Here is a 57671-nt window from a genome sequence, read left to right on the forward strand (position 1 = left end):
TCGCGCGCGACCTCGACCCCGCGAAACCCCGCCTCGGCCTCTTCGGCCAGCCGGATTGCGTGGCTTGCATCCGCGATCCGCGGATCGCCGCCGAGCCCGATCTTCCCGACCAGCCAGGCGACGAAAACCACCGCGATCAGCGATGCGCCAAGCTGGATCAACGCCGCCTGATTCATTTTTCCCCCGCGAGCGCGTCCAGCATCGGCCGCAACCCACTGAGATCATAACCCGCATTCGCCGCCGCTTCGACGATGCCATCGACATCGTCACCCGCGCGCGCGCGCGTCAGCGCCCACAGATGCGTCGAGCGCGTGCCCGACCGGCAATAGGCGAGGATCGGCCCCGTCGCATCGCCGAGCAGTTTGTCGAGCGCGTCGATCTGGGCATGGCTGAAACCCGCGTGGCCGATCGGAATCGCGGCATAGGCCAGCCCCTCGGCCGCCGCGGCATGCGCGATATCGTCGCCCTGCGGCGCCGAAGGCTCCTCACCATCGGGACGATTGTTGATCAGCATCGCAAAGCCCGCGGCTTTCGCCTCGGCGACATCGTCGATGCTGATTTGCGGGGCGACGCTATAGTCGGCGGATAGGGTTCGAAAATCGCTCATGCCGTCGATCTACTCCTGCCGCGCGCTTGCTGACAAGCATGAAGGTGGGGCACGAAGGCGCGTTGTCACTTTCCTTGCCGCGCGCATCACCTATGGTCGCGACCATGAACGAACATTTCGATTGGGCCTTCGGTTACTGCGCGGCCCGTGAATACGCCCAACCTGTTGCCGCCACGCTTCCCTCGGCGCTGTGGTTCGATGTCGGCAAGCCCGACCAGGCCGGCCGCTTCATCCTCGGGAATGCCTCGGGCGACGCCGCAGCCGCCGCCTTCGCTGCGGTTGATGCGCCCCACATCTATGTCGACTTCGCGGCCCCGCGCGATACGATTCTCCAGCATATTCCGCCAAATTGGCAGCCGCGCGATCCGATGTGGCTGATGGCGACCGGAACCGACATGCCCGCGGCGCGGCCTATCCCCGATTTCATATTCGAGGTCGATGAAAGCGCTTACCGTTTCGAGGCGATCGCTAGGCACGTCGACGGCTCGCTCGCGGCGCGCGGCGTCCTCGGCATCCACGGCACCACCGCCGTCTATGACCAGATCGTGACCGAGCCGCAGTTCGGCCGCCGCGGGCTCGGCTCGGCGATCATGGCCGAACTCGGCCGCTGCGCCCTTCGCCGCGGCGCCACCGAATGCCTGCTGGTCGCCACAGCCGACGGCAAGGCGCTCTACGAACGGCTCGGCTGGACGCTGCGCAGCGACATCGTTTCGATCATTTCGCCGGGCTAGCCGACGATCGGCTCAAAATTGCCGGATCACGCCCAGGAACGCGTCGCCCCACGCCTCGAGCTTCTTGCCCCCGACGCCGGGGATGTCCGCCAGCGCGCTCCGCGTCGCGGGCCGCCCGCTCGCCATCGCGCGCAGCACCGCGTCGTGGAAGATGACATAGGGCGGCACCCCGGCTTCGGCCGCCAGTTCGCGCCGCATCGTGCGCAGCGCATCGAACAGCGGATCGCCAACGGGGTTCGCCGCCGCGCGGTCGGCGCGGCTCGTCCGCCCACCCTCGCGCTGCGTCCGCTTCACCGGCGGTTCGGCCATCAGCACCGCGGTCTCGCCCTTCATCATCGCGCGCGCCGCGGGGCCGAGCATCAGCCCGCCATGCTCGGTGGTGTCGAGCGCCTCGCGCGCCATCAGGCTGCGCACCAGCGGCTTGATCAGCCGCGCTTCCTCGCCCGCGACAATCCCGAACACCGACAATTTGTCGTGCCCGCGGCTCGCGATCCGCTCGTCGCTCCGCCCGGTCAGCACCGCCTCGATATGCCCCGCGCCAAAGCTCTGCCCGGTGCGATACACCGCGCTGAGCAGCTTCTGCGCGAGCACGGTCGCATCGACCTGCGCCGAGGGCTCGAGGCAATTGTCGCAATTGCCGCAGCGCTCGGGCGGGTTCTCGCCAAAGTGCCGCAACAGCAGCGCGCGACGGCATTCAACCGTCTCGACCAGCGCCGCGAGCGCGTTCAGTCGTACCCGCTCGCCCGCGACGCGCCCCTCGGGCAATTCGGACAGCCGCATTCTTGCGCGCGCAAAATCGTCGGCGCCCCACAGCATCATCGCCTCGGCGGGGTCGCCGTCGCGCCCCGCGCGCCCCGTTTCCTGATAATAGCTCTCGATCGATTTCGGCAGGCCGGCGTGCGCGACGAAGCGCACGTCGGGCTTGTCGATCCCCATGCCGAAGGCAACCGTCGCGGTGACGATGCCGTCCTCCGACGCAACGAAATCATGCTGCACCCGCGCGCGCCGTTCAGGGTCGAGCCCCGCGTGATAGGCGGCGACGCTGCGCCCCGTCGCCGCCGCGATCTGCTCGGCGAGCCGCTCGGTGCCGTTTCGCGTCGGGGCATAGACAATCCCCGGCCCCGGATTGGCGGCGATGAAATCGACCAGCTGCTTAGCGGGGCTCACGCGCGGACGCACCGCATAACGGATGTTCGGCCGGTCGAAGCCCGCGAGGATCAGCCCGTCGGCCGGGATGCCGAGCTGGACGAGAATATCCTCGCGCGTGTGCTTGTCGGCGGTTGCGGTCAGTGCGAGCCGCGGCACCGCCGGAAAGGTGTCGAGCAGCGGGCGCAGCAGGCGGTAATCGGGGCGGAAATCATGCCCCCATTCGGAAACGCAATGCGCCTCGTCGATCGCGAACAGCGCCGGCGTCTGCGCCTCGAGCAAGGTACGAAACCCCTCGCCCGTCGCGCGCTCGGGCGCGACGTACAAGAGGTCGAGCTGGCCGTCGCGATACGCCTGCCGCGTCTCGGCCCAGTCGGCATCGACGCTGGTGAGGCTCGCGGCGCGAATCCCCGCCGCGCGCGCACCGCGCAGCTGGTCGTGCATCAGCGCGATCAGCGGCGACACGACGACGACGCAGCCGTTCAGTGCAACCGCGGGCAGCTGATAGGTCAGCGACTTGCCCGCCCCCGTCGGCATCACCGCGAGCGTCCGCGCGCCCGCCATCACGCGATCGACGACCTCGCCCTGGCGGCCACGGAAATGGTCGAAGCCGAAGGTGGATTTCAGGAGCGGAAGGAGAGCGTCGGCGGACATTGTCGAAGGCGATAGGGCGGATGATGGGGAGAGGGAAGCCCCGACCGCCTCCAAATAGGCCACAAAACCAACCTCGTCATTCCCGCGAAAGCGGGAACCCAGTTGCAACCTCAGCTCGCTGGGTTCCCGCTTTCGCGGGAATGACGAGAATTGGGATAGGGGAAGCTAAGCCAAAGTCAGCATCGCCCGCTCGGCCATCCGCGACGCGGTCTCGCGTTCGGCCATCACGACATGGTCGGCGCCGCGGCGCACCAGATCGTCGACCTCCTCGTCCGAATGCGCGCGCGCGACGATCACCAGCTTGGGATTGATCGCGCGCGCGCGTCGCACGATCGCGCCGGCCTCGACCCCCTCGGGGATCGCGATCAGCAGGGTCGACGCGATGTCGAGCCCCGCCTGCCGCAAAATGCTTTCCTTCGTCGCGTCGCCGACGATCACCGTCGCCCCCGCTTCGCGCGCCGCCGCGGCCATATCCTTCTGGTCCTCGATCACCGTCAGCCCCTCGCCGCGCCCGCAGATCAGGCTGCCGATATGGCTGCCGACGCGGCCATAGCCGATCAGCACGACGCCGGCGTTGCACGGCGCGGGCGCAACCTCGCCCTCCGCCTCCGCTTCTTCCTCCTCGGCCTCCGCGTCGCGCATATATTTTACCGCGAGCGAGAAGAGGATCGGGTTGAACAGGATCGACAGCAAGGACCCCGCGAGGATCAGGTCGCGCCCCGTTTCGGGCAGCACTTTCAGGCCTACCCCCAGCCCCGCGAGAATGAACGAAAATTCGCCAATTTGCGCAAGGCTGACCGACACCGTCAGCGCGGTCCCCGAATGATGCCCGAAGGCACGGACGAGCGCGTAGGCGGCGACCGACTTGCCGAGCATGATGATCGCCACCGTCGCCAGCACCGGCCCCGGTTGCTCGACGAGCACCTTGGGATCGAAGAGCATGCCGACCGACACGAAGAACAGCACCGCGAACGCATCGCGCAGCGGCAGCGTCTCTTCGGCGGCGCGCCGCGACAGCTGCGTTTCGCCGAGGATCATGCCCGCGAAGAAGGCGCCCAATGCAAACGACACATCGAAAATCACCGCCGCGCCGAACGCGACCCCGAGCGCGATCGCGAGCACCGCGAGGCGGAACAGCTCGCGCGACCCCGAATGCGCGACCCAGTGGAGCACCCACGGCAGCACCCGCCGCGCGATCACGAACATGAAGGCGCCGAAGCCGACGACCTTGAGCAGCACGATCGCCGCCGATTGCAGCAGCCCCGCAGAGCCCCCCTCATCGCCGCGGTCGCCGAACATCGCGGGCAACAGCACGAGCGCGAGCACCATCACGAGATCCTCGACGATCAGCCAGCCGACCGCGATCCGCCCCTTTTCGGTCTCGACCATGTCGCGCGCCTGCAGCGCGCGGAGCAGCACGACGGTCGACGCGACCGACAGTGCCAGGCCAAAGACAATGCTGCCCTCGACCGGCCAGCCGAGCCACAGCCCGAGCATCATGCCGAGCGCGGTCGCGACCGCGATTTGCGCGATCGCTCCCGGCACCGCGATCTTGCGCACCGACAGCAGGTCTTTCAGCGAAAAATGCAGCCCGACCCCGAACATCAGCAGGATCACGCCGATCTCGGCAAGCTGGAGCGCGAGCCCGGTGTCGGCAACGATCCCCGGCGTAAACGGCCCGACGAGCACCCCCGCGAGCAGATAGCCCGCGATCGGCGATATCCTGAGCCGGTGCGCCAGCGCCCCCATCAGGAAGGCAACGCCCAGACCGGCGACGATGGTTCCGATCAGGCTGGTGTCATGCGGCATGGCCCCCTGCGTAAAGTGCGCGGGCGCGCGGGGTCAACCCAAGGCAAGTAATTTAGTTGCGATTGGCTCGCCGCGGCTCAGGCTGCACACACCTGACCGGACGTATCGCCCTCGCCGCCGGCCGGAACCGAACGGCCGGGCCGCCCGATCAGGAAGCCCTGCGCCTCGTCGCAGCCTTCGCGGCGGAGCACGTCGAGCTGTTCGGCCGTCTCGATCCCCTCGGCGAGGATCGGGATCGACAGGCTTTTGCCGAGCGCGAGCACCGCGCGGAGGATCGCGGTCGACTGGATATTGCCCTCGAGCTCGGCGGCGAAGAAGCGGTCGAGCTTGATCTTGTCGAACGGAAAGGCGCGCAGGGTTTCCAGCGACGAATAGCCCGTGCCGAAATCGTCGAGCGCGACGCCGATGCCGAGCGCCTTGATCTGGCGCAGCACGTGCAACGCGCGTTCGCGGTCGGCGATGATCGCGGTTTCGGTCAGCTCGATTTCCAGACGCCTTGGCGGCAAGCCGGTATCGAGCAATATCTGATGGAACAGGCGCGGCAGGTCCACATGCGCCAGCTGGAGCGGCGACACATTGACCGCGACCTTCGACGCGTGCGGCCACGCCGCCGCATCGGTGCAAGCGCGCCGCATCACCCATTCGCCCAGCGCCAGGATAAAGCCGTTCGCCTCGGCCAGCGGGATGAACACCGCCGGCGGAATCGCCCCGCGAACCGGGTGCGCCCAGCGCAGCAGCGCCTCATATCCGGTGACCTCGCCCGTCGTGACCGAGGTCTGGACCTGATAATGGACGTCGAGTTCGTCGCGGTCGATCGCTCCCCGAAGGTCGGCGGCGAGTTCGCGCTGGTCGCGGATCGCCTCGTCGAGCTGCCAGTCATAATAGCAGGGCGCGGTCGCGGCATCGGCCTTGGCGCGATACATGGCAAGGTCGGCGTTGTTCGACAGCATCTCGGCGGTCGCCGCATCGTCAGGGAACACCGCGACGCCGATGCTCGCACCGAGACGCGCCTCGAAATCGGGGAAGGCGAGCGGCGCCTTCAGCTCGGCATCGAGCCGCGCCGCGAACGCAGCCAGCTGCGTGCGATCGGTAAAGCGCGTCAGCGCGACGAACTCGTCGCCGCCGAGCCGCGCTACGAATTCATTATGCCCGAGCGTCTCGCGCATCCGCCCTGCGAGCCGCGCGAGCACCTCGTCGCCCGCCTTGTGGCCGTGGACGTCGTTGATTTCCTTGAAGCGGTCGAGATCGATCGCGCACAGCCCGACGCGCTCGCCCTTCACGATCGCGCCGCCGATCTGCCGCGCCAGTTCGGTGCGAAAGGCGGTGCGATTGGGGAGGCCGGTCAGCGCATCGTTCATCGCCATATGCGTCAGCTCGCGCATCGCCTCCGAGCGTGTCTGGCGATCGAGCATCGCCGCGAAGACCCCCGCCGCGATCACGATCCCGCCGACGAGCACCGTCGCGAGCGCCAGCGCGTTGAATTCGGCCGGACGCAGCGGAGTTTCGTCGAGCGCCATCGGCGTGATTCGCATCGCGGTCATCGCCAGGAAATGGAGCGAGGCAATCGCAAGCACGATCAGCCCCGTCGCCAGCGGCACACGGCCGCGCACCGCCCGGCTCGTGCGGAGCACCGTCAGCGCGGCTGCGGCAAAAACCATGCCGCAAATCACCGCCGCGGCGACATAGGCGTCATCCCAGGCGACGATTCCGTCGACGCGATAGGCGGTCATGCCGGTGAAATGCATCGCCGCAATGGCGCCGCCGAACAGCGCCCCGCCGATCGCACCAAAAACTTCATCCTTGCCCCACGCGGCGACCGCGAAGCCGATGAACGAGCCGACCATCGCAACCATCAGCGAGGCGATGGTCAGCACGGGATCGAGCGTGACCGGCGCCTTCGCCTCAAAGGCGAGCATGGCGACGAAATGGGTGCACCAGATCGTCGCGCTGGCGGCGACCGCGACCAGGAACGCCCAGGCGATCCCCTGCTTTCGCTGCGCATCGCGCGCGCGTTCGAACATCTGCACGATCGCAAAGGCGCCGACGCCGCAGATCGCAACCGCCAGCGCGACGAGCCACGGATCGTGGTCGATCGCGATACACATCGCCAGCCTGATCAAGATCCCCGCCTTTCGCCTCGACATCCGTCCACGCGACGGATTGGTCCCCGAAGGTCCAATGGACGGAAATCACTTACAAAATTGTAAATACGGCGGTCGGCGCGCCGACGGCCCCTAAGCCTCGACGGTTCCCTCGTCGCGCTCGGCCTGCTGCCGCGCCCACATGTCGGCGTAAAGCCCGCGCATCCGCAGCAGCTGGTCGTGCGTGCCGGTTTCGGCGACACGCCCCTTGTCGAGCACCACGATCCGGTCGGCGCCCGTCACCGTCGACAGCCGGTGCGCGATCACCAGCGTCGTGCGCCGCGCCGCAATGCGTTCGAGCGTGTCCTGGATCGCCGCCTCGGTGCGGCTGTCGAGCGCGCTCGTCGCTTCGTCGAGGATCAGCACCGGCGGGTTCTTGAGCAAGGTGCGCGCGATCGCGACGCGCTGCTTCTCGCCGCCCGACAGCTTCAGCCCGCGTTCGCCGACTTCGGTATCATAGCCCTGCGGCAGGATCGCGATAAAGCCGTCGATCGCCGCGCCCTCGGCCGCCGCAGCGATTTCGTCCGCACTGGCGCCTTCGCGGCCATAGGCGATATTATAACCGATGCTGTCGTTGAACAGCACCGTGTCCTGCGGGACGATGCCGATCTCGGCGCGCAGGCTTTTCTGCGTGACCTTGGCGATATCCTGCTCGTCGATCATGATCCGTCCGCCCTGCGGATCGTAGAAACGGAAGAGCAATCGCGCGATCGTCGACTTGCCCGCGCCCGAAGGCCCGACGATCGCCAGCGTCTCGCCCGCGCCGACCGCGAAGCTCACGCCGTTCAAAATCGTGCGGTCGGGCTCGTAACCGAAAACGACATTCTCGAATGCCACCGCGCCGCCGTTCACGACGAGGGGCCAGGCATCCGGCGCATCGCTGATCTCGGACGGGGTGTCGATCAGGCGGAACATCGCCTCCATGTCGATCAGCCCCTGGCGGATCACGCGATAGACCATGCCGAGCATGTCGAGCGGGCGGAAGAGCTGTGCGAGCAAAGTGTTCACCAGCACCACATCGCCGACCTGGAACTGCCCCTGCGACCAGCCCCATACGGTGTAGGCCATCGCGCCCGCGAGCGCGATATTGGTGATCAGGCTCTGCCCCATATTGAGCCATGCCAGGCTGTTCTCGCTCTTGACCGCGGCGCGCGCATATTGGTCGGCGACGTCGCGGTAGCGCGCTTCCTCGCGCGCCTCGGCGCCGAAATATTTGACCGTTTCGTAATTGAGCAGGCTGTCGACGCTGCGCCCGATGGTCAGCGTGTCGAGGTCGTTCATCCGCGTGCGCAGCGCGTTGCGCCAGTCGGTCACCTTGCGCGTGAAGATGATATAGACGACGACCATCAGCGCGGTCGCGCTGGCCAGTCCGAAACTGAACTTGGTCCAGAAAATGATGAGCACCGCGAGCAGCTCGACGATCGTCGGCGCGATGTTGAACAGCAGGAAATAGAGCATCGTGTCGATGCTCTTCGTGCCCCTTTCGATCACCTTGGTGACCTCGCCCGTCCGCCGCGCGAGGTGGAAGCGCAGGCTCAGCGCATGCAGGTGGCTGAAGGTCGTGATCGCGAGTTCGCGCGTCGCATCCTGCCCGACGCGTTCGAACACGACATTGCGCAAATTGTCGAACAGCACTCCGGCAAAGCGTGCGCCGGCGTAAGCGAGGACGAGCCCGATCGCGAGCGCGACGCCTTGCTCCATGCCCGGCGCCATCCGGTCGATCGCGGCGCCATAGAGGAAGCCCATCGACAGCTGCACGCCCTTCGACGCGAGCACGATGAGGCCCGCGAGGACAATGCGGACCTTCGCCTCGGTCTGCCCCGCCGGCCACAGATAGGGCAGGAAACGCCGCAGCGTCGCAAGGACGGGCGGCTCACGCGAGGCGTCGGCGGAAGTGGAGGTGTCAGGCGGCATGCGCGCCCCATGTAGGGGCGATATGCTGCGCTAACAACGCTTACCGCGACTCGCGATAGCCCGCGTGACGAATGATGCGGTCGATCAGCCGCCGCTCTTCGGATGTCGGGGTGGGCACGATCACCACAGGGGGTTCCTGGCGGCGGCCGAACAGCGGACGCCGGGGCGGGACGATCGGGGAAAAGCGCATGGGGGCTGCTTTCGACTATGCGGCGTCGCCCCCCGGCTCCGCGGATGATCTGGTCCCGCACCCTTGGTGAAGGCGCGTGGTTGCAGCCCGGTTAAAGGCGTTGGTTACTGCTTTCTTTCCGGTACTGTGAAGGTGCCGGTGACGCGCCCGCCCGTGCCGCCCTGCACCGGGTTGCCGTCGGGACCGCGCGCCGCGCCGCGCCCGTCGACCGTCGCGCGCCCGCTGTTGAGATCGATCACCAGCCGCCCGCCGCGCAGATTGTTTCCGCGCTGGCGCAGTTCGACATTGCCGACCATCGTGATTAGCCGCCGGTCGAGGTCGTAAATGGCGACATTGCCCTTCGCCGTCTCATCGCCTTTCACCACCGTCACGCCGCCAGTAGCGTCGAGCCGGTTGACGTCGGTGCCACCGCTCCGCGTGTAGGCGACGGTCATCCGCGGTGCGGTGACGGTCAGTCCCGCCTGCGTGACGCGGACATTGCCCTCCAGAACGACGCGGTCGGCGCGGTCCTGCACCTCGATGCTGCCCGCGGCGAAATCGACCGGCGCCCCGCTGTTGTGATTGGCGAGCGCCTGCGCTTGCGCGGCGTCGCCGCCGCTACCCGATGACAGCAAGGCAAGGCTGGCGAGTGCAAAGCCGGTGCCCGCAAGCGCCACGCTCTTCATCGGCGATACGCGGTTCATTTGAGCACTCCCTGATTGATCCGCAGCCGCGCATTGCCCTGCAGGCGAACGACCCGCTTGTCGAGGTCGGCGAACAGCTGGTTGGCCGAAAAATGGCCGATGTTCAAACTTCCGTTGACGCCGCCCTGCCCGGCGAGACTACGCGTCTTCAAATCGACCGCGACATTGCTCGCATCGATGCGATAGCCATTGGCGCTCTTGACCTGCACCAGCCCGGGCACCGCGACCTTTTCGGTCTCCATATTATAGGCGCTGTCCTTCGCGACGATCGTCGCCGGGCCATCGGTGAGCTTGATCGCCCCCGACAGGTCGGTCATCCGCACGATCGGCTCGGCCGAGCTCTTCTGGACCGCGCTGCCCGCGAGCAGCGCGAACGGCTGCCCCTTCGCGTCCTGGCCGCGATATTCGGCGCGCGTCACCTTCATCCGCTCCTTGGCCATCTCGACCTTGTCCTTGGACAAGAGGAAACTGATCTCGGCGCGCTGAGTGAAGGGCGAGAAGACGAGCACCGCCGCGACGACGCCGATGACGAGCGGCAGGCCGTAACGCAGGATGCGCACGACGCGGTCGTGGCTCGACCCGCTCGCCGCCCACATGCGGCGCATCGTGCGGTCAAGATCGGCGCGTTCGGACATGCTCTTGCGAATCGCCTCTTCAGGTGTGCGCGAAAATATCGACCTCGGGCCAACCCGCGAGATCGAGCGCCGCGCGCGTCGGCAGGAAATCGAAGCAGGACTGCGCGAGGCCGGTGCGCCCTTCGCGCGCCAGCCGCATGTCGAGGATCTCCTTCATCGCGTGCAGGAACCGCACATCGCTCGCGGCATAGTCGCGCTGCGCGTCGCTGAGTTCGGCAGCACCCCAGTCGCTCGACTGCTGCTGCTTCGACACTTCCTGTCCCAAGAGTTCGCGCACCAGTTCCTTCAGGCCATGGCGGTCGGTGTAGGTGCGGATCAGCTTCGAGGCGATCTTGGTGCAATAGACGGGCGCCGTGACGACGCCGAGCGCCTGCTGTAGCGCCGCGATGTCGAAGCGCGCAAAATGGAATAATTTCAACCTGTTGGGGTCGGTCAATATAGCCTTCAGTACCGGCGCGTCATAGGTGCTGCCGGGCTTGAAGCGGACGAGATGCTCGTCGCCCGACCCGTCGCTGATCTGGACAAGGCACAGCCGGTCACGCAGCGGGTTCAGCCCCATGGTCTCGGTATCGATCGCAACCGCGCCCGGACCCAGCACGCCCTCGGGCAAATCTTCTTCGTGGAAATAGACAGTCATAGAGGTCGCCTTAGGCCAAGCGGCCTCGCCGCTCAATGACTGGTTTTCGCGGGCGTAGGCCGCCCGCCGCGGGGCTGCGGCAAAGCGCGCTTTCTGCCAGGGCCGGGACCTGAATTTTCCGTTCGCAGATGGCGTTCATTTAGGCTATATATTGCGCCGTTAGAGGCACGGGGCGAGTCTGTGCCCATGGTGAACTGCGTCCCCGTCCGACGCAAGGCGCTGATCGAATGGGGTATGGACGAACCGAAAGCGACTATTAGACAATGAGTTTCAACAAGGATCGCCGCGGCCAGCGGGGGCGCGGCAAGCGCGATGATTTCGGCAATTTCGACAGCTTCGAACCTGCACCCTATGGCGGCGACAGCTATGGCGGTGGCAACCGCGGTGGCGGCTTCGGCGACCGTGGCGGCTTCGGCGGCGGTGATCGTGGCGGCGGCTTCGGCGGTGGTGACCGCGGTGGCTTCGGCGGCGGCGATCGTGGCGGCGGCGGTGGCTTCGGCGGCGGACGTGGCGGCGGCATGCCCGCGCAGGTCGTCGGCGAAGGCAATGGCACGGTGAAATTCTTCAACGCATCGAAGGGCTTCGGCTTCGTCGCCCGCGACGACGGCGGTGAAGATGTGTTTGTCCACATCAGCGCGGTCGAACAGGCAGGGCTTCAGGGCCTCGCTTCGGGCCAGCCGCTCGGCTTCACGCTCGTCGAACGCAACGGCAAGGTCTCGGCCATCGATCTCAAGATCGAAGGCGAACCGATGCCGGTCGAGGAATTCGCTCCGCGTGCACGCGACGATCGCGGCGCACCCGGCGGCGCCCCGGGCGGTGCCCGCGGCCGTCGTCAGCTGACCGGTGAGCGCACGTCGGGCACCGTCAAATTCTTCAACACGACGAAGGGCTTCGGCTTTATCGCGCGCGACGACGGACAGGCCGATGCCTTTGTCCACATCAGCGCGGTGCAGCGCGCCGGCATGGCGGGCCTCGACGAAGGCGACCGCGTCGCGTTCGACATCGAAGTCGACGACCGCGGCAAGTTCGCCGCGGTGAACATCCAGCCGCATCAGGACTGATCGGCGGGATAAACGGATAACGAAAAGGGCGGCTCGCGGGCCGCCCTTTTTTGTTTGCCATGAGGGACCCGCCGCTTTCGAGCGACAAGCGGCCTTCTCATTCATCGTCACCCCGGACTTGATCCGGGGCCCCGCTTGCGACCGAAGCCAGTCGATACTCAAAAAGCGGGATCCCGGGTCAAGCCCGGGATGACGAATGGGGCACGTCTAATCTGGCTTGCGCCATCAATAGCCCAGCGTTGCTTCCAGAAACCAGATCCGCTGCTGCGCCTCGTCGGCCCAGCCGTCGACCAGCCCGCTCGTCGCGATATCGCCGTCGGCCTCAGCCGCGGCCTTCACCGCCTTGAGCTGACCGAGCAGGAACTTGTTGTCGCCGGCCAGCGTGCGGATCATCACCTCGGCATCCGAACCCGCGCTGTCATCATCGCGGATCGACGCGCGGCGGCTGACGTCGCCGATCGAGCGCAAGGTCGGCGCGCCATTTTTGCGCACGCGCTCGGCGATCAGGTCGGTCGTCGCGAAAATCTGCGCCGCCTGCTCGTCGAACAGCAGGTGCAGTTCGCGAAAGCGCGGGCCCTGGACGTGCCAGTGATAGTTTTTGGTCTTCAGATAGAGCGCGAAACTGTCGGCGAGCAGCGCGTTGAGCGCATCCGCGACGGCGGGGGCATTGTCATTTTTGTCGGACATGGGAGCATCCTTCTGTTGTCCCGCCGATATAGCGAAGCGGGGCACAGGTTTCCCATTGAAGCTTTGGGTGAGCTTGATCGACAAAAACGATGAAACCGAGCAAACCGGACGTATCAGCCGATCAATCCGAACGCCTCCAGCGCGCTGCGCAGCCCCCAGAGGATCAGGATCGCGGCCGCGGCCCAACGCAGGTTCCGCGCCGCGCGCCGCTCGGCGAGCGCCGGACCGAAGGCGAGGAAGGGCAGCATCGCAAGCGTCCAGCCGACCAGCCCGCCGGCCGCCGCCCATTGCCCCGCGCCGCTCGTCGCAGCGAGCGCGCCGATCAGGAAATGACTGCGGTCGCCGAACTGGCTTGCGAGCATCCGGCCGGCAAGCATGACCGGCGACGCATCGTCGGCGCCCGCATCGAACGCAGGTTTCATCCGCCACAGCAATGCGGCGGCCGCCGAGAGCATTGCGAGCGCGACGAGCAGAGCGGCAACCCCCTGCCCGATCATCCCGTTGGCGATCGCGCCGGCGACCGCGGCGATGACCGCGTTGACGATGAAAGCGGCAAAAGCGATGACGACCGTGACGCGCCGGTCGCTGCGCGCGCTCACCAGCCGCGACAGCGCGATCCCGCTGCGCCCGTCGGCATTGGCGAGCAGCACCGCCACCAGCGCAAGCATGATTGCATCCATCGATTAAGTCTGAATCGTCAGGCGTTTGGCGTCAATGGCCCAGCCGAACCGCGACCGACGCCAGCCACGCTTCCTGCACGGCGGACGGCAGCGGCCCCTGCGGCACCGCCGCCGCATCGCTCATCGCGTCGAGATAGGTCAGGATCGCGGCGCGATAACCGCCGCCCGCGACCGCCGATTCGAGCCGGCTCGCAAGCGTCTCGACCGCGGCAAAGCCGTGGTCGCGCGCGAGGCAGCGGATGTCGTCGATCCCCTGCACGATCTGCGCGAGCGCACAGTGCGGCAGCGCTTCAGCGAGCGCGCCGATCTGTCCGGTAATCCGGTTCTGAATGTCGAGATATGGGTCGGTCTGGTTTCGCATCTCACCCCCCTGTCGTCATGGGATATGATGCGCTTTTTTGGTTAACGCGCGGTTAGCGGTGGCCGGGCAGCCCGCCCAGCCCCTGCTTGCTGCGATACATATCGCGGTCCGCAGCGGCCAAAATGTCCGATTCGGTCATCCCCGTCTGCAGCATCGCGACCCCGAAGCACGCCGACAGCGCAATCTCGTGCCCGTCATATTCGGCGGGCGCCGCGGTGAGCACGTCGCAGAGCCGGTTGACCTGCACGCGCGCGCCATCCTCGCTCGACTGGTCGAGGATCAGTCCGAATTCGTCGCCGCCGATGCGCGCCGCGACATCGGTCGCGCGGATCGAGCCCGCGAGCCGCTTGGCGATCTCCAGCAGCGCGAAATCGCCCGCGGCGTGGCCGAAATTGTCGTTGATATATTTGAGCTGGTTGACGTCGATAAAGACGACCGCGGCGCGTTCGGCGTGCCGCTCGAACCGCGCCATGCGGTGGTGTATCGCGGTCAGGAAATAGCGGCGATTGAACAAGGGCGTCAGCGTATCGCGCTCGGACACGCGTTCGAGCTCGGCGACTGCGATCTTCAACACGCGGTTCTCGCGGCGCAATGCATCGCGTTCCCGGCGTATTTCACGCAGCTGGTCCTCGATGGAGTCTACGGCGACGGTGCCGAACTGGTCGACCGCGATCCGTGCCCCCCCTACGCTATCCATTCAACGTCCCCGAACCCAACCCACGATCCCCGGCCGAATGCCGCGAGATATTGAGCGGCAACCCTAGTCCCGACTTGATACCAATCGGTAAACGCGATGGCATCAATCGCGCGGCGTTGCCCGCGCGCAAAGCAGTCGCTAGGGGGGATCGGCGGCGATTCACACGCGATGAAGCCGGGGCAGGAGGGATTGAAATGGGCGAAACCGCCCCGCAAGTCGGCGTCATCATGGGCAGCCAGTCGGACTGGCCGACGATGGCGCACGCGGTCCAGATCCTCGAAGAGTTCGGCATCGCGCACGAGGTGCAGATCGTTTCCGCGCACCGCACCCCCGACCGCCTTGTAAACTATGCCAAAAGCGCGGCGGACCGCGGCCTTGCGGCGATCATTGCGGGCGCCGGCGGCGCCGCGCATCTGCCCGGCATGGTCGCGTCGATGACGCGCGTGCCGGTGCTCGGCGTCCCCGTCCAATCGGCGGCATTGAGCGGCGTCGACAGCCTCTATTCGATCGTCCAGATGCCCGGCGGCATTCCCGTCGCGACCTTTGCGATCGGCAAGGCAGGCGCGACCAACGCCGGCCTCTTCGCCGCCGCGCTGCTCGCGAATAATGATGCCAATCTGGCACAAAAACTCGACGCCTGGCGCGAGGCGCAGACGAACAGCGTCGCCCCCACCCCCGTGCGCGAGGGCTGATCGCTTGCTGCCACCCGGTTCGACGATCGGCATTCTCGGCGGCGGCCAGCTCGGCCGCATGCTCGCCGTTGCGGCGGCGCAGCTCGGCTACAAGGTCCATATCTATGCCCCCGACGCGACAAGCGTCGCCGCCGAAGTCACCGCGCATCACAGCCAGGCCGCGTGGGACGACGAGCCGCGCCTCGCCGCTTTCGCCGCGGCGTGCGACGTCGTCACCTATGAATTCGAAAATGTACCCGTCGACACGGTGCGCTTTCTCTCGGGCCATGTCGCGGTGCACCCCGGCGCCGCCGGGCTTGAAATCGCACAGGACCGGCTGACCGAAAAGAATTTCGTCGCCGGGCTCGGCGGCCGCCCCGCGCCTTTCGCCGCGGTGCCCGACCGCCCATCGCTCGATGCCGCACTCGAACAGATCGGCGCACCCGCGATCCTGAAGACCGTGCGCATGGGCTATGACGGCAAGGGGCAGGCGCGCATCATGACCGCGGCCGACGCCGGCGCCGCCTGGGACGGCATCGGCCGCCACGCCGCCGTGCTCGAAGGCTTCGTCGACTTCGACCATGAATTTTCGGTGCTGCTCGTGCGCGGCATCGACGGCGAGGTCCGCTTCTGGGACTCGCCCGTCAATGTCCATAAAGGCGGCATCCTCGCGACCTCAACGCTGCCGCCGCCGCAAGCCGTGCTCGACCAGCAGGACGAAGCGCGCGCGCTGATGGCAAAGATCGCCGAAACCCTCGACTATGTCGGCGTCCTCACCGGCGAGTTTTTCGCTACCGCCGACGGCCCCGTCTTCAACGAAATGGCGCCGCGCGTCCACAACAGCGGCCATTGGACGATCGAGGGCGCGGTGGTCAGCCAGTTCGAAAATCACATCCGTGCCGTCGCCGGCCTGCCGCTCGGCAGCACCGCCACCGCGGCGCTGCCGGTCGTCATGCACAATCTGATCGGCGGCGGGATCGAGACGGTGCCCGACCTGCTCACCGACCCCGCCTGCCATGTCCATCATTATGGCAAGGCCGAGGTCCGCGACGGCCGCAAGCTCGGCCATGCAACCTGGGTTGGAACTTCTCCCACATGAATCATCCCGAAATCACGCTGATCCTCGCGCGCGCATCGAACGGCGTGATCGGCGCGAATGGCAAGATGCCCTGGCACCTGCCCGCCGACCTTCGCCGCTTCAAGCAGGTCACGATGGGCCGCCCGATGATCATGGGGCGCAAGACCTTCGACAGCCTGCCCGCCATCCTCGAGGGCCGCCGCCACATCGTCCTCACCCGCGACCCCGAATGGCAGGACGAGGGCGCCGAGCCCGTGGCAACGATCGAGGAAGCGCTAAAGCTCGCCAACGCGCCGCATGTGATGGTGATCGGCGGCGCCGAAATCTATCGCCTCTTCCTCCCGCTCGCCGACCGCATCGAGCTGACCGAAGTCGCGCTCGAGCCCAAGGGCGACGCCGTGATCGACTATCCCGCCGCCGCCGACTGGAAAGAATCTGCTCGCGAGGATCACCCGGCCGACGACGCCGGCCGCCCGGCGTACAGCTTCGTCACGCTGACAAGGAAATAGGCCCATGCGTCGCTGGCTGATCGGCATATTGCTCGTTGTCGCGGTCGCCGCGGTCGCCTTCTTCGCCCTCGCCCCCGGCATGCTCGAGCGCGGGATGAACCAGATCGACGGCAAGCCGCTGCCGACGGTCAGCGAACGCGCGAAGGCACTGCACCGGACGCTGACGATCGTCGACCTCCACAGCGATACCTTGCTGTGGAAGCGCGATTTCCTCGACCGCGCCGACCGCGGCCATATGGACCTGCCGCGGCTCGAGGACGGCAACGTCGCGCTGCAAATCCTCGCGAGCACGACCAAGTCGCCGAAGGGCCAGAATTACGACGCGAACAGCGGCGACACCGACAATATCACCGGCCTCGTGATCGCGCAGCTCCAGCCGGTGCGGACTTGGAACTCGCTGCTCGAACGCTCGCTCTGGCACGCCGAAAAGCTCCACCGCGCGGTCGCGGCATCGAGCGGCAAGCTGCGCGCGGTCACCACGCCGGAAAATCTCGACGCCCTGCTCGCCGAACGCCGCGGTAGGGTGCCGCCGGTCGGCGCGATGCTCAGCATCGAGGGGCTGCACGGCCTCGAAGGCAAGCTCGCGAACCTCGACAAGCTCTACGCCGCCGGCTTTCGCATGGCGGGGCTGACGCACTTCTTCGACAATGATCTCGCGGGTTCGATGCACGGCATCAAAAAGGGCGGGCTCACGCCGATCGGGCGGCAGGTCGTCGAGGCGATGGAAGCGAAGGGCATGATCGTCGACATCGCGCATTGCTCGAACGCCTGCGTCGCCGACATCCTCAAAATCGCGCGCCGCCCCGTCGTCTCGAGCCACGGCGGCGTACAGGCGACGTGCAAGGTCAACCGCAACCTCAGCGACGAGCAGATCAAGGGCGTTGCCGCGACCGGCGGGCTGATCGGCATCGGCTATTGGGACGCCGCGGTGTGCGACACCTCGCCCGCGAGCATCGCGAAGGCGATGAAGCATGTCCGCGACCTCGTCGGCATTAGCCACGTCGCGCTTGGCAGCGACTATGATGGCGCGACGACGGTGCGGTTCGACACGTCGAAGCTCGTGCAGGTGACGCAGGCGCTGATCGACGCGGGTTTCAGCGACGACGAAATCCGCGCCGCGATGGGCGGCAATGCGATCCGCGTGCTCAAGGCGGGGCTCGTGCCCCTGACGCCGCCCCTTTCCATTACAGCGGCCCCATGATCCGCCTCGACGGCCACCACCGCATCGACGCCCCCCTGCGCGACGGGGTGATCGCGCTCGGCAATTTCGACGGCTTCCACGCCGGGCATCAGGCGGTCGTCGGCCGCGCGGTGCGCCATGCGCAGGACGAGGGCCGCCCCGCGATCGTCGCGACCTTCGATCCGCATCCGGTGCGCTTCTTCAAACCCGACGTCCCGCCCTTCCGCCTGACCACGCTCGACCAAAGGCAGGAATTGTTCGCCGCCGCGGGCGCCGACGCGATGCTCGTCCTGCCGTTCGATGCTACGCTCGCCGCGACGACCGCCGAGGATTTCATCACCGAGCTGCTGCTCGATCGCTACGGCGCCGCGGGGGTCGTGACCGGCGCTGATTTCGTCTTCGGCAAGGGCCGCGGCGGCAATGTCGTGACGCTCGCCGACCACGCCCGCCGCCTCGGCTTCTTCACCGAAATGGTCGCCCCCGTCGACGACGCCGAGGAAGTCATCTCGTCGAGCCGCATCCGCGAGGCGCTGCAGGCGGGCGACTGCGCCGCCGCGACGCGCCTGCTCACCCGCCCCTTCACCGTGCGCAATGTCGTCCAGCATGGCGACAAGAACGGCCGCCTGCTCGGCTTCCCGACCGCGAACCTCGAAATGGGGCAGTATCTGCGCCCGCGTTACGGCATCTACGCCGTCACCGGAAAACTCCCCGATGGCCGCATCCTCAAGGGCGCCGCAAACCTCGGCATCCGCCCGAGCTTCGACCCGCCCAAGGAGCTGCTCGAACCGCATTTCTTCGACTTCGCCGAAGACCTCTACGGACAGGAAATCGACGTCGCCTTCCATGCCTTCATCCGGCCGGAAGCGAAGTTCGACAGCATGGACACGCTGATGGCGCAAATCGCGGCGGATTGCGACGAGGCGAAGCGGTTGCTGGCGGAAATTTGACCCCTCTCCCCTTGCGGTAGAGGGTTGTGCAGCCTTGGCAGCTTGCTGCCTAGGCGCAGCTGGGAGAGGGGGCAGCGTCCTATCGATAAGGCAGCCCCCTCTCCCGTTGCGACTAGCGAGCAAGCTCGCAAGTCTCACGCCCTCTCCCGCAAGGGGAGAGGGAATCAGGGGGGAATAATGACCAACAGCGACGATTGGGCGACCGCGCTCGAAGGCCCGACCAAAAAGCCGATGAAGCGGCGCACGAAAATCCTGCTCTGGGTCTTCGCGCTTGTCGTCGCCTGGTTCACCCTCAGCAATGCCAGCTTCCTCGCCCCCGACCCCACCGGCAAGCGCGTGCTGATCGCCCATCGCGGCGTATCGCAGCTGTTCGATCACAGCGGCGTCACCGACGAGACGTGCACCGCAACGCGCATCCGCGCGCCCGAGCATGACTATATCGAAAACAGCCTGCCCTCGATGAAGGCGGCGATCGGCCGCGACGCGGGCATGGTCAAATTCGACGTCGCGGCCACGAAGGACGGGCAGGTCGCGGTCTTCCACGACTGGACGCTCGATTGCCGCACCGACGGCAAGGGCGAGATCCGCGACCACACGATGGCCGAATTGAAGGCGCTCGATATCGGCTATGGCTATACAGCCGACGGCGGCCAGACCTATCCCCTGCGCGGCAAGGGCGTCGGCCTGATGCCCAGCCTCGACGAAGTGCTCGCCGCGCTCGGCCACGCATCGCTGCTCATCAACTTCAAGTCGCGCGATCCGAAGGAGGCCGAACTCGTCCTCGCTGCCTTCGCGCGCGCCGGCATCGATCCCGACGATCCGCGCTTCGGCTTTTTCGGCAACGCGCGCCTGATGGACGTGATCCGCGCCAAGGCGCCCAAGGCGTGGACGATGGACCCCGACGCGGCCAAGCGCTGCACGACCGATTATATCAAATATGGCTGGTCGGGCTGGTATCCGCCAAGCTGCACCGGGGGCACGATCATGGTGCCGCTGAACTATCAATGGGCCTATTGGGGCTGGCCCGACCGCCTGCAGGACCGCGCTGCAAAACATGGCACGCGCGTCCTCCTCACCGGCCCGCGCGGCGACGAAAAGGGCGGCATGGGGCTGTCCGAGGTCGGTCAACTGACCAAGGTGCCCGCCAGCTTCACCGGCTATGTGTGGATCGACGACATCTATAATCTCGGCCCCGCGCTGCGTCCGCGGCAGAAGTGAAAACCCTCTCCCCTTGGGGGAGAGGGCAGCGAGACTTGCGAGCTCGCTCGCTAGTCGCAGCGGGTGAGGGTCCAGCAACGCCGCATACCCTCACCCAGCTCCAGCTAGGCAGCAGGCTGCCAAGCTTCCACATCCCTCTCCCCCGAGGGGAGAGGAAGGTTTGCGCGCACGCGAATCTGCGCTAAGCGGCCGCCCATGACCGAGAGCACGCCCGCCGCCGAACAGCGCGACTACCGCGACACCGTCTTCCTGCCCAAGACCGACTTCCCGATGAAGGCCGGCCTGCCGCAGAAGGAGCCGCAGATTCTCGCCAAATGGATCGAGGCGGGTCTTGAGGGGCAGATTCGCGAAAGCCGCAGGGGCCGCGACCAGTTCATCCTCCACGACGGCCCGCCCTACGCCAATGGCGACATGCACATCGGCCATGCGCTCAACCATATCCTGAAGGACATGGTCGTCCGCACCCAGACGCTGAAGGGCAAGGACGCGCCCTACGTCCCCGGCTGGGACTGCCACGGCCTGCCGATCGAGTGGAAGGTCGAGGAGCAATATCGCAAGAAAAAGCTCAACAAGGACGAGGTTCCGGTCGAGGAATTCCGCGCCGAATGCCGCGCCTATGCGCAGCATTGGGTCGACACCCAGCGCGAGCAGTTGAAGCGCCTCGGCATCGGCGGCGACTGGGACCATCCGTATCTGACGATGGATTATGAGGCCGAAGCCACGATCGTGCGCGAACTGCTCAAATTCGCCGCGAACGACATGCTCTATCGCGGCGCCAAGCCGGTGATGTGGTCGCCGGTCGAAAAGACCGCGCTCGCCGAGGCCGAGATCGAATATGAGGATATCGTCTCGACGCAGATCGATGTGGCGTTCGAGATCGTCGAAAGCCACATCGCCGAGCTCGTCGGCGCTCATGCCGTCATTTGGACGACCACGCCGTGGACGATCCCGGTCAACCAGGCGTTAGCCTATGGGCCGGAGGTCGAATATTCGCATGTTCAGTGGGAGTGGATCGATGCCGGGCGGGTAATCCGCGTTTTGGTCGCATCAGATCTTTTGGAAACGTTTCGTTCGCGGCTCGACCCCGAGCAGAGCCTCGATCATCCGGACATCGAAGACGTTTTGGGCGTTTACAAAGGCTCCGACCTTGCCGGCACCATCGCCCGCCACCCGATGCACGCGCTCGGCGGCTTCTTCGCGCGTCCGCGTCCCTTCCTCGCGGGCGATTTTGTCACCACCGACAGCGGCACGGGCCTTGTCCATATGTCGCCCGACCATGGCGAGGACGACTTCGACCTGTGCAAGGCGAACGGCATCGACCCCGTGTTCGCGGTCGAGGGCGACGGCAAATATCGCGAAGACTGGGGCTGGCTCGGCTGTCAGGGATCGGTGATCAACCCCAAGTTCAACGCCCCCGACGGCCCGATCTGCACCGACCTTAAGGAAGCCGGCGCGCTGCTCGCGGCCAGCGCCGACTATAAGCACAGCTATCCGCACAGCTGGCGCTCGAAAGCCAAGGTCATCTATCGCTGCACCCCGCAATGGTTCGTGCCGATGGACAAGGTGATGACGCATATCGAGCCCAAGACCCCGCGCGAAAAGCGCTGGGAGAATGAAGGCGGCGCGCTCAACCCGCATGAGGAAGATCTCTGCGCCGCGCCGACGCTGCGCCAAGCCGCGATGCAGGCGATCGACGACACGCGCTTCGTCCCGGCCAAGGGCCGCAACCGCATCGGATCGATGGTCGAGGGCCGCCCCGACTGGGTGCTCAGCCGCCAGCGCGCATGGGGCGTGCCGATCACGCTCTTCGTCGACCGCAAGACCGGCCATTATCTCAACGACCCGATCGTCAACGACCGCATCGTCGCGGCGGTGAAGGAAGGCGGCGTCGACGCATGGAACGACGCGCGCGCGCAGGAATATCTGGGCGACGCTTATGATGCGGCGAACTACGAACGCATCGTCGACATTCTCGACGTCTGGTTCGATTCGGGCTGCACCCACGCCTTCGTGCTCGAAAGCGGCAAATGGCCCGCGCTCGTCCGCCACGACGGCAGCACGCACAGCGCCGACCTCTATCTCGAAGGCAGCGACCAGCATCGCGGCTGGTTCCAGTCGTCGCTGCTGGAGTCCTGCGGCACGCGCGGACAGGCGCCGTACAAGGCGGTGCTGACGCACGGCTTCACGATGGACAGCAAGGGCTTCAAACAGTCGAAATCGCTCGGCAACACGACCGACCCCGTCAAGGTGATGGAAACCAACGGCGCCGACATCATCCGCCTGTGGGCGCTCAGCGTCGACTTCACCGAGGACCACCGCATCGGCGACGAGATCCTGAAGGGCGTCGCCGACCAGTATCGCAAGCTGCGCAACACCTTCCGCTACCTGCTCGGCGCGCTCGACGGCTTTACCGATGAGGAACGCGTCACCGACGTTTCGGCGATGCCCGAGCTGGAACGTTACATGCTCAGCCTGCTCGCCGACCTCGACGCGAAGATGCATCGGGCGGTCGATGATTTCGACTTCAACGGCTACACGCGCCTGCTGGCCGATTTCTGCAACGAGGATCTGTCGGCCTTCTATTTCGACATCCGCAAGGACGTCCTCTACTGCGACCTCGGCCCCGCCGCGCCGCTCGGCACCGACACCCGCCGCGCGTACCGCAGCGTGCTCGACACGCTGTGCCACGCGCTCGTCCGCTACGCGACCCCGGTGCTGGTGTTCACCGCCGAGGAAGTGTGGGGCACGCGTTATCCCGATGCGGGCAGCGTGCATCTGCTCGAATGGCCGACGGTCGACGCCGCATGGAACGACGCCGCGCTCGCGAGCAAATGGGCGAACGTCCGCACCCAGCGCGAAGCGGTGACCGAGGCGATCGAACCCTATCGCCGCGAAAAGACGATCCGGTCGAGCCTTGAGGCCGAAGTCACGATCCCCGATCCGACGCTCGATCCCGCCGCGCTCGAGGAAATCTTCATCGTGTCGGTCGCCCGCGCCGGCGACGAACTGGCGGTCACCCGCACCGAAAACCACAAATGCGGCCGCTGCTGGCGCCACCTGCCCGAGGTCGAGGCCGACGGCAGCTTGTGCAATCGCTGCGACACGGTATTGACCGCGGCATGAGCAGCTCACGTTCGCCCCACCTGCGCTTCGGCCTGATCTTTGCCGCGGCCGCCTTCATCCTCGACCAGATCACCAAATGGGTCGTCACCGTCCCGCTGTCGCTGGAACCGAAGGGACAGATCGAGCTCGCGAGCTTCTTCAACCTGACCTGGGCGGAAAATTGCGGCATTTCGCTGTCGATGTTCGCCAGCTGCACCGATACGACGCGCTGGACGCTCGTCGCGGTGACGGGACTCGTCGCCGCCGCGGTCGCCTTCTGGATGACGCGCGAACAGGCGAAGGGCGACGTGATCGCGCTCGCGATGATCCTCGGCGGCGCGCTCGGCAATATCGTCGACCGCGTCCGCTTCGGCTATGTCGTCGACTTCGCCGACCTGCATATCGGCGATTTCCGCCCCTTCATGATCTTCAACGTCGCCGATGCGTGCATCACGCTCGGCGTGCTTTTGCTGGTTGCGCGCGCGCTGCTCTTGGGCGAAAAGGCCCCAGCCGCTGACGGTCAGCCGTCCGCCGAATAAACGGGGCGCATAGGAGTTATTACAGTGAACCGGACCACCGCCATCCTGGCCGCCTCGATTCTTGCCACGACGCTTTCGGCCTGCGGGTCGAACAGCCTGTTCAGCCGCGACCGTCCTGACGAAATGATGGTATCGCGTCAGGCGCCGCTCGTCGTGCCGCCCGATTTCGCGCTCACCCCGCCGGCCCCCGGCACCGCGCGCCCCGGCGGCGAAACGACCGCCGAACAGACGCTGCGCGCGCTCTTCGGCGGCCCGTCGGCGCGTAGCGCGAGCGAAACGCAGATCATCGGCAGCGCCGACGGCGCGCGCGCCGATCCGGGCATCCGCAGCCAGGTGGGCAGCCCCGACACGCAGGTCGTCGACAAGGGCCTCGTCGTCCGCGACATCCTCGCCGCCCCCGAAGGCGACGGCCGCGACGCATCGGCGGCGATCCCGACCGCCTGAACCGCCCTTTCGACCGATGATGAGGACGGCCCGGCATAACCGGGCCGTTTTCTTATGCGGCTCAGCTAAACAGGTTCGACAGCAGCAGCACCGCGACAATGCTTTCGACCATCGCGCGCGACGCCTGGCCAAAGGCGCGCAGCCGGCTGCACTTCAGATGCTGGACGAACCACGCGGTCTGCAGGGTGCCGAACCACAGCAGCGCGGCAAGCGCCAGCACCACACCGGTGACCAGCGACCATGTATGCGCCAGCCGGATTAATATCGTGGCGGCGCCGAACAGGATCGCGAGCAACGCGACGACATAACATTGGCTGTAGAAGGGAGCGCGTAGCGTTTGGCGTGTGAGTTCGACCTTGCGCGCGCGAACCAACCGCGTCGCCATCAACACCGCGAACAGGCTGTAGGTCACGATGCGCAGCATGATCAGGTCGGTGTTGGTGCTGACCAGCGCGGACAGGCCGATCTTGCTCGTCACCACCGCTTCGGTGCCGACCAGCGCCAGTTCTGCGGCGTGGACGATGATCAGCGACAGCAGCAGGAACAGCGGCGGCGACAGCGTGTCGGTATATTGCTGGTCCTCGGTATCGCGCTGCTCGAGGTCCGAATAATCCATCATCTTCAAGGGGTGGACGAGCGTCCGCCACAGCGTGATCGGATAAAAGACCAGCCACGACATAACCTCGTAGAGCAGCTCGTCGAGCGATTGCAGGAGGTTGAAGAAGTTCATGCCGCCCCGTGCCCCCCGGCTTGCTTATCGGCTCAAGCGCGCGCGCCCGCTTCCTCGACGCCCGCGCTGTTATGCCGCAGCGCCTTCAGCACGCAATCGACGATCTGCGGCGCGTTGAGCCCCGCCGCGTCATATTGCAGCTCGGGCTTGTCCTGGTCCTGGAAGACATCGGGCAGGCGCATCGTGCGCAGCTTCAGCCCCGCGTCGATCAGCCCCTCATCGCTCGCGAGCGTCAGCACATGCGCGCCCAGCCCGCCGACGCTGCCCTCTTCGACCGTCACGCACACCTCATGGCCGCTAAGCGTCTTGCGGATCAGCTCCTCGTCGAGCGGCTTCGCGAAGCGAAGGTCGATCACGCTCGTCGACAGCCCGCGCGCCTCCAGCGTGTCGGCCGCCTTCAGCGCCTCGGCGAGCCGGGTGCCGAGCGACAGGATCGCGACGGTCTTGCCGCTCCGCACGACGCGCCCCTTGCCGATCGCGAGCTTCTCGGGAACCGCGGGCAGCGCCACGCCGGTGCCATTGCCGCGCGGATAGCGGAAGGCGATCGGGCCATCGTCATATTCGGCGGCCGTGTATGTCATATGGACGAGTTCGGCCTCGTCGGCCGCCGCCATCACCACCATGTTCGGCAAGGTCGCCAGATAGGTGACGTCGAACGAGCCCGCATGCGTCGAGCCGTCGGCCCCGACGAGTCCCGCGCGGTCGATCGCAAAGCGCACCGGCAGATTCTGGATCGCGACATCGTGCACGACCTGGTCATAGGCGCGCTGGAGGAAGGTCGAATAGATCGCCGCGAACGGCCGCATCCCCTGCGCCGCGAGCCCCGCAGCAAAGGTCACCGCATGCTGCTCGGCAATGCCCACGTCGAAGGTGCGGTCGGGGTGCGCCTTCGCGAATTTGTCGACCCCGGTCCCCGACGGCATCGCGGCGGTGATCGCGACGATGCGCTTGTCGGTGTCGGCAAGCTTCGCGAGCGTCTCGCCGAACACATTCTGGTACGCGGGCGGTCCCGGCGGCGCCTTCGCCTGCTCGCCGGTGATCACGTCAAATTTCTGGACGCCATGATATTTGTCGGCGGCCGCCTCGGCGGGGGCGTAACCCTTGCCCTTCATCGTCACCGCATGGATCAGCACCGGGCCATGGTCGCTGTCTCGCACATTTTCGAGCACCGGGATCAGATGTTCGAGATTATGCCCGTCGATCGGCCCGACATAATAAAAGCCGAGCTCTTCGAAGAGAGTCCCGCCCATCGCCATGCCGCGCGCGAACTCGTCGGTCTTTTTCGCCGCCTTGTGCAGCGGTTCGGGCAGCTTGCGCGCGAAACGCCGCGCGATCTCGCGCAGCTCGATGAACGGCCGCGACGATACGAGCTTGGCGAGATAGGCCGAAAGCCCGCCCACCGGCGGCGCGATCGACATGTCGTTGTCGTTGAGGATCACGATCAGCCGGTTGCCCGCCGCGGCGGCGTTGTTCATCGCCTCATAGGCCATGCCCGCCGACATCGACCCGTCGCCGATCACCGCGATCGCGCGGCCGGGCTCGTCCTTCAGCTTGTTGGCGATCGCGAAGCCCAATGCGGCGCTGATCGAGGTCGACGAATGCGCCGCCCCGAACGGATCATATTCGCTCTCGCTGCGCTTGGTGAAACCGCTCAGCCCGCCGCCGGTGCGCAAGGTGCGGATGCGGTCGCGGCGCCCGGTGATGATCTTGTGCGGATAGCATTGGTGTCCGACGTCCCACACGATCTTGTCGCGCGGCGTGTCGAACACATAGTGGAGCGCGGTCGTCAGCTCGACGACACCCAGCCCTGATCCCAGATGCCCGCCCGTTGTGCCGACGGCCGAGATCATCTCGGCGCGCAGCTCGTCGGCGAACTGGCGGAGGTCTTCGGGCTTCAGCTTGCGGAGGTCGGCGGGGACATCCACCGTGTCGAGCAGCGGCGTATGCGGACGATCGGTCATGTCGTCGTCATAAAGCCAAGCGCATGGGGTGTCGAACGAAAAGGGATCGAGGCGGCAGCCGATCCTCCGCCCTGCGAGCGCGGCGGATCAATCTTCGCCCTCCCCCTCCTCGCGCGCCTTCGCCGCATCGACCTGCGCATAAAGCCCGCGCACCATCAGGTCGGTGAACACCAGCATCACCCCGACCATGCCGAGGAAAAGCGCGACCGCAACCGCGGGCAGCGGGCCGACGCTTTCGACGCCTTCCTTCTTCATCACCGCCGCGAGCACCGCCGCGGCGGCCATGAAGGCATAGCCGATGAAACGCGGCACGCGGCTCATGATACGCGCTCCCGCCGGGTATCGGCCGCGGAACCAATGGCGATGCGGAGGAATATGAAAGCGGCGAAGAGGCGTTGGTTCATGAAAGGCACATGCGATCAAATGCATCCTTCGGCAAGACGAAGCCGTTGCAATGGCGGATTGTTTACTTACACCCCCGTAAGGACGGGCAGGACCATAGGATATTGAGCGGATGACCATCGCCGATTTGAGACTGTTCTTCCGCATCGGCCCGCCGGCGCGCATCGTCCCGCTTCTTGCCGCCTGCGCGCTCGCCGCACCCGCCGCCGCCGAAGAGGCGCCGCTGCCCTATGAGATAACCGCCACGCCCCCCGACACCGGCCTCGCGACCGGAATCGAGGAAGAACCCGCGCGCTATCTTCAGAACACCGATATCGACGAGAATATCCTGCTCCCCGGCGCGCGGCCCGACGACGACGATGAAGATTCGGATCGCAAATGGTCGCGCAACTATATCGCCGTCGCGGCGGGCGTGCTGAACTCGGCCGACTATAATGGATCGGACGACCGCCGCTTTCTGCCGGCCTTTTACGTCCGCGGCCGGTACGAGGGCTTTTCCTTCTCGACCCGCGGCACCAATTTCCAGGTAGACCTGATCCGCCATCGCCGCGGCCAGAAGATCGACTGGAAGTTCGGTCCGATCATCAGCCTGCGCGGCGACCGCACCGGCAGCGTCAAGGATCCGCAGGTCGACCTGCTCCCCGACCGCAAAATGGCGGTCGAGGCCGGCTTCTTCACGGGCGTCACCAAAACCGGCGTGATCACCAGCGCCTATGATCAGCTCGGCTTCCGCTTCGTCGCGACGAAGGACATATCGGGCAAACACGGCAGCTGGACCGCTTCGCCGACGATCGATTACGGCACGCCGCTGTCGAAACGCGCCTATATTGGCGTGTCGGCGTCGGTGAACTTCTACGGCAAGGGCTTCGGCCGCTATTATTACGACATCGACCCGCTGGGCAGCGCCGCGAGCGGCCTCCCCGTCTACACCCGTGCGGGGACCAAGGCGACCGCGGGCAAATATACGCTCGGCGTGGCGGGCGCCTATGCGCTGTCGGGCGACCTTCGCAAGGGCTTCGTGCTGCTCGGCGGCGCGCAATATGGCCGCCTCCTCTCGCGCTTCGCCGATTCGCCAATCGTGAAGGACGCCGGCAGCGCCGACCAGTGGGTCTTCGGCGGGGGTTTGGCTTACCAGTTCTGAGCCCGACGGCAAGGCGGCTGCCCCGCGATGACTTGACCAAAATCGTATACGATGTACTAAGACGCTCCTCTACAATATCGTCGCGGAGACGCCTTTCTTGACCTCGGATTCTCAGGATATTCTGCGCGGAGCGCGGCTCGCTCCCCCCAGCGTCATGCTGGTCGGTTGCGGCAATATGGGTGGCGCGATGCTCGCCGGCTGGCTGCAGAGCGGCGTGCCGGCCTCGTCAATAACGGTCGTCGATCCTTCGCTCGCGGCGGCGCCGGAAGGGGTGCGGCTGCTCGGTTCGGTCCCGACCGGGCTCGCCCCGCCCGCGGTGCTGGTCCTCGCCGTGAAGCCGCAGAAACTTGCCGAGATCGCACCATCGCTCGCGGAACTGGCGGGCCCCGGCACTATGTTGATTTCGGTGCTCGCGGCGGTCGAGTTTGCGACGCTGCGATATCATTTTCGGGCGGCCGGGCCGCTGGTGCGTGCGGTGCCCAATCTTCCCGCGGCGATCGGGCGCGGGGTCACCGCGCTCGCGGGCGACGGCGTGGATGGGTCGTCACGGGCACTGGCCGAAACCCTTTTTGCTCCGCTCGGCATCGTGGAATGGATGAGCGACGAGCGCCTTTGCGCCATTGCGACGACGGTTTCGGGCGCGACTCCCGCCTTTTTCTTCCGGATCGCCGATGCGATGGCGTTCGCTGCGGAGGCTCAGGGGCTAAGCCGCGAACAAGCGCTTCGGTTGATTGCCGAGACGATGGCCGGATCGGCGGCGATGCTGGCCGAGGCCGGAGCCGACCCCGCCGACATGGCGCGCCGCGTTGCAAGCCCGGGCGGCGTAACCCTCGCCGGCCTCGAGGTTCTCGACGAAGACGACACGCTCACCCGGTTGATGGGCGACACCATTGCCGCTTCGGCGGCGCGAAACGACGAAATGACCCGGGCCTTCCGGCCGCAGACTCTCCCCCAGGAACAATGAAGGACGCCAAAATGATAGCTGGTTCGATTTTCGTCGGCGCGACCGAAGACAGTGCAACCGAGACCTTCCTCGCGGTCGATCCTTCGACCGGACAGGCGATCGAACCGCCGTTTGGCGCCGCGGACGCGAGCCATGTCGACCGTGCCTGTGCGCTCGCCGATGCCGCCTTTGCCAGCTTTTCCGAAACCACGCTCGAAGCGCGGGCGGCGTTTCTCGAAGCCATTGCCGACGGCATTGCCGCGATCGGCGACGATCTGATCGAACGCGCAATGGCCGAGAGCGGCCTGCCGCGCGCAAGGCTCGAGGGCGAGCGCGGCCGCACGATGGGGCAGCTGCGCATGTTTGCCGCCTTTGTCCGCGCGGGCGACTGGCTGCACGCGACGATCGATCCCGCCTTGCCCGATCGCGCGCCGTTGCCGCGGCCCGACCTCCGCCGCCGGCACATTGCGCTCGGCCCCGTCGCGGTGTTCGGTGCGAGCAACTTCCCGCTCGCCTTCTCGGTCGCCGGCGGCGACACCGCGTCGGCGTTCGCCGCGGGCTGCCCGGTCGTGGTCAAGGGTCACCCCGCGCATCCCGGCACGGGCGAGCTTGTCGCACGCGCGATCCGCGCGGCGGTCGCAAGCTGTGGGCTTCACGAAGGCGTCTTCTCCTATCTGCCCGGCCCGTCGAACGCACTCGGCGGCGCGCTCGTCGCCGATCCGCGGATCAAGGCCGTGGGTTTCACCGGTTCGCGCGGCGGCGGACTCGCGCTGATGCAGATCGCCGCGACACGCACCGAGCCGATCCCGGTTTATGCCGAGATGAGCAGCATCAACCCGGTAATCCTTTTCCCCGCCGCGCTCAGGAACCGGGCGGAGGCGCTCGGCGAGGCGTTCGCCCAGTCGCTGACGATGGGCGCCGGCCAATTCTGCACCAACCCCGGTCTGCTGATCGCGCTCGACGGCCCCGATCTCGACCGCTTCGCCGCCGCGGCGGGCGCTGCGCTGTCGGCGATTGCCCCTGCGACGATGTTGACGCCGGGCATCCACAAAAGCTTCGAGAGCGGTGTCGATGCCCTCGAGCGTCATTCGGCGACGCAGCTTGTCGCGCGCGGTGCCGAAGGGCCGGGCACGTGCGCGGCACGCGGTGCGCTGTTCATCACCGACGCCGCGGGCTTCCTCGCCGACGCGGCGCTCGGCCACGAAGTCTTCGGCTCATCGTCGGTGATCGTCCGCTGCCGCGACATCGACGAGGTCGCGGCGCTGGTCGCGGGACTCGAGGGCCAGCTCACCGCGACGCTCCAGATCGACGCCGACGACGAGCCGCTGGCGGCACGGCTGCTGCCGCTGATCGAGCGCAAGGTCGGGCGCATTCTCGCCAATGGCTGGCCGACGGGCGTCGAGGTGGGCCATGCGATGGTCCATGGTGGGCCTTATCCGTCGACCTCGGACGGACGGAGCACCTCGGTCGGTACGCTGGCGATCGAACGCTTCCTGCGGCCCGTCAGCTATCAGAATTTGCCCGAAAGCCTGCTCCCGGCCGCGCTGAAGCCGGCCAATCCGTTGGGCATCGCGCGCCGTATCGACGGCGCGCTTGTTTTGGGCGATTGATAAGGCAGCGCTCGCGTCCGGCGGTGGGCGCGAGCGCTGCCTCCCCCTGTTCAGTTGCCTACGGCCGCGCTGTCATAGAAGGTGTCGAGGTCGCGCTTGAACTGCCCGATGACTGCCGGGTTGATGTAAACCATGTGGCCCGATTCATAATAATGATAGGTCAGGTTCGCGCGCAACGACGGGTCGATCTGCATATGCTTCAGATCATATTCGGCGCCGAAAAAGGGCGTCGCCATGTCGTAATAGCCGTTGAGTGACAGCACTTTCAGATAGGGATTCTGGCGCATCGCGGCCGACAGGTCGAGCGCGGTGTTGGCAAGCGCCATCTGCGCGCCGCCCTGCCGTCCGCCGGGCGCGCGGTGGCGCTGGTCCCAATTGCCGCCGCCGATCTTGACGTAATAATTGGGACGGTAGCTGAGCTTGGTCTTATAGCCGAGCGTGCCGAACAGATATTTGTTGAGCGCGCCGACATAGGGCCCGCTGATCGCGGCGTCGGTGGTGTCGAACTCGGGGCCTTCGCCCGCCGCATCGACGTCGATCCCGATGAAACGCGAATCGAGCCGGCCGACGGTGCGCTTCTGGTCACGCATCAACTCCTTGCGGAACCGCGACAGTTCAACGCGCAGGTCGGCGTCGAGGATATATTTGACCGGCAGCCCCGTATAGGCGCTCATCTGCTGCGCGACGGCACCCCGTTCCTCGTCGCTGAGGTCGGACCCCTTGGCGAGTGCCGCCGCATAGGGTCCCGTCGTCCATTGCCGCACTTCGGTCAGGAAGGGTTCGAGCGCCGCGGGCTTGTTAGCCAGCCGATTGTGATACCAGGCGGTCGCGGCATAGCTTGGCAGATAGGTGAGGTAAATCTGGTCGTAGCCCGGCTGGCGCACGCCATAGTTCAGGATCGACGACAGCAGCACGACGCCGTTCATCTGCACCCCCCGCTGCTGCAGCGCATAGACCAGCCCCGCGCCGCGCAGCGTGCCATAGCTTTCGCCGAACAGGAATTTCGGGCTGTCCCAGCGGTCGTTGAGCGTGAGGTAGCGCATGATACCGCGCGAGAAGGCGTCGATATCCTGATCGACCCCCCAGAATTCGGGGCCCTTCGACTTGCCGATCGGACGCGACAGGCCGGTGCCGATCGCGTCGAGAAAGACGATGTCGGTCTTGTCGAGCATCGTCTCGGGATTGCTCCGGATGCGATAGGGTGCGGGAGCGGTGCTGCCCGCGTTCGGCGTTTCGACGAGCACGGGGCCGATCGATCCCATGTGCAGCCACATGCTCGACGAGCCCGGCCCGCCGTTGAAGGTGAAGGTCACCGGGCGCGGCGCCGAACCCTTCGGCCGGTCGGCGACATAGGCGACGTAGAACATGCTCGCGACCGCCTCGCCATCGTCGTCGCGGATGGTGAGTGTGCCGGGGGTCGCGGTATAGGCGATCGTCCGGCCCTTGACGGTCACGCTGCCGCGTTTCGGCTGCGCGTCCTCCTCGGCACTGGCACGCGCGATATCCTCTTCGGGTTCGTTCGCGTCGGCCTTGGCGCTTTCGCTCTTGCCGGTTTCGGCTTTCTTTTCCTGCGCGGCGGCGGGCAGCGCGAGTGCCGCGGCCAGCGCGACAAGGATCGGATAGCGGTTGATACGCATGGATCTCTCCTGGGAATATTCTGTCGGGGGGGAAGGAAATCAGGGGGCGGCGGCGGTCGGACCTTCGCCGCCATCGGCGATGAATTTTTCAAGCTGCTGTTCGAGCACCGGAAGCGGCACCGACCCCAGGGCGAGGAAGGTGTCGTGGAACTTGCGCTGGTCGAACTTCGGCCCGAGCTTTGCCTCGGCGTCGGCGCGCAGCCGGCGGATCGTGATCTCGCCCAGCTTGTAAGCGAGCGCCTGTCCGGGCCAGCTGATATAGCGGTCGATCTCGGTCTCGACGTCATGCTGCGCGAGCGCGGTGTGGCTCGCGAGATAGTCGATCGCCTTCTCGCGGCTCCAGCCATAATGATGGACGCCGGTGTCGACGACGAGCCGCGAGGCGCGCCACATTTCGAACGAGAGGCGCCCGAAATCCTCGTAGGGCGTGCGATAGATGCCCATCTTGGTGCCGAGCCATTCGGTGTAGAGCCCCCAGCCCTCGCCATAGCCCGAGAAATAGGTCTGGCGGCGGAAGGCGGGCCATTTCACCGTCTCGAGCGCGACCGCGGCCTGGAAGCTGTGCCCGGGAACGCATTCGTGGAGCGTCAGCGCGGGGATCTGGTACAGCGGCCGCGACGGCAGATCATAGGTGTTCATCAGGCACGCATCGAGCCCGCCGCGCCCCGACGTATAGGTCGGCGCGATCGCGTCGGGCACCGGCAGGATGGTGAAGCGGTAGCGCGGCAGGAAGCCGATCGTATATTTCAGCTGGCCGTCGGCGCGCTTGGCGACAAGCGCCGAGAAGGCGAGAAGCTCCTCGGGGGTCTTCGCATAAAATTGCGGGTCGGTGCGCAGGAACTGGATGAACGCCGCAAGGTCACCTTTGAACCCCGCCTTCTCCTTCACCTGCTCCATCTCGGCAGTGATCCGCGCGACTTCCTTGAGGCCGATTTCGTGGATCTGTTCGGCGGTCAGTGCGGTGGTCGTATATTCGCGGATCTGCGCCTGATAAAAGGCCTTGCCGTCGGGCATCGCCTCGGCCGCCAGCGTCGTGCGCGCCTTGGGCAGATACTCTTGCTTGAAGAAGGTCAGCAGCTTGGCGTACGCGGGCGCCACCGTCCCCGAAATCACCTCCTGCGCTTCGGTGCGCAACCGCTCCTGATCCGCTGCCGGGATCGTAGAAGGCATCTTGGCGAAGGCGCTGTAGAAAGGGTTTTTCGCCGGGTCGGCGTCGACATAGGCGGCGATCGTTGCGTCGCGTCCTTCGAGCGAGGCGCGCGGCACGCTGAAGCCGCGCTTCAGCCCCGCGCGCATATTGACGATCTGCTCGTCGAAATAGCGCGGGATGTCGCGCATGCGGCCGATGTAGCGTTGATATTCCTCAAGCGACGGCCAGGCGTCGCGCGCACTCAGCCCCGACCAGAACTGGCTGTCGGCGTTGAACGGCATTTCCCACATCCGGTACTTGCCCTCGGCGACGAAGGCCTCGAGACTGGTGCGCAGCACCGCGGCATTGATCTTCTCATTCTCGGACAATTGATCGACCGGAATCGTGTCGAGCGCGGCGAGCGTCTTTTGCCAATAGGCCTGCCGCGCCGCCTGCGTCGCCGCATCGACGCGCGGCAGATGGTCGGCCGACGCGGTGAAGGGCGGGTCACCGATGCGCCGGGCGAATTCCTTCTGCCGCCAGGCCCACTCGGCCTCGTACAGCTCGCGAAGCCGGGCGTCGGCGCTTCCCGGCGTGGCCGCCGCGGCCGAAGGGGCGGCCGCGGCGGGTGTCTCTGCCGCGGCGGGCGCCAGCGGCAGAAGAGCGAGGGTCGAAAGCAGGATCGTGCGGGTGAACAACTTCTGTCTCCTCATCGGAAAAATCAGGCGGCGGGTTCGGGATTGGGGTTCTTGCCCCCGCCCGCGATCCATTCGTCGAGCACGCGCTCGAGCGTCGGCAGCGGCACCGAGCCGAGCCCGAGCAGCGTGTCGTGGAACCAGCGCTGGTCGAAACTGGCGCCGAGTTTCGCTTCGGCCTCGGCACGCTTGCGGCGGATCAGCATCTCGCCGAGCTTGTACGCGAGCGCTTGGCCCGGATCGTTGATGTAACGATCGACCTCGATCGTGATCTCGTGATCCGACAGCGCTGTGTGCGCCTTCATGAAATCGAGCGCCTGCTGGCGCGTCCAGCCCTTGTGATGCAGCCCGGTGTCGACGACGAGCCGCGCCGCGCGCCACATCTCGTACGTCTCGCGCCCGAACTCATCATAGGGCGTCTCGTAAATGCCCATCTGGATGCCGAGCCATTCGGTATAGAGCCCCCAGCCTTCGCCATAGCCCGAGAAATAGGTCGTCCGACGGATCTGCGGCCGGTCGGGCGCCTCGAGCGCGAGCGCCGCCTGAAAGCTATGCCCCGGCGCGCATTCGTGCGCGGTCAAAGGCGGGATCGTATAGAGCGGCCGCGCGGGGAGGTTATAGGTGTTCATCAGGCAGCTCTCGAGCCCCCCGTTTCCGCCGGTGGCGAAGGGCGCGATATTGTCGGGCGTCTGGCGGATCGTGAAGCGATAGCGCGGCAGATGGCCGACGAGGAATTTGAGCTGGCCGTTGATCCGGTTCGCGACATAGGCCGATTTCGCCATCAGCTCGTACGGGGATTTCGCGGTAAACTGCGGATCGGTCTTGAGGAAGTGGAGGAAGCCGGCGAAATCGCCCGTCCATCCCGACTTCTTCATCGTCGCCTGCATGTCGGCGTCGATCCGCGCGACCTCCTTGATCCCGATTTCATGGATCTGCTCGGGTGTCAGGTCGAGCGTCGTATATTGGCGAATCTTCGCGGCATAATAGGCCTTGCCGTCGGGCAGCGCTTCGCCGGCAATCGCGGTGCGCGCCTTGGGGATATATTCGTCGCGGACGAACGCGCGCAGCTTTGCGAACGCCGGTGCCGCAGCAGCGACCGCAGCGCGGCCCTCGGCTACCAAAGCCGTGCGTTCGGTTTCGGGGATGCTGCCGGGCATTGCAGCGAAGCTGGTGAACAGCGGGTTCTTGTCGACATCGGCCGACGCCAGCGGTTCGATCGGCGCGTCACGGCCGGCTAGCGAGACCTGCGGCTTGGTGAAGCCGCGCTTGAGCCCTGCGCGCATGTTGACGATCTGCTGATCGACATAACGCGGCATATCGCCGAGCCGCTTGATATAATTGCGATAGGCGTCGGCGTTCGGCAGCCCGCCGCGCGGCGCGATCCACGTCCAGAAAAAGAACGGATCCTCATATTCGCGGTATTTCTGCTCGACCCCGAACTCTTCGAGTGCGGTCTTGAACACCTCGGCGTTGATCCGCTCTTCGGGCGACAGCTGGTCGAACGGGATCTTGTTGAGCTCGGCCAGCGCATTGTTCCAATAGGCGGCGCGGCGCGCCTGGCTTGCGGCATCGACGCTCGGAAAGCGGTCGCTGCCGTCGCGGTCGCCGTCCGGGTCGAGCGCGAGCTCCTGCGTGCGCCATTTCCACTCGGCATCGTAAAGCGCCTTCAGCCGCGCGTCTGCCGACTGTGAGGCCGATTGCGGAGCTTGCGCGAAAGCGGGAGCGCCGAGGGCGATGGCCGAGACGGCCAGCAGTGCGGGAGCGAGATATCGCATCGAAATTTCTCCTGTTAATCAGTAACCGGCCGCGAGGCCGGCGCGGCGAGGATCGGCGACGCCGGTCAGGCTGCCGTCGGGATTGCGCTGGATCGCCTGGATCGATCCGAAGTGCCAATTATAGGGGGCGGTCGGGCGGACATTGACGCCGTAGCGCGTCTTGAGTTCGTCGCGCACGGCCTGCGTCACGCGGCTTTCGACCACCATCGGCACGCCCGCCTGCGACCCCTGGAAACGCGGCGCGTCGACCGCCTGTTCGAGCGGCATGCCATAACCGAGCAGGTTGATCAGCGTGATCGTCACCGCGCGCGACGACAGGCCGGGCGAGCCGATCGTCATCCATGGCTTGCCGTCCTTCGCGACCATCGTCGGCGGGAAGGGCGAGATCACGCGGCGGCCAGGTCCGGCAGTGTTGCCGGGGAAATTATTGCCGCTGTTCATCGCGATCCCGTCGACCACCATGCCGGTCGCGAAGGTGCTGCCGTAAACCGAGTGGGTGACCGAGGCCATATTGCCCTGCGCATCGACCGCGACGAGATGGTTGGTGTCGGTCGAGTGGCGGTCGTGGCTATCGAAGGACGCCGCGAGTTCGAGCGCGCTTCCCGGCGTGGCTGCGGCTTGCGGCGCTACGGCGGGCTTGGGCAGGCTTGCGGTCACCTGCGCCGCAAAGCGCTTCGCATTGTCTTTCGACAGCAACATCTCGGTCGGGACATCATAGCTCAGCGGATCGCGCACGAACTCATCGGTCGCGGTCTCGGCGAAGCCGAAGGCGCGGCGGATCAGTTCGAGCGCCTCGGCCGACTGCGCATAATGCGGCCGCGCTTTGAGGTCGTAATTCTCGACGACGTTGAGCACCATCGAGATCAGCGTGCCCGCGGTCGACGGCGGCGGCGCGCCGATGACCTCGTAACCATTATAGGTCGAACGCAGCGGCATTTCCCAGCGCGCCTTGTACCCTGCAAGCTCCTCGGCGGTCAGCCCGCCGCCGGTCGCGCGCACCGCGGCGACGAAGCGCTGCGCCCATTCGCCGGTGTAGATATATGATGGTCCTTCGGCGGAAATGCGGCGCATCGCCTGCGCCAGCCGCGGATGCTTCACGATCGTGCCGACGGGCGGGACATAGCCGTCGGGCAGATATTCCTCGCGCCCCGAAGGGTAAGCGGAAAGCCGCGTCAGCGCCGCCTCGGCGAGCTCGCCATAGAGGAAGCTATACATCGGGTAGCCATCGTCGGCGAGCTTGATCGCGGGGGCGAAATAATCGCCCCATTTGAGCGTGCCGAAGCGGTCCGCCGCCGCCTTCATCCCCGCGACCGTGCCGGGGATGCCGATGCGCTTGCCCGACGTGTCGGGCAGTCGCTCGCCGCCGCCGCCGGTATATTGCGCCCAGCCGCCGCCGACCTGTGCGTCCTTGGTATGATCGAGCTCGGCGTCGAGATAATGATATTCGCGGGTCTTGGCGTCATAATAGAGGATCGAGACGCCGCCCGCGAGGGTCGTCATCTGCGGTTCGATCACCGCCTGCATCGGCACCGCGGTCAGCACGGCGTCGAGCGCGGTGCCGCCTTTCTTCATCACCTCGACCATCGCCTTGGTCACGGTGGGGTTCGACGAGGACGCCATCGCCGACTTGGCGTGGACCGCGGGCTTCGCGCCCTGTTCCTGCGCGAGCGTGGGCTGTGCGAATATCACAAGCCCGAGCGTGACCAGCAATCGACAGCGTCTATCCATTTTTGCGACCCCCTGTTTCATCGTCGGATTAGCCGTGCGTCAAACCGTCCCTTCGGCTGAAGCGGGCGTGAAGATGCGGACGCCGAAAACGGGGCCGCAGCGTGTCGTGTCGTTGGCGGGCTGGAAGCGGACGGTAACTTCGCCCTTGCCGCGGGTCAGGTCGGCCGGGATCGGATAATCGATCGTGAAAAATTCGCCGGGGTGCCCGCCGTCGAGTGCCTGCGTCGCGATCTTCGTTCCGTCGATGAGGATATCGAACAGCTTGTTCCGCTCTTCGCCCCAATAGGTCGCCTGCAGCACCAGCGGTCCGGGGCGCACCTTCGCTCTATATTCGAAAAAGCCGAAGGTCCGGGCATCGCGCCCGTGGCGCCCGCGATAGGTGACGGCATAGCTGTTCTTGGCGGTCAGCCCATGGTCGCGCTCGGGCTGCATCTCGCCCAAATTCATCACATCGACCGACCGGCGCGCGAGATCCTGCTGGCGCGCATGCTCGGCGGCAAAGGCGACCTGCTCGCGCGCCCAGCCGGCGTCGTCGAAGCTTTTGAAATAGACCGCGGTGCGGCGATCGCGCTGCTGGTAAAAGGGTGCGAAGCTGAGGTCGGCGGGCCTTGCGATGCCGGTCGTACGGAAACGACCTGCCGCGGCATCGACCGGCGCGAAGCCCGCGAGCAGATCGGCCGCGACGAGCGCGGGAGCGGGCCCCTCGAACGGCTGGTCGGCGGGGCCGAGGTCGGCGGCGAGTACGACGGGGCCGTGGAGCAACGCGACGGTCGCCGGATCGTCGTTCGCGGCTTCGGTGCGCAGCCGCATCGGCAGCGTCAGCGCGACCCGGTCGCCCTTCGCCCAGCGGCGGCGGATCACCGCATAATCGCCAGAGGTTCCCGCGGGCACGGATTTGCCGTTCACCGTCAGCGCCGCGCCCTCGCACCAGCCGGGAATTCGCAGCGCGACGGCAAAGTCGCGTGAGCGGCCCAGCGTCTCGAGCGTGAGATCGACCCGATCGCCGAACGGGTAGGCGGTCTCCATCCGGAAGCTCGCGCCCTGGCTTTCCCATGTCGCGGTCGAGGCGATGTAGAGGTTCACGAGCAGCGTATCGCCGCTCTGCCACCACACCGAATCGCCATGCTTGGCGTGGCTTTCCATTCCCGACCCGACGCAGCACCAGAAATCGTCGAAGGGTTTGGAAAATTTGCGCGCCGACCCCGACATCAGCGGCACCATATAGGCGAACATGCCCGTCGCCGGGTCCTGATGCGCGAGGATATGGTTGGTGTGCGCGCGCTCATAATAATCGAACAGCCGCGCCTCGGGCCGCCAGCCATAGAGGTGGCGGGTGAGCTTGAGCATATTATAGCTGTTGCAGCTTTCGCACGTCTGCTCGGTGATATGTTTCGAGATCGTCCGCGGCGCCGGGAAATATTCGCGGTCGGCATTGCCGCCGATGACGTAGGAATAGTCGCGGATCACCGTTTCCCAGAAGAAGCGCGCCGCCGCCGCGTCGCCCGCCTTGCCGGTCAGCTCGTGCAGCCGCGCGAGGCCGATGATTTTCGGGATCTGGGTGTTGGCATGGATCCACGGCAGCGAATCCGTGCCCTCGCTGAGCGGGTCGAGTATCTTGCGGTGCCGCAGCCGCTCGGCGAGGCGCAGCCAGCGCGGGTCTTTCGTTCGCGCGTGCAGCTCGGCAAAGCTCTCGTTGATCCCGCCATGCTCGCAATCGAGTATCTGCTGGACCTGATCGTCGTTCAACGCTGCGAACACGCCATCGATATAGGTGCCGAGCCCGACCGCGACGGGTAGCGCCTTCGCATTGCCGCAAAGCTCCTGCGCGTCGAACAATCCGGCGAACAATTTGTGCCAGTTGTAGAAGGGCACCCAGCAGCCGTTGAGGTCGAACCCCATCGAACGGATGTCGCCGCGCGTCAGCTCGGCGAAGATAGTCTTGCCGTCCTCGACGACATCGCCGCGCTTGCGCGTGAAACCCGCGACATAGCCGTCGCCATGCGCCGCCTGCGCCGCGGCGAGTTCGTCGACGATATAAAAGGCGCGGCGTTTGCATTCTTCATCGCCCGTCTGGGCATACATCAGCGACAAGGCGGTCAGATAATGGCCGAGGCTGTGCCCGGCAATGGTATCGCTTTCCCACCCGCCATAGACCGTACCCTTGGGTTCGAGCCCCGCGCTGGCGCGAAAATTATGAAGCAGGCGGTCGGGTTCGAGTGCGTGGAGATAGCGACGATTGCCTTCGATCGCCTCAAGCCAGGGCGATTCGAGCAGGCGGACTGCCGACAGGGGCAGCGGTTTGGCTGGCCCGAACGTCGTGGTCGAAACGGGGGCGGCGCGGGCGAAAACAGGGACAAGCGCGGCGGCTGCGGCGCCCGCGAGCAGGGTGCGGCGATCGACGTGCCATATTTGCATCATGCTCCCCTGAGACTTCGCTCGCCTTGGCAACAGCATATTATATAGTATACGAATTTAGCAAGCGGCTATAATGGCCCTTGGAACATTTGCTGTGAGATGAGTGATGAGCGACGAAAAAGTCCGACTTTCGCTGGATGACGTGGCGGCGCTGTCGCGCGAAATCCTGACGCACCACGGCCTCGCGCCGCAGCATGTCGAGGCGGTGACCGAAACCATCGTCGCCGGCGAACGCGACGAATGCGCGAGTCACGGGATTTATCGCCTGCTCGTTTGCGTCAACACGCTGAAAACAGGCAAAGTGATCAAGGATGCCATCCCCCTCGTGTCCGATATCGCGCCCGCGCTGGTTCGGGTCGATGCGGGCGGCGGCTTTGCCCAGACCGCGTTCGGCGCCGGGCTGCCGACGCTCGTCGAAAAGGCACGGCGGAATGGAATTGCGGCGCTCGGGATCAACAATTGCGTGCATTTTGCGGCGCTCTGGCCCGAGGTCGAAGCGGTTGCCGCCGCGGGCCTCGTCGCCTTCGCCTGCACCCCCAGCCACGCGTGGGTCGCCCCGGCCGGCGGCATCAAGCCGCTGTTCGGCACCAACCCGATCGCGTTCGGCTGGCCGCGCCCTGGCGCCTATCCCTATATCTTCGATTTCGCGACGAGCGCGGTCGCGCGCGGCGAGATCGAACTGCATCGCCGTGCAGGCAAGCCGATTCCCGAAGGCTGGGGCATCGACGCCGAAGGGCGACCGACGACCGATGCCAAAGCCGCGCTCGACGGCGCGATGCTGACGTTCGGCGGGCACAAGGGGTCGGCGCTCGCGACGATGGTCGAACTGATCGCGGGGCCGCTGATCGGCGATCTCACCAGCGCCGAATCGATCGCGCTCGACGATGGCGCCGGCTCATCGCCGATCGGCGGCGAATTCATTCTCGCGATCGATCCCGCGGGCTTCCTCGGTGCCGAGGCGGCGAAGCATATCGAACGTGCCGAAGCGGTGTTCGACGCGATCACCGGGCAGGGCGCGCGCCTGCCGTCGCAGCGCCGCTTCGAGGCGCGCGCGCGCAGCCTCGCGAATGGCGTGCAGGTGCCACGTCCGCTCTACGACGACGTGCGCGCGCTGCTGGGCTAGCTCAGCCGAACGGCCGGTCGATCGCGGGCGAGGGTTCGGTGAACCATTTGGCGCCGCTTTCGGTCATGTAGAAATGATCCTCGAGCCGGATGCCAAAGCGGTCGGGGATAACGATCATCGGCTCGTTCGAAAAACACATGCCGGGTGCGAGCGGGGTCGTGTCGCCGCGCACCAGATAGGCGGGCTCGTGGATCGACAGCCCGATGCCGTGACCGGTGCGGTGCGGCAGGCCGGGCAGGCGATAGTCGGGACCCAGCCCCGCCTTTTCGAGGACCGCACGCGCCGCCGCATCGACCGCCTCGCACGGCGCGCCGGGCAGCGCGGCGTCGAAGGCCGCGGCCTGCGCTTCCTTTTCGAGCTCCCAGATGTGCCGCTGCTCCGCATCGGCGTCGCCGAAGACATAGGTGCGGGTGATATCCGAATGATAGCCTTCGACGACGCAGCCGACGTCGATCAGCACGACGTCGCCTTCGTGCAATTGCGCGTCGCCGGGAAGTCCGTGCGGAAAGGCGGTCGAGCGGCCGAACTGGACGATGCAGAAATCATTGCCGCCCGGCGCGCCGATCGCGCGGTGCGCCTCCTCCAGAAAGCGTGTGACCTCGCTCGCGCGGATGCCGGGGGTAAGGATGCGCGCGGCGCGGCGATGCACTTCGAGCGTCATCGACTTCGCCTGCTGGAGCAGCGCGAGTTCGGTGGCGGATTTAACCATCCGGCAGCCGTCGACAATCGGCCCGCCGTCGACGATGTCGAGCGCCGGACCGGCGCGGCGGATGCGATCGACGAACAGGAACGCCATGCCCGGATCGATCGCGAGCCTGGTCGCACCAATCTCGCGCAAGGCACCGACCACCAGTTCGGACGGACTCTCATCCTCCTCCCACAATCGCAACTCGACCTCGATCTTGAGGTCGGCCTCGAGCGTGCCGAGCTCGAACGCGGGCGCGATGACGATGGGTTTTCCCGTGCGCGGCAGCAGCATCGCGACCAGCCGCTCGCTCGCGCCCCACGGGATGCCGGAAAAATAGCGCAGGCTCGCGCCCGCCCCGACCAGCAGCGCGTCGGCGCCGTTCGCGTGCATCAGTCGCCGCGCCTTTTCGATTCGTTGCTCGCGCTCCGCCGCGGTGATCGGCGCGGCGCGATCGACCCAGGGGGCGATGGCGGCGAGTTCCTGTGCGGCGGTCGATCCGCCGATTCCGTTGGTCATGTCAGGCTCCAAAACGCTTGAGGTCGAAGGGGGCGAGGTCAAAGGGCGGCGCGTCGCCAGCGACGAGCGCGGCAACGGCATCGCCCGTCGTCGCGGCGAGGGTCAGGCCCAGATGCTGGTGGCCGAACGCATAGAAGAGGTTCGCCGCGCGGCCGCTCCGCCCGATCGCGGGCAGATAGTCGGGCAGCGTCGGACGCGCGCCCATCCATTCGGCGCCGGGCAGTCCAAAGGACAGGCCGAGCGCCGCGACATGTTTTCGCAGCCGCGCCCATTTGCGCGGATCGGCGGGGCTGGCGCCGCGGCCGAATTCGACGAAGCTCGCGGCGCGCAGCCCCGAGCGGAAGCGGGTGACGATCATCGACCGGTCCTCGAACACCACCGGCGGCATGTCATGCGGCCAGCCGGTGTCGGCCGACTGGATATGATAGCCGCGCTCGGCGATGATCGGCACGCGCTGGCCGATCGACGCCATCAGCGCGCCCGACGCGGCGCCGCCCGCGATCACCATCGCATCCGCGGTATGGCGTGTACCGTCCGCAGCGATGGCGACGGCGCGGCCGTCCTCGATCGCCAGCCGGTCGATCCTCGCTTCGATTCGCGAACCGCCGGCCGCATCGAAGCCCGCGCGCAGCGCCGCGCCCAGCGCATCGAGGTCGGTGATCTGGCCCGATCCCGCAATATGGACGGCTCCCGCGACCGACGCCGAGGTGAGCGCGGCCAACCGCGTTATCTCGGCGGGCGTTGCATCGCGCATCCTCGCTTGGCCGATATCGGTCGCCGCCCAGTGCGCGCGGCCAGCGTCGGCGCTCGCGGCGCTTTCCCACAGGATATAATGGCCATCCTCGACGAGCAGGTCGCCCGCCCCGATTCGGCCCAGCAACCGGCGCCACGAACCCATCGCATCGCCCAGCGCCTGACCGAGCGCCGCGCGGCCGGCCGCGAAGCGCACGGGGCTCGTCGCGGCGACGAGCCGCAGCGAGAAGGGCAGCCACGCGCCGATATCGCGCAGCGGCAACGACAGCGCGCCGCCCCGCCAGAACAGGCGGCGCGGCATCGAGCGGATCGTCGCGCGCGACGCGAGCGGTTCGACCTGTTCGATGGCGATATGACCTGCATTGCCCCATGATGCGGCAGGGGATGCCGGGGGCGAATCGATCAATGTGACTGAAATATCGCGTTTTTGTAGCGCGAGAGCGGTGGCGAGTCCGACGACGCCACCGCCAATTACGACGGCATTCTGTGGATCGGACGAGCGAGATGGAAAATCATTTGGCATCTTGTATCATATACCGTATACGATCTGAAGCTTCAACGGAGGTAATGAATGAGCGTGATAAGGACACTGTGGGAGGGCGTATATCCCGCAGCTACCACTCAATTCGCCGAAGATCTGTCGGTCGATTTCGATGCAACCCAGCGCGTGCAGAGCGCGCTTGTCGATGACGGGGTGACCGGGCTCATCATTCTCGGCACGTGCGGCGAGAATAATTCGCTCGAGCCCGACGAAAAGCGGAATATCCTGAAAGGCGCGGTCGAGGCGGTTGCCGGGCGCGTGCCCGTCGTCGCGGGCGTGTCCGAACTCACCACCGCGCGCGCGATCCAATATGCGAAGGATGCCGAAAAGCTCGGCGCCGATGCGATCATGCTCTTGCCCGCGATGGTCTATGTGCCGACCCCCGAAGAGCTGCAGGCGCATTTCCGTGCCGTTGCCGAGGCGACCTCGCTGCCGGTCATGCTCTATAACAATCCGCCCGCGTACCGCGTCGACGTCGATTTCGCGACGCTCGAGGCGCTGCGCGATGTGTCCAACATCGTCGCGATCAAGGAAAGCGCGCCCGATCCGCGCCGCTTCACCGATGTCTTCAACCGTTTCGGCGATCGCTATACGGTGATGGCCGGACTCGACGACGTCGCGCTCGAGGGCCTGTTCCTCGGCGCCAGTGGCTGGGTCTCGGGGCTGACGAGCGCCTTCCCGACCGAATCGGTTCGCCTTGTCGCGGCCTTCAACGAGGGCCGGCATGACGAGGCGCTGGCGATCTATCGCTGGTTCATGCCGCTTCTCCATCTCGACGCCGACCGCGATCTGGTCCAGTCGATCAAGCTCGCCGAAGAGATCATGGGGCGCGGTTCCGAACGCGTCCGCATGCCGCGCCTGCCGCTCGCTGGCCAGCGCCGCAAGGATGTGATCGCGATGGTCGAAAAATGCGCGGCGACGCAGCCGAGCAAGATCGCGGCCTGACGAGCCAGGGAGAGTCCATGCGCCACACCTTCTTCTGCATCGACGGCCACACTGCCGGAAATCCGGTCCGGCTGGTCGCCGGTGGTGCGCCGCTCGTCCGCGGTGGGTCGATGGGCGAGCGGCGCCAGGATTTCCTCGACCGGTTCGACTGGATCCGGACGAGCCTTTGTTTCGAACCGCGCGGGCACGACATGATGTCGGGCGGATTTCTTTATCCGCCCACTCAGCCGGACAGCGACATCGGCATCCTGTTCATCGAAACGAGTGGCTGCCTTCCGATGTGCGGCCACGGGACGATCGGGCTCATCACCTTCGGGCTCGAGAATGGGCTGATTACCCCGCGGGTGCCCGGCAAGCTGCGCGTCGAGGTTCCCGCGGGAACGATCGACATCGAATATGGCACCGAGGGTGACCGGGTTTCGTGGGTGCGGATCCGCAACGTGCCCTCCTATCTCGCAGCCGAGGGGATCGAAATCGACGTCCCCGGCTTCGGCCGGCTCAAGGTCGATGTTGCCTATGGCGGCAATTATTATGCGATCATCGAGCCGCAGGGCCCCTATATCGGTCTCGATGCGCTCGGCGCGGCGCGGATCGTGGATCTGAGCCGCACCATTCGCTCGCTGATGCAGGCGGCGTACGAGCCGGTGCATCCCGTTGACGACCGCATTCGGGGCGTCAGCCATGTCATGTGGACCGACCGGCCCAAAGGTGAAGGCGCCGACGGCCGCAACGCGGTCTTTTATGGCGAGCGCGCGATCGACCGCAGCCCGTGCGGCACCGGCACGTCGGCGCGGATGGCGCATCTCGTCGCCAAGGGACGGCTGCAGGTTGGCGACCGTTTCGTCCACGAAAGCTATATCTGCAGCCGCTTCATCGGACGGGTCGAGGACAATGCGATGCTCGGCGATACGCCCGGCATTATTCCCTCGATCGAGGGATCGGCGATCGCGACCGGATTCAACACGATCTGGGTCGATCAAGCAGACAGCTTCTGGAATGGATTTTCGGTGCTATGAGGTCTGTATGAGCCTCATCATCCGAAACCTGTCCGACCAGCTGGTGGACCTCGTCCGCGACCGCATCCTTTCGGGCGGCGTTTCCAGCGAACATGCAATCCGCCAGGACGCGCTGGCCGCCGAACTCGGCGTCAGCAAGATCCCGCTACGCGAAGCGCTCGCCCGCCTCGAAGAGGAAGGGCTGGTCCGATCACAGGCGAACCGCGGCTTCTTCGTGCGGTCGCTCAGCGCTTCGGAGGCGCAGGAAGTCTATGAGCTGCGTATCAAGCTGGAACCCGACGCCACCGCGCGCGCCGCGCTGCTCGCGACCGAGGCCGATCATTCCCATGCGATCGAAACGCTCGATACGCTCGACCATGTCACCGATGAGCATGGCGACGGGGTCGGCGCCTTCAACCGCGCTTTCCACCGCGCGCTGTTCCGCCCGTGCGGCCAGCCTGTCACGATCACCATTCTCGAGCGCCTGCAGGTGCTCTCCGAACGCTATGTGCGCGTCCACCTCGAACCGCTGGGGCGCGACGAGCGCGCGAACGAGGAACATCACCAGCTGCTCGAGGCGTGGCTTGCGCGCGATGCGGACAAGATTGCGGTGCTGGTCGATGCGCATATCCGCAAGACGCTGGACGATCTGCGACAGCAGCTCGTCGACGATTAACAGGGGGGCCGGCTGCCGTCGGCTCCAGATAAGGGAGGAGCAATAGGTGGCAGCAGGTTTTTTCGGGCCGATAAAGCCCATCGCGGTCGCGCGGCAGGAGGCGGGGCATAGCCTGCGCGCCACGCTCAGCTGGCCGCATCTTGTGGCGCTGGGGGTCGGCGCGATCGTCGGAACGGGTATCTACACGCTGACCGGCGTCGGCGCCGAGCGCGCGGGCCCCGCGGTGATCCTCGCCTTTGCCATTGCCGGTGCGGTCTGCGCCTGCGCCGCGCTCGCCTATGCCGAACTTGCGACGATGATCCCCACGTCGGGCAGCGCCTATACCTATACCTATTCGGTGCTCGGCGAGACGCTCGCGTGGATCGTCGGGTGGAGCCTGATCCTCGAATATTCGCTTGCCTGTTCGACCGTCGCGGTCGGCTGGTCGGGTTATCTGGTCGGCTGGATCCAGTCGGCGGGCATCCATCTGCCCCCCGCCCTGCTATCCGGCCCGCACGCCGGCGGCATCGTCAACCTGCCTGCCGTCCTCGTCGCGCTTGGCGTAGCCGGCATGCTGATGGCCGGGACGCGCGAAAGCGCGACGCTCAACATCATCCTCGTGATCATCAAGCTCGTCGCGCTGTCGATCTTCGTCGCCTTTGCGGCGCCCGCCTTTAACGCCGATAATCTCCAGCCCTTCATGCCCTATGGCTTTGCCAGCCATGTCGATGCGAGCGGCGCGACCAAGGGGGTGATGGCGGCTGCCGCGATCGTCTTCTTCGCCTTCTATGGCTTCGACGCGGTCGCGACCTCGGCCGAGGAAACGAAGAATCCCAAGCGCGACCTGACGATCGGCATCATCGGGTCGATGGCGATCTGCACGCTCATCTACATGCTCGTCGCGGTCAGCGCGGTCGGCGCGATGCATTATACGACGCTCGGCAATTCGCCCGAGCCGCTCGCGCTGGTGCTCCGCACGCTCGGCCACCCGGTCGCCTCGCACCTCGTCGCGCTCGCGGCGCTCATCGCCTTGCCGTCGGTCATCCTCGTGATGATGTACGGCCAGAGCCGCGTCTTCTTTGTGATGAGCCGCGACGGCCTGCTGCCGCGTTCGCTGAGCCGCGTGTCCGAACGCACGGGGACGCCGGTGTTCGTCACCGGCGTGACGGGCGTCTTCGTCGCCGGCGTCGCGGGCTTCTTCCGCCTCGACGAAATCGCCGAGCTGGCCAATGCGGGCACGCTGATCGCCTTCATCGCGGTCGGCGTCTGCCTGATGGTGCTGCGCAAAAAGGCGCCCGACCTGCCGCGCGTGTTCCGCTGCCCGGCGCCCTATCTGGTCGGCACGCTCGCGGTGCTCGGCTGCCTCTATCTGCTGTTCAGCCTGCCCAGCATGACGCTGGTCCGCTTCCTCGGATGGAACATCCTCGGCATCCTCGTCTACTTCGCTTACGGCCGCGCGCGCAGCCTCGCACGGCGCGATCAGGCGGTCGTCGGAATCTGACAGGGCCCGGCGCGGCAATCGTCGGCCGGTCGGGCTATCGAAGGGCTATGGGGCAGCAATGTCCCATAGCCCTTTCGGTTTTCGCTTTCCGCGCCGCACCTTTGCGCGATCGTATATCAAATCCGGTCTTGCTATCGCGCCCGCATCTCGCAGAATGATTTTTTTCACAAGGATTTGAACCCATGCATCGTCGCACACTCCTTGCCGCCGTTCCGGCCGCCGCATTGCTGCCGACCGCCGGCTTTGCGCAGGGCGGCCAGCCCAAGGCGGCGCCCAAGGCGAGCGGATCGGCGCCGCCGGTCTGGGAGGCGGGCGCGGACCGGTTCATCCGGCCCGACGTTCAGGGCGGCGACCGGCCGGTCGGTGCAAGCTTCGCCTCGCGCACCGCGGCTTATGGCCTCCATGGCGCGGCGGGCACCGCGCATCCGCTCGCGACGCAGGCGGGGATCGACATATTGAAGCGCGGCGGGTCGGCGGTCGACGCCGCGATCGCGATCAACGCGTGCCTCGGCCTCCTCGAACCGACCGCGAACGGCATCGGCGGCGACGTCTATGCGATGATCTGGGATCCCAAGACAAAGAAGCTCGCCGGGCTTGCCGGGTCGGGGAAGAGCCCACGCGGACTCGACCTCGCGACGGTGCGCAGCCGCGCGAAGGGTGGCACGCTGCCCGCCTATGGCGCGATCAGCGTGTCGGTGCCGGGCGCGGTCGACGGCTGGTGGACGATGCACCAGCGTTACGGAAAATTGCCGTGGAAGGAGCTGTTCGAACCCATCATCGCGCATGCCGAGGCGGGCGCGCCGGTGCCCGACATGATCGCTTATTATATCCGCCGCGCGCTCGCCAATTTCCGCCAGCCTGGCCGCGGGATCGAGGAAATCGAAAATGCGATGCGCACCTATGGCGTCAATGACGGCAAGGGGCCGAATGCAGGGCAGATATTCCGCAACCCCGACCTCGCGCGCACCTTCCGCCTGATCGCCGAAGGGGGCCGCGACGCCTTTTACACCGGCGAGATCGCGCGCACGATCGACAGCTATTTCAAGCGGATCGGCGGCTGGCTGCGTTACGAGGATCTCGCCGCGCACAAGTCCGAATGGATCGAACCGCACAAGACCGGATATCGCGGCAGCGACGTCTATGCGCTCGGCGCGAACACGCAGGGCATCGCGACGTTGCAGATGCTCAACATCCTCGAGAATTTCGACCTGAAGGGCGCGGGCTTCCAGTCGGCGCTGTCGATCCATCTGCAGGCCGAGGCCAAGCGCCTCGCCTATGAAGATCGCGCGCGTTATTATGCCGATCCGCATTTCGCCAAGGTGCCGGTCGAATGGCTGGTGTCGAAGGACTATGCCGCCGAGCGTGCCAAGCTGATCCGCCCCGACCGGCTGCTGTCGCCGGTCTATCCGGGGAAGGCGCCGAGCCGCGGCGACACCACCTATTTCAGCTGCGCCGACAAGGACGGCATGATGGTGTCGATGATCCAGTCGAACTTCCGCGGCATGGGGTCGGGGCTGGTCGCCGACGGGCTGGGCTTCATGTTTCAGGATCGCGGGCAGTTGTTCAGCCTTCAGGACGGCCATCCGAACATCTATGCGCCGGGCAAGCGGCCGTTCCAGACGATCATCCCGGGTTTCGCGGCGCGCGGCGACGTGCCGTGGATGAGTTTCGGCGTAATGGGCGGCGACATGCAGCCGCAGGGGCAGGCGCAGATCATCATCAACCGTGTCGATTACGGGCTGGAGATCCAGGCGGCAGGCGACTCGCCGCGCTGGCACCATGAGGGATCGTCCGAGACGATGGGCGAGGATTCGCCGGGCGATGGCATCAATGGCGTGCTGCGGCTTGAAAGCGGCGTCCCCGCGGCGACGCAGCGGCAGCTGGCCGACATCGGCTGGACCCTGGGTGAATCCGATGGCGGTTTCGGGCGCTATCAGTGCGTCGAGCATCGCATGGACGGCAAAACGCGCGTCTATGCGGCGGCGAGCGAGATGCGCGCCGATGGGTGCGCCCTCGCCTATTAACGGCAAGGGCGGCCGCCGGGTCATTGCATACAAAGAGGGCGACCGCATCGCTGCGGCCGCCCCAGTGTCAGGATCACTGAAATTCCTACGGCGCGCTGGCGACCTCGGGCAGCGCGGGGTTGAAGCCCGGCGGGTTCACGCCGCCGTCGGCGATGAACTGGTCGAGCCGCGCTTCGAGCACCGGCAGCGGCACCGAACCCAGCGCGAGGATCGCGTCGTGGAAGTTGCGCTGGTCGAACTTGTCGCCGAGCGCGGCTTCGGCTTCGGCGCGCTTGCGGCGGATCAGCATCTCGCCGAGCTTGTACGCCAGCGCCTGTCCCGGCCATGCGATATAGCGATCGATCTCGGTCGTGATCTCATGCTCGGACAGCGCGGTGTTGCCGCGCAGATAGTCCTGCGCCTGCTGCCGGCTCCAGCCATAATGGTGGAGGCCGGTGTCGATGACGAGCCGCGACGCGCGCCACATTTCATAGGAGAGGCGACCGAAATCCTCGTACGGCGTCTCGTACATGCCGAGCTTGCTGCCCATCCATTCCCAATAGAGCGCCCAGCCCTCGCCATAGCCCGAAAAGCCGGTGGCGCGCCGGAATGCAGGGCGGCGCGTCGCTTCCTGCGCGACCGCCGACTGGAAGCTGTGCCCCGGATTGCATTCGTGGATGGTGAGCGCGGTCAGCGTGTAGAGCGGCCGCGACGGCAGATCATAGGTGTTCATCAGGCAGCTTTCGAGCCCGCCGCGCCCGCCGGTATAGATCGGCGCCAGCGCCGGCGGCACCGGCAGGATCGCAAAGCGCCGCCGCGGCAGGAAGCCGATCGTCTCGGGCAGCTTCGCATCCATCCTCTTCGCCACATAGGAGGATTTGGCGAGCAGTTCGTAAGGCGTCTTGGGATAGAATTGCGGATCGGTGCGCAGGAATTTGAGGAACGCGGGCATGTCGCCCTTGAACCCGGTGCTCGCCTTCACCTGCTCCATCTCGGCCTTGATCCGCGCGACCTCCTTGAGCCCCATCTGGTGGATCTGCTCGGGCGTCAGGTCGAGCGTCGTGAAACCCTTGATCTGCGCCTGATAGAAGGCCGGGCCGTCGGGTTGCTTCTCGCCCGCCAGCGTGGTGCGCGCCTTCTTCATATAGTCGTCGCGGATGAAAGCGTAGAGCTTGGCATAGGCGGGCGCGACGGTCTCACGGATCACCTTCTCCCCCTCCGCGCGCAGCGCCGCCTGGTCGGCGGCGGGGATCGTCGAGGGCATTTCCTTGAACGCGTCGTAGAATGAGTTGGTCTGATCGGCGGGCAGATAGGGCTTGATCGTGACGTCGCGGCCCTGCACCGCGATCTGCGGCACGCTGAAGCCGCGCGCGAGCCCGGCGCGCATATTCGCGGTCTGCTCGTCGAAGAAGCGCGGGATGTCGCGCATCCGGGCGATATAGTTGCGATACGCCTGCGCGGTTGCAAAGCCGCCGCTGCGCGGATTGAGCCCCGACCAGAAGAAGGTGTCGGCGTTGAACGGCGCCTCATAGGTCTTGTATTTGATGTCGTTCGCCATCGTTTCGATCGACTGGCGGAACACCGCGGCGTTAATCTTCTCTTCGGGCGAAAGCTGATCGGCGGGGATCGCATCGAGTTCGGCGAGCGCCTTGGTCCAGTAATCGAGCCGCGCCTTTTGCGTCGCAGCGTCGACCCTGGGCAGATGCGTCGGGCCGTCGCCTTCGCCGCCGCGGCCGCTGCGCAGCCCCTGTTGCTGACGCCAGTCCCATTCGCGCTCGTACAGCGCCTTCAATCGCGCATCCGCGCTGCCCGACGTGGGCGCCTGTGCGATCGCCGCCTGCGCGGCAAAGGCCGCCAGCGCCAGCGCGACCGTCCGCGCCACCGAAACTCCGTTCATTGTCTTCTCCCTTTGTCCGTTCGGATCAGTTCGCGGTCCCTGCATTTTCGATCACCATCGGGCCGGGCGGCAAACCGCGCTCGGCCTTCGATTTCGCCACCATGTCGCGAATTTCGGCGCGCAGCTTCGCCGCGTCGTAGATGATGCCGTCCTTGATCGTGTAGGCGATGCCGCCGACGCGTTCGACCTTGCCCGTCGCATCGTTCAGCCGCACCGATCCGGTGCCGAACAGCAGCTTGAGGTTGGCGAGCGGATTGCCCTTCACGACGACGAGGTCGGCCTTGCGCCCGACGCGGATCGTGCCGACCTGATCGTCATGGCCGAGCAGCCGGGCGCCTTCCTGCGTCGCGGCGTGGATCACCTCGAGCGAGCTGAAGCCCGCCTCGCGCATCAGCTCCATCTCCTGGATGTAGCCGAAGCCATAGAGGTTATAGATATAGCCGGCGTCGCTGCCGATCGTCACGCGGCCGCCGCGATTCTTGTAATCGTTCACGAAGCGCATCCAGCGCCGGTAATTGTCCTTCCACGCCATCTCATGCTCGGTGGTCCAGTCGAACCAGTAAGCGCCGTGGTTGACGCGGCTGGGGCGATAATAATCCCACAGCGCGGGCATCGTGTATTCGTCGTGCCAGCTCGCGCGGCTCATGCGCATGAAGTCGCGGCTGGTCAGGTACGCGGTGAAGGTCGGGTCGAGCACGAACTTGCGTTCGAGCAACGTATCCATGACCTTGTTCCACGCGTCGGACCCGGGCTCGGCGGTTTGCGCCCACAGCTTCCCGGCTTCGCCGAAGCGCATCTGCTCGTCGTTGTTGATGAAGTCGGTGGGGAAGGACTGGACGCGCTTGTCGGTGAACATCGCCTCGGGCAGCCCGTACCAATGCTCCATGCTTTCAAGACCGGCGCCCGACGTGTCCACCACATCGGCATAGGCGACCAGCTGCTGCGCATGGTGCATCGTGCTGTGCAGCCCCTGCTTCTTCGTCTCATCGATCGCGGCGAAGAGCACATCCTCGGGCGCCCCGCCGATGAACTTGATGCCGTCGGCGCCGCGCTTCTTCGCCTCCTGGATAACTGCGCGCGCTGTCGCCGCGTCGTTCACCGGCCCGCGAATCTGGTGGAACATCGGATAGATGTCGATGCGCGGGGCGACGATCTCGTTGCGCTCGCTGCGCTTCTTGATGTCGACCAGCCATTCGATCGGGTGACCGCTGCCAAGATCGCGGACCGAGGTGATGCCGTGGGCCATCCACAGCTTGAGGATGTAGTCCGACGGCACCTTCTGCGAATCGCTGAGCGAATGAAGGTGGACGTGCGCGTCGACGAACCCCGGCATCACATAATAGCCGGTAAGGTCCATCTCCTGATCGCCGGGCGCGGCGCGCTCGGTGGGATCGATCGCGCCGGGGGAACCGATCGACTTGATCTGCGCGATGCGGTCGTTCTCGATCACGATATCGAACGGACCCTGCGCGGGTGCGCCGGTGCCGTCGATCATGGTGACGTTGCGCAGCACGACGCGCTTGAACGGACCGATTCCTTCGGTGCGTGCGGGGATGACGTCGGCCGCCGTCTGTCCGGCCGGCGCGGGCGCCGCTGCGGTGGTGACGGGGAGGACGGCGAATAAGGAAGCGGCCGCCATCAGGGCGGCGATACGACGCGGTTTGAAGGTCATGAAATAGCGCCTTCCATAGCGGAAAAAGAAAGGCCGGCGGAGCAGTAACGCGCCGCCGGCCGGGAGCAACTTTTTAGAACTTCATCCGGACACCGGCGAAATAGCGCCGGCCGAGCGTGTCGTAGAGCGACACGTCGACGTTGGCGTCGCCGACGAAAGTGGTGCCGAGGATCGGCGGCATCTTGTCGAGCAGATTGTCGACGCCGGCGAAGAAGGTGAAGTTGTCGTTGATCTCGAAGGTGCTGGTCAGGTCGAAATACCAGGTGGCCGGGGCCGTCTTGATATTGGTGGTGGTGACCGTCGGGAACACTTTGAGGCCGCCGATCATCCGGGCCTGACCGCGGATGCTCAGCGGACCGCTGGTGTAAGCGGCGCCGAGGTTCAGCTTGAAGTCCGGAACGATAAACCCGCCGGTGCCGGTCGAACAGCCCGCGCCATAGAAGCCGGCGCAATCCTGCGGGGCGACGGTGCTGAGCACCTGCGTCGAGCGTTCGAACAGCCAGCTCGCAACACCGGTCAGGCGCAGCTGGGCATCGTCACCGAGCGCCGCGGGAAGCGGGATGGTGTAATCGCCCTGTACGTCGAGACCGCGGACCTTGAGCGCACCGATATTATTCTGGTTGGTGCGGACATAGTCGATCTGGCCGCTGGAGAGGCGGAAGACCGACCGGCAGGTCGGGCTGTTCGCGTTGAGGCCCGTGTAGCAGTCGTTCAGCGTCTGCTGCGCGTTGATCGTCGTGATCGCGCCCTTCACCTCGACATTGAAATAGTCGACGGTGATGTTGAGGCGCGGGATGAACGGCGGCGAGATCACCGCACCGATCGTGTAGGTCTTCGACTTTTCTTCGGTCAGGTTGGGATTGCCGCCCGTTTCCTGCGTCAGCCCCAACGTCGCCTGCGTGAAGGTCGCGATGTCGCCCGCAGGAACGCCCTGCGCGACGCAGAAGTCGCGCAGCTGCTGGCTGCGTGGGTCGGTGCCGGTCAGGTTCGGACGCGCACACGGATCGGTGCCCCCGGTGAAGCCCTGACCGACGGCCGAAAACAGCTCGTTGATGTTCGGCGCGCGGATCGCGCTGTTATACGCACCGCGAATTCGGACCCAGCTGACCGGCGCCCATTCGCCGCCCGCTTTCCAGGTGAAGACCCCGCCGACGGTCGAATAGTCCGAATAGCGCGCCGCCCCTTCGATCGCGAGCGTGTCGAAGAAGGGCGTGTCCGACAGGATCGGGATGCGGATTTCGCCGAAGATTTCCTTCACGTCGAACGAACCCGACAGCGCGTTGTTCGACGCGGCGCCATATTCCTTGTTGAGGTCCATCGCGCTCGGCGTCGACTGATAGCTGTCCTTGCGATATTCGACGCCCACCGCCACCGCGACCGGCCCCGCGGGCAGGTCGAACAACGTGCCGCTCAGCGAGGCGCCGGCGACCTGGCGTTCGAAGATGTCGTGGCTCGTACGCGGCGGCGTCAGATAGACGCCGGCTTGGGGAGAAATCGAACCGAGGCCGAAGATCGAGACGGGGACGCAGCCCGGAACTCCCGACCTGCAAACGACCTGGCCCGAACCGTTGACGATCGAATCGAGCCCAAGGCTGAGGCGCGTCTGGTTGATCACGCCTTCGGCCCGGGTATCGGTGCGGTTGCGCAGATATTGATAGAAAGCATCCCAGCGCCAGCTATGCTTGCCGACGTCGAAATCGCCGCGCAGGCCGGTGGTGATCGCATAGGACTGGCGTTCGAAGAAGCTGTCGCGCGTGCCGAGTTCGTCGGCGCGTCGGCCGCCGCCGACCACAGCCGCGGTGCCGTCACCATCGGCATCGAACAGCGCGCGATTGTTGATGAAGAAATCGCGCACTGCGGGCGACAGGCTGGCACTGGTCGCATAGTTCGGCACGAGCAGCGTCGACGACGCCGCGCCGGGCGTTACCGGCGTGAAACTGTCGGGCGCCAGCTTCGAATTGTTGCGCGCGTTGACGAAGAAGGCTTCGGCATAGGCGGTGATATGGTCGGTGACGTCATAATGCGCCAGCGCCGAGAAATTGATGCGTTCGAGCGGACGCTGGAGCAGGTTGAACGGCGCGTAATTATAGGTGTCCTCGGGCTGGCAATAGGGCAGCGGGGTGCCGCCGGCGCCGAAGCGGATGCCGGTGATCGAGGTGCAGGGGCCGCTCGGCGTCAAGTTGACGCCGACCAGCGCATTGCGCTGCGCCTGGCTGAGCGGGACGCGAGTGCCCGGGATGTTGCCCGAACCCGAATAGACGAGCTGGCCGTTGATTTCGGCGAGCGGAACCCGGCCGAACGGACGGTCGGCCTGCGTGATCGGATCCTGTTTTGCCCAGGCGCCCGAAATCGCGACGTTGCCGCGGCCGCCGCCGAGGTCGGCGCCGAAGGTGATGTCGATCTTTTTCGACGCGGCGTCGCCGCGGTCCGAAATGCCGGCCTGCGCCGACATCTGCAGGCCTTCGAAGCTGTCGTCGAGGATGAAGTTCACCGCGCCCGCGATTGCGTCCGAACCATAGACCGCCGACGCACCGCCGGTGATCACCTCGACCCGCTTGATCAGCGCGTCGGGGATGCTGGTCAAGTCGACCGAGCCGTTCGAGTTCGCCGGAATGAAGCGGCGACCGTTGACCAGCGTCAGCGTGCGCGTTTCGCCCAGCCCGCGCAGGTTCGCGGTGAGCACGCCCGCGCCGCCGCCGTTGTTGACGGTCGAGGTATTGCCCGAGGCGAGCTGCGGGAATTCGTTCATCGTCTTTTCGAGCGTGAGGTTGCCCGACAGCTGGACATCTTCCTGTCCGACGACCGTGATCGGGCTCGGCGCGGTCAGGTCGGTGCGCTGCAGGCGCGACCCCGTCACGATGATGTCGGTCGGCGCTTCAGCGGCGGTTTCGTCGGCCGCAACATCCTGCGCGGATGCGACGCCGGGCAGCAGGATGGTGGACAACAGGCTGGTGGCAAGAAGTATGCGGCGAAAACGGACCTGCGGATTGATTCGATCGTAAGACATATGGACGCTCCCTGTGTACGGCCTTTGGCCTGTCGTTGATTTCGCTTGTGCCGCCCGCCGACCGGCGGGCGACGTCGTTCTCCTGCACACTTCCCCGGACGCCGCTCAGGCCTCATTTTTTGTCCGGGACAGGCGCGATTTTTCGCGCCGCGACCCGGCTGGCTGAACGGTGAACATGTCGGAGCTTTGGGCGCCCTCGCTGGCAGCGGGATCGAAGGGGAAACACGTCCCTTCATCGCGCGCGGGGCGGTGATCGGTGGCCGCCGGAATGCCCTTGCGGGCTCCGGGCATTTGAGTCTGATAGGATAGCCTTGGCGCGTGAGCGGCCATCCGCGAAAAAGCGGCGGCGCCACGCGTCGCTAATTCCTCGCGGTACAGCATCAGGACCCCTTTTTGCTATTACTGTATACGAAATACGATATACTCAATCTTCGAAGAGTCAATGCCACATGTTTCCGGGGAGGGTCGCTTGACCGCAACAAACTGTCTTAGAACCGCTTTTGCCGGCATGTTTCTGATGTTTTCCGCGCTTTTCGTCCCGGCGGCGACTCGCGCGGAGGCGCCTGCCGGGGGGCGGATCGCCATCACCGGCGTCACGCTGATCGACGGGACGGGCGCCCCGCCGAAGCCGGGCATGACCGTCGTCGTCGAAAAGGGCCGGATCGTTTCGATCGCCAAGGGCGGTGCCGACACGGCGGGGGCGCAAGTCATCGACGGCCGCGGTCGCTATCTGCTGCCCGGCTTCATCGACAGCAATGTCCATGTCTCGGTCTATGGTCAGCCGGCGCGACGCGACACGTCGCTGAAATATGCCGACCGCGGCGAGGAACTCGCGCTCGAATTCGCGCAGCGCGCGCTGACCTATGGCGTGACGACGATGCGCGACAG

At 66.1% G+C, this 57671-nt stretch carries 48 protein-coding genes (1 of these 48 running past the window's edge); 21 read left to right on the forward strand and 27 right to left on the reverse strand.

Going from position 1 to position 57671, the window contains the following annotated elements:
* Positions 1–172: 172 nt before the first annotated feature.
* Entirely contained in the window at positions 173–607 is a 435-nt protein-coding gene (locus tag ACTJI5_RS17890; protein WP_440861258.1) for a TIGR01244 family sulfur transferase, read from the reverse strand.
* A 104-nt stretch (positions 608–711) separates the two neighbouring features.
* Between ACTJI5_RS17890 and ACTJI5_RS17895 the strand changes: the two genes are divergently transcribed.
* Positions 712–1338, forward strand: a complete 627-nt coding sequence (locus tag ACTJI5_RS17895; protein ID WP_440861259.1) for a GNAT family N-acetyltransferase — start codon at positions 712–714, stop codon at positions 1336–1338.
* Positions 1339–1350: 12 nt separating this feature from the next.
* Here the strand turns inward: ACTJI5_RS17895 and recQ are convergent, their stop codons facing one another.
* The 8 genes from recQ to ACTJI5_RS17935 all read right to left on the reverse strand — a co-directional run bounded on the left by recQ (position 1351) and on the right by ACTJI5_RS17935 (position 11147).
* Entirely contained in the window at positions 1351–3138 is a 1788-nt protein-coding gene (gene recQ, locus ACTJI5_RS17900; RefSeq protein ID WP_440861260.1) for a DNA helicase RecQ, read from the reverse strand.
* Positions 3139–3303: 165 nt separating this feature from the next.
* Complete coding sequence (gene ybaL, locus ACTJI5_RS17905) at positions 3304–4947, reverse strand: YbaL family putative K(+) efflux transporter (protein ID WP_440861261.1); 1644 nt, start codon at positions 4945–4947, stop codon at positions 3304–3306.
* Between the two features lie 77 nt (positions 4948–5024).
* The gene (locus ACTJI5_RS17910) at positions 5025–7067 is read right to left on the reverse strand and encodes a putative bifunctional diguanylate cyclase/phosphodiesterase (protein ID WP_310255598.1); all 2043 of its coding nucleotides are present in this window, start codon (positions 7065–7067) and stop codon (positions 5025–5027) included.
* 114 nt (positions 7068–7181) lie between these two features.
* A complete protein-coding gene (locus ACTJI5_RS17915) occupies positions 7182–9002 on the reverse strand; it encodes an ABCB family ABC transporter ATP-binding protein/permease (RefSeq protein ID WP_440861262.1) in 1821 nt (606 codons plus the stop codon).
* A gap of 40 nt (positions 9003–9042) precedes the next feature.
* Positions 9043–9192: a hypothetical protein gene (locus ACTJI5_RS17920; RefSeq protein ID WP_156419591.1), complete on the reverse strand. Its 150-nt coding sequence runs from the start codon at positions 9190–9192 to the stop codon at positions 9043–9045.
* Positions 9193–9296: 104 nt separating this feature from the next.
* Positions 9297–9875, reverse strand: a complete 579-nt coding sequence (locus tag ACTJI5_RS17925) for an LptA/OstA family protein (protein WP_439513204.1) — start codon at positions 9873–9875, stop codon at positions 9297–9299.
* Positions 9872–10510 carry an LPS export ABC transporter periplasmic protein LptC gene (gene lptC / locus ACTJI5_RS17930; protein ID WP_058537534.1) on the reverse strand — a complete coding sequence of 213 codons (639 nt, stop codon included), beginning with the start codon at positions 10508–10510 and terminating at the stop codon, positions 9872–9874. The genes ACTJI5_RS17925 and lptC overlap by 4 nt, the downstream gene beginning before the upstream one ends.
* Before the next feature lie 19 nt (positions 10511–10529).
* Positions 10530–11147 carry a ribonuclease D gene (locus tag ACTJI5_RS17935; RefSeq protein WP_058537533.1) on the reverse strand — a complete coding sequence of 206 codons (618 nt, stop codon included), beginning with the start codon at positions 11145–11147 and terminating at the stop codon, positions 10530–10532.
* Positions 11148–11410: 263 nt separating this feature from the next.
* Between ACTJI5_RS17935 and ACTJI5_RS17940 the strand changes: the two genes are divergently transcribed.
* Positions 11411–12208, forward strand: coding sequence for a cold-shock protein (locus ACTJI5_RS17940; protein WP_440861263.1), 798 nt, complete (start codon positions 11411–11413; stop codon positions 12206–12208).
* Positions 12209–12433: 225 nt separating this feature from the next.
* Here the strand turns inward: ACTJI5_RS17940 and ACTJI5_RS17945 are convergent, their stop codons facing one another.
* The 4 genes from ACTJI5_RS17945 to ACTJI5_RS17960 all read right to left on the reverse strand — a co-directional run bounded on the left by ACTJI5_RS17945 (position 12434) and on the right by ACTJI5_RS17960 (position 14633).
* Complete coding sequence (locus ACTJI5_RS17945; RefSeq protein WP_058537531.1) at positions 12434–12895, reverse strand: Dps family protein; 462 nt, start codon at positions 12893–12895, stop codon at positions 12434–12436.
* A gap of 113 nt (positions 12896–13008) precedes the next feature.
* Entirely contained in the window at positions 13009–13563 is a 555-nt protein-coding gene (locus ACTJI5_RS17950) for a hypothetical protein (RefSeq protein WP_440861264.1), read from the reverse strand.
* 43 nt (positions 13564–13606) lie between these two features.
* Positions 13607–13936, reverse strand: coding sequence for a hypothetical protein (locus ACTJI5_RS17955; RefSeq protein ID WP_137889780.1), 330 nt, complete (start codon positions 13934–13936; stop codon positions 13607–13609).
* A 52-nt stretch (positions 13937–13988) separates the two neighbouring features.
* On the reverse strand, positions 13989–14633 hold the full coding sequence (locus ACTJI5_RS17960; protein WP_058537528.1) for a GGDEF domain-containing protein: 645 nt from the start codon (positions 14631–14633) through the stop codon (positions 13989–13991).
* 194 nt (positions 14634–14827) lie between these two features.
* On the opposite strand from ACTJI5_RS17960, the gene purE reads away from it, so the two are divergent.
* The 9 genes from purE to ACTJI5_RS18005 all read left to right on the forward strand — a co-directional run bounded on the left by purE (position 14828) and on the right by ACTJI5_RS18005 (position 24321).
* A complete protein-coding gene (purE, locus tag ACTJI5_RS17965; protein ID WP_058537527.1) occupies positions 14828–15325 on the forward strand; it encodes a 5-(carboxyamino)imidazole ribonucleotide mutase in 498 nt (165 codons plus the stop codon).
* Positions 15326–15329: 4 nt separating this feature from the next.
* On the forward strand, positions 15330–16403 hold the full coding sequence (locus tag ACTJI5_RS17970) for a 5-(carboxyamino)imidazole ribonucleotide synthase (RefSeq protein ID WP_440861265.1): 1074 nt from the start codon (positions 15330–15332) through the stop codon (positions 16401–16403).
* Positions 16400–16891, forward strand: a complete 492-nt coding sequence (locus ACTJI5_RS17975; RefSeq protein WP_310255618.1) for a dihydrofolate reductase — start codon at positions 16400–16402, stop codon at positions 16889–16891. Before ACTJI5_RS17970 ends, ACTJI5_RS17975 begins: the two co-directional genes overlap by 4 nt.
* Before the next feature lie 4 nt (positions 16892–16895).
* On the forward strand, positions 16896–18092 hold the full coding sequence (locus ACTJI5_RS17980) for a dipeptidase (protein WP_440861266.1): 1197 nt from the start codon (positions 16896–16898) through the stop codon (positions 18090–18092).
* Positions 18089–19018 carry a bifunctional riboflavin kinase/FAD synthetase gene (locus ACTJI5_RS17985; RefSeq protein WP_440861267.1) on the forward strand — a complete coding sequence of 310 codons (930 nt, stop codon included), beginning with the start codon at positions 18089–18091 and terminating at the stop codon, positions 19016–19018. The genes ACTJI5_RS17980 and ACTJI5_RS17985 overlap by 4 nt, the downstream gene beginning before the upstream one ends.
* Before the next feature lie 177 nt (positions 19019–19195).
* Positions 19196–20236 carry a glycerophosphodiester phosphodiesterase family protein gene (locus tag ACTJI5_RS17990; protein ID WP_440861268.1) on the forward strand — a complete coding sequence of 347 codons (1041 nt, stop codon included), beginning with the start codon at positions 19196–19198 and terminating at the stop codon, positions 20234–20236.
* Positions 20237–20431: 195 nt separating this feature from the next.
* Positions 20432–23359 carry an isoleucine--tRNA ligase gene (gene ileS / locus ACTJI5_RS17995; RefSeq protein WP_440861269.1) on the forward strand — a complete coding sequence of 976 codons (2928 nt, stop codon included), beginning with the start codon at positions 20432–20434 and terminating at the stop codon, positions 23357–23359.
* A complete protein-coding gene (gene lspA, locus ACTJI5_RS18000; RefSeq protein ID WP_440861270.1) occupies positions 23356–23877 on the forward strand; it encodes a signal peptidase II in 522 nt (173 codons plus the stop codon). Before ileS ends, lspA begins: the two co-directional genes overlap by 4 nt.
* Before the next feature lie 24 nt (positions 23878–23901).
* A complete protein-coding gene (locus ACTJI5_RS18005; RefSeq protein ID WP_310255628.1) occupies positions 23902–24321 on the forward strand; it encodes a DUF3035 domain-containing protein in 420 nt (139 codons plus the stop codon).
* Positions 24322–24382: 61 nt separating this feature from the next.
* Here ACTJI5_RS18005 and ACTJI5_RS18010 read toward each other — a convergent pair whose 3' ends face one another.
* The 3 genes from ACTJI5_RS18010 to ACTJI5_RS18020 all read right to left on the reverse strand — a co-directional run bounded on the left by ACTJI5_RS18010 (position 24383) and on the right by ACTJI5_RS18020 (position 27333).
* Positions 24383–25051, reverse strand: coding sequence for a hypothetical protein (locus ACTJI5_RS18010; protein ID WP_440861271.1), 669 nt, complete (start codon positions 25049–25051; stop codon positions 24383–24385).
* Between the two features lie 32 nt (positions 25052–25083).
* A complete protein-coding gene (dxs, locus tag ACTJI5_RS18015; RefSeq protein ID WP_440861272.1) occupies positions 25084–27012 on the reverse strand; it encodes a 1-deoxy-D-xylulose-5-phosphate synthase in 1929 nt (642 codons plus the stop codon).
* A gap of 87 nt (positions 27013–27099) precedes the next feature.
* A complete protein-coding gene (locus ACTJI5_RS18020; RefSeq protein WP_137889768.1) occupies positions 27100–27333 on the reverse strand; it encodes a hypothetical protein in 234 nt (77 codons plus the stop codon).
* A 193-nt stretch (positions 27334–27526) separates the two neighbouring features.
* On the opposite strand from ACTJI5_RS18020, the gene ACTJI5_RS18025 reads away from it, so the two are divergent.
* The 3 genes from ACTJI5_RS18025 (at position 27527) to ACTJI5_RS18035 (ending at position 31108) form a co-directional block, all read left to right on the forward strand.
* Positions 27527–28555, forward strand: a complete 1029-nt coding sequence (locus ACTJI5_RS18025; protein WP_440861273.1) for a MipA/OmpV family protein — start codon at positions 27527–27529, stop codon at positions 28553–28555.
* Between the two features lie 97 nt (positions 28556–28652).
* Complete coding sequence (locus ACTJI5_RS18030) at positions 28653–29519, forward strand: pyrroline-5-carboxylate reductase family protein (protein WP_440861274.1); 867 nt, start codon at positions 28653–28655, stop codon at positions 29517–29519.
* Positions 29520–29530: 11 nt separating this feature from the next.
* On the forward strand, positions 29531–31108 hold the full coding sequence (locus ACTJI5_RS18035; RefSeq protein WP_440861275.1) for an aldehyde dehydrogenase (NADP(+)): 1578 nt from the start codon (positions 29531–29533) through the stop codon (positions 31106–31108).
* Positions 31109–31158: 50 nt separating this feature from the next.
* Here ACTJI5_RS18035 and ACTJI5_RS18040 read toward each other — a convergent pair whose 3' ends face one another.
* The 5 genes from ACTJI5_RS18040 to ACTJI5_RS18060 are packed head-to-tail and all read right to left on the reverse strand — an operon-like array spanning position 31159 to position 40487.
* The gene (locus ACTJI5_RS18040) at positions 31159–32745 is read right to left on the reverse strand and encodes a S10 family peptidase (RefSeq protein WP_440861276.1); all 1587 of its coding nucleotides are present in this window, start codon (positions 32743–32745) and stop codon (positions 31159–31161) included.
* A 39-nt stretch (positions 32746–32784) separates the two neighbouring features.
* Positions 32785–34587 carry a DUF885 domain-containing protein gene (locus ACTJI5_RS18045; protein ID WP_440861277.1) on the reverse strand — a complete coding sequence of 601 codons (1803 nt, stop codon included), beginning with the start codon at positions 34585–34587 and terminating at the stop codon, positions 32785–32787.
* 8 nt (positions 34588–34595) lie between these two features.
* Positions 34596–36344, reverse strand: a complete 1749-nt coding sequence (locus ACTJI5_RS18050) for a DUF885 domain-containing protein (protein WP_440861278.1) — start codon at positions 36342–36344, stop codon at positions 34596–34598.
* A gap of 18 nt (positions 36345–36362) precedes the next feature.
* The gene (locus tag ACTJI5_RS18055; protein WP_440861279.1) at positions 36363–38072 is read right to left on the reverse strand and encodes a gamma-glutamyltransferase family protein; all 1710 of its coding nucleotides are present in this window, start codon (positions 38070–38072) and stop codon (positions 36363–36365) included.
* 39 nt (positions 38073–38111) lie between these two features.
* Positions 38112–40487 carry a beta-L-arabinofuranosidase domain-containing protein gene (locus ACTJI5_RS18060; protein ID WP_440861280.1) on the reverse strand — a complete coding sequence of 792 codons (2376 nt, stop codon included), beginning with the start codon at positions 40485–40487 and terminating at the stop codon, positions 38112–38114.
* A 106-nt stretch (positions 40488–40593) separates the two neighbouring features.
* Here ACTJI5_RS18060 and ACTJI5_RS18065 point away from each other — a divergent pair, with 106 nt between their 5' ends.
* Positions 40594–41610, forward strand: a complete 1017-nt coding sequence (locus ACTJI5_RS18065; RefSeq protein WP_440861281.1) for an Ldh family oxidoreductase — start codon at positions 40594–40596, stop codon at positions 41608–41610.
* A gap of 1 nt (position 41611) precedes the next feature.
* On the opposite strand, the gene ACTJI5_RS18070 is transcribed toward ACTJI5_RS18065, so the two are convergent.
* On the reverse strand, positions 41612–42814 hold the full coding sequence (locus ACTJI5_RS18070; protein WP_440861282.1) for a M24 family metallopeptidase: 1203 nt from the start codon (positions 42812–42814) through the stop codon (positions 41612–41614).
* Position 42815: 1 nt separating this feature from the next.
* A complete protein-coding gene (locus ACTJI5_RS18075; protein WP_440861283.1) occupies positions 42816–44090 on the reverse strand; it encodes an NAD(P)/FAD-dependent oxidoreductase in 1275 nt (424 codons plus the stop codon).
* Between the two features lie 48 nt (positions 44091–44138).
* Here ACTJI5_RS18075 and ACTJI5_RS18080 point away from each other — a divergent pair, with 48 nt between their 5' ends.
* The 5 genes from ACTJI5_RS18080 (at position 44139) to ACTJI5_RS18100 (ending at position 50228) form a co-directional block, all read left to right on the forward strand.
* Positions 44139–45053, forward strand: coding sequence for a dihydrodipicolinate synthase family protein (locus tag ACTJI5_RS18080; RefSeq protein WP_058537505.1), 915 nt, complete (start codon positions 44139–44141; stop codon positions 45051–45053).
* A 17-nt stretch (positions 45054–45070) separates the two neighbouring features.
* Positions 45071–46069 (forward strand): 4-hydroxyproline epimerase, encoded by a 999-nt coding sequence (locus ACTJI5_RS18085; RefSeq protein WP_440861284.1) that lies wholly within the window; start codon positions 45071–45073, stop codon positions 46067–46069.
* Positions 46070–46076: 7 nt separating this feature from the next.
* Complete coding sequence (locus ACTJI5_RS18090; protein WP_058537504.1) at positions 46077–46724, forward strand: GntR family transcriptional regulator; 648 nt, start codon at positions 46077–46079, stop codon at positions 46722–46724.
* A gap of 46 nt (positions 46725–46770) precedes the next feature.
* Positions 46771–48204 (forward strand): amino acid permease, encoded by a 1434-nt coding sequence (locus tag ACTJI5_RS18095; RefSeq protein WP_440861285.1) that lies wholly within the window; start codon positions 46771–46773, stop codon positions 48202–48204.
* A 182-nt stretch (positions 48205–48386) separates the two neighbouring features.
* The gene (locus ACTJI5_RS18100; RefSeq protein ID WP_440861286.1) at positions 48387–50228 is read left to right on the forward strand and encodes a gamma-glutamyltransferase family protein; all 1842 of its coding nucleotides are present in this window, start codon (positions 48387–48389) and stop codon (positions 50226–50228) included.
* A gap of 85 nt (positions 50229–50313) precedes the next feature.
* Here the strand turns inward: ACTJI5_RS18100 and ACTJI5_RS18105 are convergent, their stop codons facing one another.
* The 4 genes from ACTJI5_RS18105 to ACTJI5_RS18120 form a co-directional block, all read right to left on the reverse strand.
* The gene (locus tag ACTJI5_RS18105; RefSeq protein ID WP_440861287.1) at positions 50314–52104 is read right to left on the reverse strand and encodes a DUF885 domain-containing protein; all 1791 of its coding nucleotides are present in this window, start codon (positions 52102–52104) and stop codon (positions 50314–50316) included.
* A gap of 25 nt (positions 52105–52129) precedes the next feature.
* The gene (locus ACTJI5_RS18110; protein WP_440861288.1) at positions 52130–53776 is read right to left on the reverse strand and encodes an amidohydrolase family protein; all 1647 of its coding nucleotides are present in this window, start codon (positions 53774–53776) and stop codon (positions 52130–52132) included.
* 73 nt (positions 53777–53849) lie between these two features.
* Positions 53850–56783 (reverse strand): TonB-dependent receptor domain-containing protein, encoded by a 2934-nt coding sequence (locus tag ACTJI5_RS18115; protein ID WP_310255668.1) that lies wholly within the window; start codon positions 56781–56783, stop codon positions 53850–53852.
* 105 nt (positions 56784–56888) lie between these two features.
* The gene (locus ACTJI5_RS18120; protein ID WP_156419723.1) at positions 56889–57164 is read right to left on the reverse strand and encodes a hypothetical protein; all 276 of its coding nucleotides are present in this window, start codon (positions 57162–57164) and stop codon (positions 56889–56891) included.
* A 136-nt stretch (positions 57165–57300) separates the two neighbouring features.
* Here ACTJI5_RS18120 and ACTJI5_RS18125 point away from each other — a divergent pair, with 136 nt between their 5' ends.
* Positions 57301–57671, forward strand: partial view of an amidohydrolase family protein gene (locus tag ACTJI5_RS18125; RefSeq protein ID WP_440861289.1) — the beginning only. Its footprint extends 1069 nt past the window's final position; the window shows 371 of its 1440 coding nt (coding positions 1–371); it begins with the start codon at positions 57301–57303; the stop codon falls past the right edge of the window.

The sequence above is a fragment of the Sphingopyxis sp. 22461 genome (assembly GCF_052044915.1).
GTDB lineage: Bacteria > Pseudomonadota > Alphaproteobacteria > Sphingomonadales > Sphingomonadaceae > Sphingopyxis.

Excerpts from the sequence above, each read along its gene's own strand:
- ACTJI5_RS17925 (WP_439513204.1), bottom strand. The coding sequence starts at position 9,875 with ATGAACCGCGTATCGCCGATGAAGAGCGTGGCGCTTGCGGGCACCGGC.
- ACTJI5_RS18075 (WP_440861283.1), bottom strand. The coding sequence starts at position 44,090 with ATGCCAAATGATTTTCCATCTCGCTCGTCCGATCCACAGAATGCCGTC.
- ACTJI5_RS17940 (WP_440861263.1), top strand. The coding sequence starts at position 11,411 with ATGAGTTTCAACAAGGATCGCCGCGGCCAGCGGGGGCGCGGCAAGCGC.
- ACTJI5_RS17950 (WP_440861264.1), bottom strand. The coding sequence starts at position 13,563 with ATGCTTGCGCTGGTGGCGGTGCTGCTCGCCAATGCCGACGGGCGCAGC.
- purE (WP_058537527.1), top strand. The coding sequence starts at position 14,828 with ATGGGCGAAACCGCCCCGCAAGTCGGCGTCATCATGGGCAGCCAGTCG.
- ACTJI5_RS18035 (WP_440861275.1), top strand. The coding sequence starts at position 29,531 with ATGATAGCTGGTTCGATTTTCGTCGGCGCGACCGAAGACAGTGCAACC.
- ACTJI5_RS17990 (WP_440861268.1), top strand. The coding sequence starts at position 19,196 with ATGACCAACAGCGACGATTGGGCGACCGCGCTCGAAGGCCCGACCAAA.
- ACTJI5_RS18020 (WP_137889768.1), bottom strand. The coding sequence starts at position 27,333 with ATGAGCCGCGTGCCGCGTTTCATCGGCTATGCCTTCATGGCCGCCGCG.
- ACTJI5_RS17975 (WP_310255618.1), top strand. The coding sequence starts at position 16,400 with ATGAATCATCCCGAAATCACGCTGATCCTCGCGCGCGCATCGAACGGC.
- ACTJI5_RS17915 (WP_440861262.1), bottom strand. The coding sequence starts at position 9,002 with ATGCCGCCTGACACCTCCACTTCCGCCGACGCCTCGCGTGAGCCGCCC.
- lspA (WP_440861270.1), top strand. The coding sequence starts at position 23,356 with ATGAGCAGCTCACGTTCGCCCCACCTGCGCTTCGGCCTGATCTTTGCC.
- ACTJI5_RS18090 (WP_058537504.1), top strand. The coding sequence starts at position 46,077 with ATGAGCCTCATCATCCGAAACCTGTCCGACCAGCTGGTGGACCTCGTC.
- ACTJI5_RS17980 (WP_440861266.1), top strand. The coding sequence starts at position 16,896 with ATGCGTCGCTGGCTGATCGGCATATTGCTCGTTGTCGCGGTCGCCGCG.
- ACTJI5_RS18110 (WP_440861288.1), bottom strand. The coding sequence starts at position 53,776 with ATGACCTTCAAACCGCGTCGTATCGCCGCCCTGATGGCGGCCGCTTCC.
- ACTJI5_RS17920 (WP_156419591.1), bottom strand. The coding sequence starts at position 9,192 with ATGCGCTTTTCCCCGATCGTCCCGCCCCGGCGTCCGCTGTTCGGCCGC.
- ACTJI5_RS18115 (WP_310255668.1), bottom strand. The coding sequence starts at position 56,783 with ATGTCTTACGATCGAATCAATCCGCAGGTCCGTTTTCGCCGCATACTT.
- ACTJI5_RS17945 (WP_058537531.1), bottom strand. The coding sequence starts at position 12,895 with ATGTCCGACAAAAATGACAATGCCCCCGCCGTCGCGGATGCGCTCAAC.
- ybaL (WP_440861261.1), bottom strand. The coding sequence starts at position 4,947 with ATGCCGCATGACACCAGCCTGATCGGAACCATCGTCGCCGGTCTGGGC.
- ACTJI5_RS18010 (WP_440861271.1), bottom strand. The coding sequence starts at position 25,051 with ATGAACTTCTTCAACCTCCTGCAATCGCTCGACGAGCTGCTCTACGAG.
- ACTJI5_RS18105 (WP_440861287.1), bottom strand. The coding sequence starts at position 52,104 with ATGAACGGAGTTTCGGTGGCGCGGACGGTCGCGCTGGCGCTGGCGGCC.
- ileS (WP_440861269.1), top strand. The coding sequence starts at position 20,432 with ATGACCGAGAGCACGCCCGCCGCCGAACAGCGCGACTACCGCGACACC.
- ACTJI5_RS18025 (WP_440861273.1), top strand. The coding sequence starts at position 27,527 with ATGACCATCGCCGATTTGAGACTGTTCTTCCGCATCGGCCCGCCGGCG.
- ACTJI5_RS17890 (WP_440861258.1), bottom strand. The coding sequence starts at position 607 with ATGAGCGATTTTCGAACCCTATCCGCCGACTATAGCGTCGCCCCGCAA.
- ACTJI5_RS17895 (WP_440861259.1), top strand. The coding sequence starts at position 712 with ATGAACGAACATTTCGATTGGGCCTTCGGTTACTGCGCGGCCCGTGAA.
- ACTJI5_RS17985 (WP_440861267.1), top strand. The coding sequence starts at position 18,089 with ATGATCCGCCTCGACGGCCACCACCGCATCGACGCCCCCCTGCGCGAC.
- ACTJI5_RS18045 (WP_440861277.1), bottom strand. The coding sequence starts at position 34,587 with ATGAGGAGACAGAAGTTGTTCACCCGCACGATCCTGCTTTCGACCCTC.
- dxs (WP_440861272.1), bottom strand. The coding sequence starts at position 27,012 with ATGACCGATCGTCCGCATACGCCGCTGCTCGACACGGTGGATGTCCCC.
- ACTJI5_RS17960 (WP_058537528.1), bottom strand. The coding sequence starts at position 14,633 with ATGGATAGCGTAGGGGGGGCACGGATCGCGGTCGACCAGTTCGGCACC.
- ACTJI5_RS17955 (WP_137889780.1), bottom strand. The coding sequence starts at position 13,936 with ATGCGAAACCAGACCGACCCATATCTCGACATTCAGAACCGGATTACC.
- ACTJI5_RS18060 (WP_440861280.1), bottom strand. The coding sequence starts at position 40,487 with ATGCAAATATGGCACGTCGATCGCCGCACCCTGCTCGCGGGCGCCGCA.
- ACTJI5_RS18070 (WP_440861282.1), bottom strand. The coding sequence starts at position 42,814 with ATGACCAACGGAATCGGCGGATCGACCGCCGCACAGGAACTCGCCGCC.
- ACTJI5_RS18055 (WP_440861279.1), bottom strand. The coding sequence starts at position 38,072 with ATGGATAGACGCTGTCGATTGCTGGTCACGCTCGGGCTTGTGATATTC.
- ACTJI5_RS17935 (WP_058537533.1), bottom strand. The coding sequence starts at position 11,147 with ATGACTGTCTATTTCCACGAAGAAGATTTGCCCGAGGGCGTGCTGGGT.
- lptC (WP_058537534.1), bottom strand. The coding sequence starts at position 10,510 with ATGTCCGAACGCGCCGATCTTGACCGCACGATGCGCCGCATGTGGGCG.
- ACTJI5_RS18065 (WP_440861281.1), top strand. The coding sequence starts at position 40,594 with ATGAGCGACGAAAAAGTCCGACTTTCGCTGGATGACGTGGCGGCGCTG.
- ACTJI5_RS18050 (WP_440861278.1), bottom strand. The coding sequence starts at position 36,344 with ATGCGATATCTCGCTCCCGCACTGCTGGCCGTCTCGGCCATCGCCCTC.
- ACTJI5_RS18040 (WP_440861276.1), bottom strand. The coding sequence starts at position 32,745 with ATGCGTATCAACCGCTATCCGATCCTTGTCGCGCTGGCCGCGGCACTC.
- ACTJI5_RS18100 (WP_440861286.1), top strand. The coding sequence starts at position 48,387 with ATGCATCGTCGCACACTCCTTGCCGCCGTTCCGGCCGCCGCATTGCTG.
- ACTJI5_RS18085 (WP_440861284.1), top strand. The coding sequence starts at position 45,071 with ATGCGCCACACCTTCTTCTGCATCGACGGCCACACTGCCGGAAATCCG.
- ACTJI5_RS18120 (WP_156419723.1), bottom strand. The coding sequence starts at position 57,164 with ATGCTGTACCGCGAGGAATTAGCGACGCGTGGCGCCGCCGCTTTTTCG.
- recQ (WP_440861260.1), bottom strand. The coding sequence starts at position 3,138 with ATGTCCGCCGACGCTCTCCTTCCGCTCCTGAAATCCACCTTCGGCTTC.
- ACTJI5_RS18080 (WP_058537505.1), top strand. The coding sequence starts at position 44,139 with ATGAGCGTGATAAGGACACTGTGGGAGGGCGTATATCCCGCAGCTACC.